General features: G+C 69.2%; 65 protein-coding genes and 1 pseudogene (1 of these 66 cut by a window edge). 8 read left to right on the top strand and 58 right to left on the bottom strand.

From position 1 onward, the window contains the following. Positions 1–765: the 3' portion of an FtsW/RodA/SpoVE family cell cycle protein gene (locus ACFWB8_RS14695; protein WP_385225880.1), read on the top strand. It extends 630 nt beyond the left edge of the window; the window shows 765 of its 1,395 coding nt (coding positions 631–1,395); its start codon lies off the left edge, out of view; it ends in the stop codon at positions 763–765. 15 nt (positions 766–780) lie between these two features. Here the strand turns inward: ACFWB8_RS14695 and ACFWB8_RS14690 are convergent, their stop codons facing one another. Next, positions 781–1,653, bottom strand: a complete 873-nt coding sequence (locus tag ACFWB8_RS14690) for a polysaccharide deacetylase family protein (protein ID WP_385225878.1) — start codon at positions 1,651–1,653, stop codon at positions 781–783. Next, positions 1,650–2,516 (bottom strand): polysaccharide deacetylase family protein, encoded by an 867-nt coding sequence (locus ACFWB8_RS14685; RefSeq protein ID WP_385225876.1) that lies wholly within the window; start codon positions 2,514–2,516, stop codon positions 1,650–1,652. Before ACFWB8_RS14685 ends, ACFWB8_RS14690 begins: the two co-directional genes overlap by 4 nt. Before the next feature lie 170 nt (positions 2,517–2,686). On the opposite strand from ACFWB8_RS14685, the gene ACFWB8_RS14680 reads away from it, so the two are divergent. Next, complete coding sequence (locus ACFWB8_RS14680) at positions 2,687–3,904, top strand: methyltransferase domain-containing protein (protein ID WP_385225874.1); 1,218 nt, start codon at positions 2,687–2,689, stop codon at positions 3,902–3,904. On the opposite strand, the gene ACFWB8_RS14675 is transcribed toward ACFWB8_RS14680, so the two are convergent. From ACFWB8_RS14675 to tsaB, 5 genes are all read right to left on the bottom strand, one after another. Beyond that, the gene (locus tag ACFWB8_RS14675; protein WP_385225872.1) at positions 3,894–4,520 is read right to left on the bottom strand and encodes a hypothetical protein; all 627 of its coding nucleotides are present in this window, start codon (positions 4,518–4,520) and stop codon (positions 3,894–3,896) included. The genes ACFWB8_RS14680 and ACFWB8_RS14675 overlap by 11 nt on opposite strands. A 75-nt stretch (positions 4,521–4,595) precedes the next feature. Further along, complete coding sequence (locus tag ACFWB8_RS14670) at positions 4,596–4,868, bottom strand: hypothetical protein (RefSeq protein WP_385225870.1); 273 nt, start codon at positions 4,866–4,868, stop codon at positions 4,596–4,598. Then, the gene (gene tsaD / locus ACFWB8_RS14665; protein WP_385225868.1) at positions 4,865–5,986 is read right to left on the bottom strand and encodes a tRNA (adenosine(37)-N6)-threonylcarbamoyltransferase complex transferase subunit TsaD; all 1,122 of its coding nucleotides are present in this window, start codon (positions 5,984–5,986) and stop codon (positions 4,865–4,867) included. Before tsaD ends, ACFWB8_RS14670 begins: the two co-directional genes overlap by 4 nt. Further along, the gene (gene rimI / locus ACFWB8_RS14660; RefSeq protein ID WP_385225932.1) at positions 5,979–6,476 is read right to left on the bottom strand and encodes a ribosomal protein S18-alanine N-acetyltransferase; all 498 of its coding nucleotides are present in this window, start codon (positions 6,474–6,476) and stop codon (positions 5,979–5,981) included. Before rimI ends, tsaD begins: the two co-directional genes overlap by 8 nt. A gap of 26 nt (positions 6,477–6,502) precedes the next feature. After that, complete coding sequence (gene tsaB, locus ACFWB8_RS14655; RefSeq protein ID WP_385225866.1) at positions 6,503–7,180, bottom strand: tRNA (adenosine(37)-N6)-threonylcarbamoyltransferase complex dimerization subunit type 1 TsaB; 678 nt, start codon at positions 7,178–7,180, stop codon at positions 6,503–6,505. A 135-nt stretch (positions 7,181–7,315) separates the two neighbouring features. Between tsaB and ACFWB8_RS14650 the strand changes: the two genes are divergently transcribed. Next, the gene (locus ACFWB8_RS14650; protein ID WP_385225864.1) at positions 7,316–7,891 is read left to right on the top strand and encodes a hypothetical protein; all 576 of its coding nucleotides are present in this window, start codon (positions 7,316–7,318) and stop codon (positions 7,889–7,891) included. A 46-nt stretch (positions 7,892–7,937) separates the two neighbouring features. Here the strand turns inward: ACFWB8_RS14650 and ACFWB8_RS14645 are convergent, their stop codons facing one another. The 8 genes from ACFWB8_RS14645 to ACFWB8_RS14610 all read right to left on the bottom strand — a co-directional run bounded on the left by ACFWB8_RS14645 (position 7,938) and on the right by ACFWB8_RS14610 (position 15,824). Continuing rightward, the gene (locus ACFWB8_RS14645; protein ID WP_385225862.1) at positions 7,938–8,117 is read right to left on the bottom strand and encodes a hypothetical protein; all 180 of its coding nucleotides are present in this window, start codon (positions 8,115–8,117) and stop codon (positions 7,938–7,940) included. A 155-nt stretch (positions 8,118–8,272) separates the two neighbouring features. After that, positions 8,273–8,839, bottom strand: coding sequence for a tRNA (adenosine(37)-N6)-threonylcarbamoyltransferase complex ATPase subunit type 1 TsaE (tsaE, locus tag ACFWB8_RS14640; RefSeq protein ID WP_385225860.1), 567 nt, complete (start codon positions 8,837–8,839; stop codon positions 8,273–8,275). Beyond that, complete coding sequence (locus ACFWB8_RS14635) at positions 8,778–9,968, bottom strand: alpha/beta fold hydrolase (protein WP_385225857.1); 1,191 nt, start codon at positions 9,966–9,968, stop codon at positions 8,778–8,780. Before ACFWB8_RS14635 ends, tsaE begins: the two co-directional genes overlap by 62 nt. Before the next feature lie 32 nt (positions 9,969–10,000). Beyond that, the gene (gene alr, locus ACFWB8_RS14630; RefSeq protein WP_385225855.1) at positions 10,001–11,140 is read right to left on the bottom strand and encodes an alanine racemase; all 1,140 of its coding nucleotides are present in this window, start codon (positions 11,138–11,140) and stop codon (positions 10,001–10,003) included. A 124-nt stretch (positions 11,141–11,264) separates the two neighbouring features. Next, positions 11,265–12,656 carry an NAD(P)H-hydrate dehydratase gene (locus tag ACFWB8_RS14625; protein WP_385225853.1) on the bottom strand — a complete coding sequence of 464 codons (1,392 nt, stop codon included), beginning with the start codon at positions 12,654–12,656 and terminating at the stop codon, positions 11,265–11,267. A gap of 66 nt (positions 12,657–12,722) precedes the next feature. Next, the gene (locus ACFWB8_RS14620) at positions 12,723–13,091 is read right to left on the bottom strand and encodes a holo-ACP synthase (RefSeq protein ID WP_385225851.1); all 369 of its coding nucleotides are present in this window, start codon (positions 13,089–13,091) and stop codon (positions 12,723–12,725) included. A 22-nt stretch (positions 13,092–13,113) separates the two neighbouring features. Next, positions 13,114–14,964 carry a glutamine--fructose-6-phosphate transaminase (isomerizing) gene (glmS, locus tag ACFWB8_RS14615; protein WP_385225850.1) on the bottom strand — a complete coding sequence of 617 codons (1,851 nt, stop codon included), beginning with the start codon at positions 14,962–14,964 and terminating at the stop codon, positions 13,114–13,116. 122 nt (positions 14,965–15,086) lie between these two features. Continuing rightward, positions 15,087–15,824 (bottom strand): hypothetical protein, encoded by a 738-nt coding sequence (locus ACFWB8_RS14610; protein ID WP_385225848.1) that lies wholly within the window; start codon positions 15,822–15,824, stop codon positions 15,087–15,089. Between the two features lie 262 nt (positions 15,825–16,086). Between ACFWB8_RS14610 and coaA the strand changes: the two genes are divergently transcribed. Continuing rightward, complete coding sequence (coaA, locus tag ACFWB8_RS14605; RefSeq protein ID WP_385225846.1) at positions 16,087–17,121, top strand: type I pantothenate kinase; 1,035 nt, start codon at positions 16,087–16,089, stop codon at positions 17,119–17,121. Positions 17,122–17,136: 15 nt separating this feature from the next. Beyond that, complete coding sequence (locus ACFWB8_RS14600) at positions 17,137–18,102, top strand: DUF389 domain-containing protein (protein ID WP_385225844.1); 966 nt, start codon at positions 17,137–17,139, stop codon at positions 18,100–18,102. Positions 18,103–18,105: 3 nt separating this feature from the next. Here ACFWB8_RS14600 and ACFWB8_RS14595 read toward each other — a convergent pair whose 3' ends face one another. The 39 genes from ACFWB8_RS14595 to rpsJ form a co-directional block, all read right to left on the bottom strand. Then, positions 18,106–18,867 carry a hypothetical protein gene (locus ACFWB8_RS14595; protein WP_385225842.1) on the bottom strand — a complete coding sequence of 254 codons (762 nt, stop codon included), beginning with the start codon at positions 18,865–18,867 and terminating at the stop codon, positions 18,106–18,108. Then, positions 18,864–20,381 carry a C2 family cysteine protease gene (locus ACFWB8_RS14590; RefSeq protein WP_385225840.1) on the bottom strand — a complete coding sequence of 506 codons (1,518 nt, stop codon included), beginning with the start codon at positions 20,379–20,381 and terminating at the stop codon, positions 18,864–18,866. The genes ACFWB8_RS14595 and ACFWB8_RS14590 overlap by 4 nt, the downstream gene beginning before the upstream one ends. Continuing rightward, positions 20,378–20,716: a hypothetical protein gene (locus ACFWB8_RS14585; RefSeq protein ID WP_385225838.1), complete on the bottom strand. Its 339-nt coding sequence runs from the start codon at positions 20,714–20,716 to the stop codon at positions 20,378–20,380. The genes ACFWB8_RS14590 and ACFWB8_RS14585 overlap by 4 nt, the downstream gene beginning before the upstream one ends. 190 nt (positions 20,717–20,906) lie before the next feature. Continuing rightward, positions 20,907–22,265 (bottom strand): phosphoglucosamine mutase, encoded by a 1,359-nt coding sequence (glmM, locus tag ACFWB8_RS14580; protein ID WP_385225836.1) that lies wholly within the window; start codon positions 22,263–22,265, stop codon positions 20,907–20,909. A 135-nt stretch (positions 22,266–22,400) separates the two neighbouring features. Next, positions 22,401–22,922, bottom strand: a complete 522-nt coding sequence (gene rpsI / locus ACFWB8_RS14575) for a 30S ribosomal protein S9 (RefSeq protein WP_326588501.1) — start codon at positions 22,920–22,922, stop codon at positions 22,401–22,403. Positions 22,923–22,964: 42 nt separating this feature from the next. Further along, on the bottom strand, positions 22,965–23,408 hold the full coding sequence (gene rplM / locus ACFWB8_RS14570) for a 50S ribosomal protein L13 (protein ID WP_385225834.1): 444 nt from the start codon (positions 23,406–23,408) through the stop codon (positions 22,965–22,967). 235 nt (positions 23,409–23,643) lie between these two features. Then, the gene (locus ACFWB8_RS14565) at positions 23,644–24,900 is read right to left on the bottom strand and encodes a glycosyltransferase family 87 protein (RefSeq protein ID WP_385225831.1); all 1,257 of its coding nucleotides are present in this window, start codon (positions 24,898–24,900) and stop codon (positions 23,644–23,646) included. A 67-nt stretch (positions 24,901–24,967) separates the two neighbouring features. Then, positions 24,968–26,587, bottom strand: coding sequence for an ABC-F family ATP-binding cassette domain-containing protein (locus ACFWB8_RS14560; RefSeq protein WP_385225829.1), 1,620 nt, complete (start codon positions 26,585–26,587; stop codon positions 24,968–24,970). Positions 26,588–26,640: 53 nt separating this feature from the next. Then, the gene (gene truA / locus ACFWB8_RS14555; protein WP_385225827.1) at positions 26,641–27,492 is read right to left on the bottom strand and encodes a tRNA pseudouridine(38-40) synthase TruA; all 852 of its coding nucleotides are present in this window, start codon (positions 27,490–27,492) and stop codon (positions 26,641–26,643) included. Between the two features lie 103 nt (positions 27,493–27,595). Continuing rightward, positions 27,596–28,060 carry a 50S ribosomal protein L17 gene (gene rplQ / locus ACFWB8_RS14550; RefSeq protein WP_215023458.1) on the bottom strand — a complete coding sequence of 155 codons (465 nt, stop codon included), beginning with the start codon at positions 28,058–28,060 and terminating at the stop codon, positions 27,596–27,598. Between the two features lie 139 nt (positions 28,061–28,199). Further along, entirely contained in the window at positions 28,200–29,222 is a 1,023-nt protein-coding gene (locus tag ACFWB8_RS14545; RefSeq protein ID WP_008739666.1) for a DNA-directed RNA polymerase subunit alpha, read from the bottom strand. A 150-nt stretch (positions 29,223–29,372) separates the two neighbouring features. Next, the gene (gene rpsK / locus ACFWB8_RS14540) at positions 29,373–29,777 is read right to left on the bottom strand and encodes a 30S ribosomal protein S11 (RefSeq protein ID WP_006376016.1); all 405 of its coding nucleotides are present in this window, start codon (positions 29,775–29,777) and stop codon (positions 29,373–29,375) included. 54 nt (positions 29,778–29,831) lie between these two features. Further along, on the bottom strand, positions 29,832–30,212 hold the full coding sequence (rpsM, locus tag ACFWB8_RS14535) for a 30S ribosomal protein S13 (RefSeq protein ID WP_008739674.1): 381 nt from the start codon (positions 30,210–30,212) through the stop codon (positions 29,832–29,834). Positions 30,213–30,412: 200 nt separating this feature from the next. Then, positions 30,413–30,526 carry a 50S ribosomal protein L36 gene (rpmJ, locus tag ACFWB8_RS14530; RefSeq protein ID WP_003956441.1) on the bottom strand — a complete coding sequence of 38 codons (114 nt, stop codon included), beginning with the start codon at positions 30,524–30,526 and terminating at the stop codon, positions 30,413–30,415. 71 nt (positions 30,527–30,597) lie between these two features. Beyond that, complete coding sequence (infA, locus tag ACFWB8_RS14525; RefSeq protein ID WP_003956442.1) at positions 30,598–30,819, bottom strand: translation initiation factor IF-1; 222 nt, start codon at positions 30,817–30,819, stop codon at positions 30,598–30,600. Between the two features lie 140 nt (positions 30,820–30,959). Beyond that, on the bottom strand, positions 30,960–31,811 hold the full coding sequence (map, locus tag ACFWB8_RS14520) for a type I methionyl aminopeptidase (protein WP_385225824.1): 852 nt from the start codon (positions 31,809–31,811) through the stop codon (positions 30,960–30,962). A 120-nt stretch (positions 31,812–31,931) separates the two neighbouring features. Next, positions 31,932–32,579, bottom strand: a complete 648-nt coding sequence (locus tag ACFWB8_RS14515) for an adenylate kinase (RefSeq protein WP_385225822.1) — start codon at positions 32,577–32,579, stop codon at positions 31,932–31,934. After that, complete coding sequence (gene secY / locus ACFWB8_RS14510; protein ID WP_385225820.1) at positions 32,579–33,892, bottom strand: preprotein translocase subunit SecY; 1,314 nt, start codon at positions 33,890–33,892, stop codon at positions 32,579–32,581. The genes ACFWB8_RS14515 and secY overlap by 1 nt, the downstream gene beginning before the upstream one ends. 187 nt (positions 33,893–34,079) lie before the next feature. After that, a complete protein-coding gene (gene rplO, locus ACFWB8_RS14505) occupies positions 34,080–34,535 on the bottom strand; it encodes a 50S ribosomal protein L15 (protein ID WP_053682613.1) in 456 nt (151 codons plus the stop codon). Between the two features lies 1 nt (position 34,536). After that, entirely contained in the window at positions 34,537–34,719 is a 183-nt protein-coding gene (gene rpmD, locus ACFWB8_RS14500; RefSeq protein WP_053682614.1) for a 50S ribosomal protein L30, read from the bottom strand. Further along, positions 34,719–35,321 (bottom strand): 30S ribosomal protein S5, encoded by a 603-nt coding sequence (rpsE, locus tag ACFWB8_RS14495; protein ID WP_053682615.1) that lies wholly within the window; start codon positions 35,319–35,321, stop codon positions 34,719–34,721. Before rpsE ends, rpmD begins: the two co-directional genes overlap by 1 nt. 45 nt (positions 35,322–35,366) lie before the next feature. Beyond that, complete coding sequence (rplR, locus tag ACFWB8_RS14490) at positions 35,367–35,750, bottom strand: 50S ribosomal protein L18 (protein ID WP_030008471.1); 384 nt, start codon at positions 35,748–35,750, stop codon at positions 35,367–35,369. A gap of 2 nt (positions 35,751–35,752) precedes the next feature. Continuing rightward, positions 35,753–36,292, bottom strand: a complete 540-nt coding sequence (rplF, locus tag ACFWB8_RS14485) for a 50S ribosomal protein L6 (RefSeq protein WP_385225817.1) — start codon at positions 36,290–36,292, stop codon at positions 35,753–35,755. 20 nt (positions 36,293–36,312) lie between these two features. Continuing rightward, positions 36,313–36,711 carry a 30S ribosomal protein S8 gene (rpsH, locus tag ACFWB8_RS14480; RefSeq protein ID WP_007265911.1) on the bottom strand — a complete coding sequence of 133 codons (399 nt, stop codon included), beginning with the start codon at positions 36,709–36,711 and terminating at the stop codon, positions 36,313–36,315. A 223-nt stretch (positions 36,712–36,934) separates the two neighbouring features. Further along, positions 36,935–37,120 (bottom strand): type Z 30S ribosomal protein S14, encoded by a 186-nt coding sequence (locus tag ACFWB8_RS14475; RefSeq protein WP_003956452.1) that lies wholly within the window; start codon positions 37,118–37,120, stop codon positions 36,935–36,937. Between the two features lie 5 nt (positions 37,121–37,125). After that, positions 37,126–37,677 (bottom strand): 50S ribosomal protein L5, encoded by a 552-nt coding sequence (gene rplE / locus ACFWB8_RS14470; RefSeq protein ID WP_030008469.1) that lies wholly within the window; start codon positions 37,675–37,677, stop codon positions 37,126–37,128. Continuing rightward, positions 37,677–38,000 carry a 50S ribosomal protein L24 gene (gene rplX / locus ACFWB8_RS14465; protein WP_214946845.1) on the bottom strand — a complete coding sequence of 108 codons (324 nt, stop codon included), beginning with the start codon at positions 37,998–38,000 and terminating at the stop codon, positions 37,677–37,679. The genes rplE and rplX overlap by 1 nt, the downstream gene beginning before the upstream one ends. A 2-nt stretch (positions 38,001–38,002) precedes the next feature. Beyond that, positions 38,003–38,371, bottom strand: coding sequence for a 50S ribosomal protein L14 (gene rplN, locus ACFWB8_RS14460; RefSeq protein ID WP_008739701.1), 369 nt, complete (start codon positions 38,369–38,371; stop codon positions 38,003–38,005). Between the two features lie 106 nt (positions 38,372–38,477). Beyond that, positions 38,478–38,759, bottom strand: a complete 282-nt coding sequence (gene rpsQ / locus ACFWB8_RS14455) for a 30S ribosomal protein S17 (protein ID WP_030008467.1) — start codon at positions 38,757–38,759, stop codon at positions 38,478–38,480. Continuing rightward, a complete protein-coding gene (gene rpmC / locus ACFWB8_RS14450; protein WP_008739703.1) occupies positions 38,759–38,983 on the bottom strand; it encodes a 50S ribosomal protein L29 in 225 nt (74 codons plus the stop codon). The genes rpsQ and rpmC overlap by 1 nt, the downstream gene beginning before the upstream one ends. Continuing rightward, complete coding sequence (gene rplP / locus ACFWB8_RS14445; RefSeq protein ID WP_243629930.1) at positions 38,983–39,402, bottom strand: 50S ribosomal protein L16; 420 nt, start codon at positions 39,400–39,402, stop codon at positions 38,983–38,985. Before rplP ends, rpmC begins: the two co-directional genes overlap by 1 nt. Before the next feature lie 5 nt (positions 39,403–39,407). Further along, positions 39,408–40,250, bottom strand: coding sequence for a 30S ribosomal protein S3 (gene rpsC / locus ACFWB8_RS14440; protein WP_030230639.1), 843 nt, complete (start codon positions 40,248–40,250; stop codon positions 39,408–39,410). After that, on the bottom strand, positions 40,250–40,597 hold the full coding sequence (gene rplV, locus ACFWB8_RS14435) for a 50S ribosomal protein L22 (protein WP_037792011.1): 348 nt from the start codon (positions 40,595–40,597) through the stop codon (positions 40,250–40,252). Before rplV ends, rpsC begins: the two co-directional genes overlap by 1 nt. A 43-nt stretch (positions 40,598–40,640) precedes the next feature. Continuing rightward, positions 40,641–40,922 (bottom strand): 30S ribosomal protein S19, encoded by a 282-nt coding sequence (rpsS, locus tag ACFWB8_RS14430; RefSeq protein ID WP_008739713.1) that lies wholly within the window; start codon positions 40,920–40,922, stop codon positions 40,641–40,643. A 12-nt stretch (positions 40,923–40,934) separates the two neighbouring features. Beyond that, positions 40,935–41,771, bottom strand: coding sequence for a 50S ribosomal protein L2 (gene rplB, locus ACFWB8_RS14425; protein ID WP_008739715.1), 837 nt, complete (start codon positions 41,769–41,771; stop codon positions 40,935–40,937). A gap of 39 nt (positions 41,772–41,810) precedes the next feature. Further along, positions 41,811–42,134, bottom strand: a complete 324-nt coding sequence (gene rplW, locus ACFWB8_RS14420) for a 50S ribosomal protein L23 (RefSeq protein ID WP_037792012.1) — start codon at positions 42,132–42,134, stop codon at positions 41,811–41,813. Next, positions 42,134–42,784 (bottom strand): 50S ribosomal protein L4, encoded by a 651-nt coding sequence (rplD, locus tag ACFWB8_RS14415; protein WP_030008466.1) that lies wholly within the window; start codon positions 42,782–42,784, stop codon positions 42,134–42,136. The genes rplW and rplD overlap by 1 nt, the downstream gene beginning before the upstream one ends. 4 nt (positions 42,785–42,788) lie before the next feature. Next, complete coding sequence (gene rplC, locus ACFWB8_RS14410) at positions 42,789–43,433, bottom strand: 50S ribosomal protein L3 (RefSeq protein ID WP_215015311.1); 645 nt, start codon at positions 43,431–43,433, stop codon at positions 42,789–42,791. 14 nt (positions 43,434–43,447) lie between these two features. Beyond that, positions 43,448–43,756 carry a 30S ribosomal protein S10 gene (rpsJ, locus tag ACFWB8_RS14405; protein WP_003948644.1) on the bottom strand — a complete coding sequence of 103 codons (309 nt, stop codon included), beginning with the start codon at positions 43,754–43,756 and terminating at the stop codon, positions 43,448–43,450. Positions 43,757–44,557: 801 nt separating this feature from the next. Here rpsJ and ACFWB8_RS14400 point away from each other — a divergent pair. Further along, complete coding sequence (locus ACFWB8_RS14400; protein ID WP_385225812.1) at positions 44,558–45,490, top strand: hypothetical protein; 933 nt, start codon at positions 44,558–44,560, stop codon at positions 45,488–45,490. Between the two features lie 49 nt (positions 45,491–45,539). Next, a pseudogene (locus ACFWB8_RS14395) lies at positions 45,540–46,126 on the top strand (Uma2 family endonuclease). A 115-nt stretch (positions 46,127–46,241) separates the two neighbouring features. Here the strand turns inward: ACFWB8_RS14395 and tuf are convergent. From tuf to rpsL, 4 genes are all read right to left on the bottom strand, one after another. Then, positions 46,242–47,435: an elongation factor Tu gene (gene tuf / locus ACFWB8_RS14390; protein WP_385225810.1), complete on the bottom strand. Its 1,194-nt coding sequence runs from the start codon at positions 47,433–47,435 to the stop codon at positions 46,242–46,244. Between the two features lie 148 nt (positions 47,436–47,583). Further along, entirely contained in the window at positions 47,584–49,713 is a 2,130-nt protein-coding gene (gene fusA, locus ACFWB8_RS14385) for an elongation factor G (protein WP_385225808.1), read from the bottom strand. A gap of 39 nt (positions 49,714–49,752) precedes the next feature. Beyond that, complete coding sequence (rpsG, locus tag ACFWB8_RS14380) at positions 49,753–50,223, bottom strand: 30S ribosomal protein S7 (RefSeq protein ID WP_007265894.1); 471 nt, start codon at positions 50,221–50,223, stop codon at positions 49,753–49,755. Positions 50,224–50,225: 2 nt separating this feature from the next. Beyond that, positions 50,226–50,597 (bottom strand): 30S ribosomal protein S12, encoded by a 372-nt coding sequence (rpsL, locus tag ACFWB8_RS14375; RefSeq protein WP_007265893.1) that lies wholly within the window; start codon positions 50,595–50,597, stop codon positions 50,226–50,228. Positions 50,598–51,053: 456 nt separating this feature from the next. Between rpsL and ACFWB8_RS14370 the strand changes: the two genes are divergently transcribed. Next, positions 51,054–53,525: a YfhO family protein gene (locus ACFWB8_RS14370; RefSeq protein WP_385225806.1), complete on the top strand. Its 2,472-nt coding sequence runs from the start codon at positions 51,054–51,056 to the stop codon at positions 53,523–53,525. Positions 53,526–53,581 lie beyond the last annotated feature (56 nt).

Raw genomic sequence — 53,581 nt, 5'->3', positions numbered from 1 at the left:
CTGCCCCCGATGCGCCAGCTCGGCCCGATCGTCACGGTGTGGATCGTCTCGATGCTCGTGCTGGTCTTCGAGCGCGACCTCGGCACCTCGCTGATCTTCTTCGGCGTCTTCGTGGTGATGCTGTACGTCGCGACCGAGCGCACCAGCTGGGTGGTCTTCGGCGTGTTCATGGCGGCGGTGGGCGCCTTCGCGGTCGGCTCGACCGAGCCGCACGTCAAGGCCCGCGTGGCCGCCTGGCTGGAGCCGCTGTCGTACTACTGGAAGGACCGCCCGCCGGGGGTCACCTCGGACCAGTCGGCGCAGGCGCTGTTCAGCTTCGGCACCGGCGGCATCTCCGGCACGGGCCTCGGCGTGGGCCACCCCGAGCTGATCGCGTTCGCGGGGCGCAGCGACTTCATCCTGACCACGGTCGGCGAGGAGCTCGGCCTGGCCGGGGTCATGGCCGTGCTGCTCCTGTACGCGCTCCTCGTGCAGCGGGGCCTGCGGATGGCACTCGGCGCCCGCGACCCCTTCGGCAAACTCCTGGCGGTGGGCCTGGCCTCGGCGCTGGCCCTCCAGGTCTTCGTGGTGGCGGGCGGCGTGACGGGCCTGATCCCCCTGACCGGCAAGGCCCTGCCCTTCCTGGCGAAGGGCGGCTCGTCCCTGCTGGCCAACTGGATCATGATCGCCCTGCTCCTGCGCATCAGCGACAGCGCGGAGCGCCAACGCGAGGCGGACGCACGGGACCCGGTGGAAACGACGATCACGCCGGCGGTGACGGTCTAAGGATCGCTCAGGGCCCTAGAGGTAGTCCTCGAGCCGCCCGATCTTGTACCCCTGCTCCTGGATCCGCTGGAGCATGCGCGTCGTCATCTCGATCTCCGTCGCGCCCTTGAGCTCGGCGGGGCCGCGGAAGTGGGCCAGGATGATGTCGCCCGGTTTGAGGGCGGAGCCCTCGGCGTACTGGAAGTTGTTGATCTGCATCGACACGCGCCACAGGACCAGGTGCGATATGCCGCACTCGGCGGCGGCCTTGAGGGTGTCGTCGTTGTAGTTGCCGTACGGCGGGCGGAACCACTGCGGCTTCGTGCCGAAGCGCTTCTCCAGGCGTTCCTGCTGGCCGCATATCTCCTTCTTCTGCGCCGCGAAGGGCAGGGTCCGGAGGTTCGGGTGCGTCAGGGTGTGGTTGTTTATCGTGCTGCGGGAGCCGTTGTCGCGGAGCTTCTCGAAGTGGCCGTAGTCCGACGAAGCGATGTTGTCCGTCAGGAACATGCTGATCGGCAGCTTCAGATCGGCCGCCATCTTCAGGAACTCGGGGTTCTTCTCGGCGCCGTCGTCGAAGGTCAGGAAGACTATTTTCTCCCCGCCCGGCACGGGTATTCGGTCCGTCACCGGGACCTTGCCCGGCTTGCCCGGCGGGAGCTGGGGTTTGGCGGCGGGCTTGGGCGCGTACTGGACGGGGCCGGTCAGCCCCCACTTCTTGTACGCCTCGTCGGCCGGAGTGGCCGCCGAGGCCGAGGCCGAGGACGAGGGGGACGGCGAGGCCGACTTCTCCTCGACCGCCTTGCGGCCCAGCCTCTCGATCGGTTCGACGCTGTCCCCGCACCCCGACAGGGACAGCGCGAGCGCGCCGGCCGCCAGCGTTCCGGCTACCAGCCGGCGCGCGTACCTCACAAGTAGTCCTCCAAGCGGGCCACGGCATACCCCTTGTCCGTGACGGTCTTCATGACATGACGGATCATGTCAGGCATGGTGCCCTTCCAGTCCTCCCGCCCCCGGAAGTGCGTGAGGATGATGTCGCCGGGGTGGAGGTCGCGGTCCCACTCCCGGTAGTCCATCCGGTTCGTGAAGGCCTCTGCGTTCCACAGGGGCACGGCCTTGATGCCGCAGGACTTGGCCGCGCGCAGCGTGTCCTCGTTGTAGTTCCCGTACGGCGGCCGGAAGAGCGTCGGCCGCTTGCCGAACTCCTTCTGGATGGTGTCCTGCTGGCCGCAGATCTCCTGGCGCTGCTTCTCGTACGAGAGCGCCGGCATGTACCGGTGGTTGAGGGTGTGGTTGTTCAGGGTGACGCCGGCGGCCTGCATCTGCTTGAAGTACGGGTAGTTGTCCCGCACGAGGTAGTCGCTGAGGAACGCCGTGTACGGGATCTTCAGTTCCTGCATCATCTTCAGGAACTCGGGGTCCTTCTCCGCACCGTCGTCGATCGTCAGGAAGACGACCTTGTCCTCGGTCGGGACGGTGGTGAAGACCGGAGGCAGGTTCTCCTGGTCCTCCACCTCGAAGCCCTCGCGGGTGGTGATCTCGGGCTTGGCCTTCGGCGCCGCCGGGGCCATCAACGGCGGCTTGACCAGGCGCCACTTCTTGGCGGCGACGATCCGCGCCTGCCGGGCGGCCTTCATCTTCTCGGCGTGGTTGGCGAGCGCGCCGGCCGCGCCCGCGTCGGCGCCCTTCGCCTTGGCCGCCTTGTCCGGCGCCCCCGACTGCCCGGAGCCGCACGCCGTCGTGAGGGCGGCGACCAGCAGTGCGGCCAGTGCCACCCCGAACCGGCCGCGCGGACGCGCCGCGAACCGGTGACCCTGTAGCGTCTTATGTTCCTTTTGTCCGACTAGCTGCATAGCAGCGCATCCTGGCACCCGACACGCCCCCGTCACGGCCGACACCGCGATCGGAATCCGACCTTCCTCCGAGTGGCCCACAGGGGACGACAATGGACCCCGTGACCCCCGAAGACTTCGCCGCGCTCCTCACCCCCGAGGGCCTCGCCCTCCTCGACTCGCTCCGCGACCACGACCCCGCCCAGGAGCTCGCCGTCGCCACCCGGCTGCGCCGCGAGCACCCCGCCGCACTGGTCTCCGCCGCGCTCGGGCAGGCCCGGCTGCGGCAGCGCGCGGTGGCGAAGTTCGGGGCCGAGGACGCGTTCCGGATGTACTTCACCCCCGGCGGCGGCGAGATGGCCACCCGCGCGTCGGTGGCCTCGTACCGCGCCGAGCGGCTCGCGGCCCTCGGCGTACGGAGCCTCGCGGACCTGTGCTGCGGCATCGGCGGCGACGCCCTCGCCCTGGCCCGGCTCGGCATCCGGGTACTGGCGGTGGACCACGACCCGCTGACCGTGGCCGTCGCGCGCGCCAACGCCGAGGCGCTGGGGCTGGCGGAGCTGATCGAGGTCCGGGAGGCGGACGTGACCGAGGTCGACGTGTCCTCGTACGACGCCGTCTTCATCGACCCGGCCCGGCGCGGCGGACGCGGCCGGATCTTCGACCCGGAGAGCTACTCGCCCCCGCTGTCGTGGGCCGTCGAGACCGCGCGCGGCGCCAAGTACGCCGCCGTCAAGATCGCCCCCGGGATCCCGCACGAGGCCGTCCCCGCGGAGGCCGGGGCCGAGTGGATCTCCGACCAGGGGGACGTCAAGGAGGCCGTGCTCTGGTTCGGCACCGCGCCGGGCGAGATCCGCGCCACCCTGCTGCCCGGCCCGCGGGCCCTGCGCACCACCGATCCGCTGCCCGACCCGCAGGCCGGCCCCGTGGGCCGCTGGCTCTACGAGCCCGACGGCGCCGTCATCCGCGCCCACCTCGTCGCCGAGGTCGCCGAGCAGCTCGACGGCCGGCTGATCGACCCGACCATCGCCTACATCACCGCCGACGAGCTGCGCGCGACGCCGTACGCGACGGCGTACGAGATCACCGACGTACTGCCCTTCGGCCTGAAGAAGCTCAAGGCCCTGCTGCGCGAGCGCGGGGTCGGCATCCTGACCGTGAAGAAGCGCGGCTCCGCGATCGAGCCGGAGGAACTGCGCAGGAAGGTCAAGCCGCAGGGGCCGAACTCCGCGACCGTCTTCCTGACCCGGGTGGCCGGGGCCCCCTCGATGCTGATCGGCTCGCCGGCGCCCGCGCCCGCGCCCGCCCCGGCGCCCGCGCCTACGCCGTAGGGCGGCGGCCGCGGAAGGCGCGCAGTGCCCACCGGTAGTGCGCGCCCGCCTTGCCCAGCCCCAGCAGGCCCGTGATCCACAGGATCAGGCCGAGGCCCATGTAGTACGCGACCTCGCCGTACGTGTCCTCGCCCGGCCGCGCCGACACCGCGACCCCGAAGGTCACCCAGAGCCCGAGCGCGCCCAGTACGAAGGAGGCCAGCAGCCAGGTCAGGCTCCGCCCCGGCGCGCGCGCCCGGGAGTCGGCGGCCGGGTCCCGGTCCCACTCCGCCCAGGCGCACATCAGCTGGCGGACCTGGCGGTCGCGCCGGGCGCCGGAGGCGAGCCAGAACCCGGCCGGGACCAGTACACCGGCGCCGAGCACGACGAAGACGAGGCCGAGGAGGAAGGAGACGGGGTCCCCCTCCTCGAAGGCCATCAGGGCCATGCCGACGAAGGACCAGCCGAGCGCGAAGACCGCCGAGACGGCCCAGAGCAGCAGCAACCGCCCCAGCCCCAGGCTGCGCTGGCCGAGCTCGCGCAGGAAGCGGGCCCGGTCGGCCCGCACGACGGTCTCGTCCATCCAGTCGCGCAGGTGCGCGGGAGGTGGCGGCGGCGGCAGGTCACGGCGAGGCATGTGCATGACCATAGCGGCAGGGCGTCGAGATTCGCCTGAGGCCCTGCTCCGGCGGCGGACGACCGCTGCGCGGGCTCAGCCTCCGTCGGCCTCCACCGACTCGAACCGCCAGCGGTGCACGGCCCGCGTGATCAAGTCGGCGGCGGGCTCGGGGAGTTCGGGCAGCTCCGCCGCCACCCCCTCGGGCGCCTCCCACCAGGTGATCACGAGCACCCGGTCCTGCGGGGCCCGGAACACCTCGCGCCGCCCCGGCTCCCGGGCCAGCACCTGCGAACGGGCCCACTCCAGCAGCTCGTTGCCCCGGCCCGGCACCGCCCGGGCCTCCCACATCAGCGCGACGGTGCTCATGAGTACAGGTTGTCCTTGCTCAGCTCATGCACGTGATCGTGGTCGTGACCGTGGCCGTGGCCGTGCGCATGCGCGGTGCCCGGAACATGCGGGTCCGTCACCGGCAGCGAGGAGTCCGCCGACAGGTCCCAGTCCGAGGCCGCCCGGTTCCGCTTGACCATCTCCGCACCCAGCGCCGCCACCATCGCGCCGTTGTCCGTGCACAGCCCCGGCCGCGGCACCCGCAGGATGATCCCCGCGTCGTCGCAGCGCTCCTGCGCGAGCGAGCGCAGCCGGGAGTTGGCCGCCACACCGCCGCCGATCATCAGGTGGTCGACGCCCTCGTCCTTGCACGCGCGGATCGCCTTGCGCGTCAGCACGTCCACCACGGCCTCCTGGAAGGACGCCGCCACATCGCGCACCGGGACCTCCTCGCCGGCCTTCCGCTTCGCCTCGATCCAGCGGGCGACCGCCGTCTTGAGCCCGGAGAAGGAGAAGTCGTACGCCGCGTCGCGCGGCCCCGTCAGCCCGCGCGGGAAGTTGATCGCCCTCGGGTCGCCCTCGCGCGCGAGCCGGTCGATGACCGGACCGCCCGGGAAGCCCAGCTGAAGCACCCGAGCGATCTTGTCGAAGGCCTCGCCCGCCGCGTCGTCGATCGTCGCGCCCAGCGGCCGTACGTCACTCGTGATGTCCGGCGCCAGCAGCAGCGACGAGTGCCCGCCCGACACCAGAAGCGCCATCGTCGGCTCGGGCAGCGGCCCGTGCTCCAGCTGGTCGACGCAGATGTGCGAGGCCAGGTGGTTCACCCCGTACAGCGGCTTGCCGAGCGCGTACGCGTACGCCTTGGCCGCCGAGACGCCCACCAGCAGCGCCCCCGCGAGGCCCGGGCCCGCGGTGACGGCGATGCCGTCGAGGTCGCGGGCGCTGACCCCGGCCTCCTTCAGGGCGCGCTCGATGGTCGGGACCATCGCCTCCAGGTGCGCGCGGGAAGCCACCTCGGGCACGACTCCGCCGAAGCGCGCGTGCTCGTCCACGCTCGACGCGATCGCGTCCGCGAGCAGGGTCGTACCGCGGACCACGCCCACGCCGGTCTCGTCGCAGGAGGTCTCGATGCCGAGGACGAGGGGTTCGTCAGCCATGGGTCTCACTTCTTACGGCGTCTTGGAAGGTCGGGGGCAGGGAGGTGGCGGGGTCGGAAAGGCGCATCACGAGCGCGTCGACGTTGCCGGGCTGGTAGTAGCCGCGCCGGAAGCCGATCGGCTCGAAGCCGAAGCGCTCGTAGAGCTTCTGGGCCCGGGTGTTGTCCACCCGCACCTCCAGCAGCACCTCGGCGCACTCGAACGCGGTGGCCGCGCGCAGCAGATCGGTCAGCAGCCGGGCACCGAGCCCGGTGCCCCACTGGTCGCGGGCGGCCGCGATGGTCTGTACGTCGGCCAGGTCGCCGGCGGCGGCCAGCCCGGCGTAGCCCACGACGCGGCCGGCGCCGTCCTCGGCGACGACGTAGCGGCGGGTGGCCTGCGGGCCGCGGGCGTGGGCGAGCTCGGACCAGAACATCCCGGCCGACCAGGCGTCCTGCGGGAACAGCTCGTGCTCCAGCTCCAGCACCGGCTCGATGTCCCACCAGCGCATCTCGCGCAGGACCACGGTCGAGGAGGTCACTTGGGGGTGACCACCTTGTAGTTCTTGGGCACCTCGGCGTCGGGCCGGCGCAGGTAGAGGGGCGTCGGAGGCAGGCCGTCGCCGTTCTCGAAGGCCTCACCCGCCGCCAGCCGCTCCGCGGCGAGAGCGGCCAGGGCCCCCGCCGACTGGTGCTCGGGGCCCCGCGCGTCCGGGAAGACGTCCGGGTAGAGCAGCGCGCCCTGCCCGACGGCGGGCAGGCCGGCGACCCGCTCGGCGATCTCGGCCGGGCGGTCCACCGAGGGCCCGTCGACCCGGGTGCGCGGGTCCTCGTAGCGCGCCCAGTAGACCTCCTTGCGCCGCGCGTCGGTGGCGACGACGAAGGGGCCCTCGACCCCGGCGAGGCCCGCGGCGTACGCGAGCCCGTCGAGGGTGCACAGTCCGTGCACGGGCACGCCGAGCACGGCGGCGAAGGTGGAGGCGGTCACGAGGCCGACCCGCAGCCCGGTGTAGGGGCCGGGGCCGGTGCCGACGACGATGCCGGTGACGGCGTCGAGCTTCAGCCCGGCCTCGGCGAGCACCTTGTCCACGGAGGGCAGCAGGAGCTCCCCGTGGCGGCGGGCGTCGACCTGGTTCGACTCGGCGAGGACGGACTCGCCGTCGTGCAGGGCGACGGTGACGGCGGGCGTGGCGGTATCTACAGCGAGCAAGAGCACGCGAACAGCCTACGACTCCGGGGACGGGGAGCCTTGCGGCCGGTGTCCGGGCGACCCGGCTGCTACCTTCGACGCAGGTGATCCTCAGGTGATCCGACAGGTGTTTCCAGGGGAAGCGCGGAGAGGTGGAGCAAGGTGGCACGCAGCAGCTCGGGAATCGTGGCCGGGCTCACCGCCGTGGCGATCGCAGCGGTCGGCTTCCTCGGCTACCAGGCCTCCGCCACCGCACCCGCGCACCCGCCGAAGGCCGCCGGGCAGAGCCCGGTCCCCGGCCCCAGCCAGCCCGCCCCCGCCCCCGCCCCCGCCAAGCAGGAGCCGGCCAAGGCGGTACCGCTGCCGGCCGGATCCGGCACCGGGGTGCGCGTCGTGTACTCCGTGGGCCTCAAGCGGGTCTGGCTGGTCAGCGACACCGCCGGGCAGGAGCCGAAGTCCTTCGCGGTGATGCCGAGCACCGTGCACCCGAAGGCGGGTACCTACGCGGTCAGCTCGCGCTCGGGCGCGGTCACCGGCTCGGACGGGGTGCCGATCGAGCACGTCGTCCGCTTCGCCAGCGCGGACGGGGTCCCGGTCGGCTTCAGCGCCCGGGTGGACGGCCAGATTCCGCAGCCCGACCCGGCCAAGAAGACCGGCGGCATCCGCATGGCGCGCGCGGACGGCGACGCGATGTGGAACTTCGCCACGATCAACTCGAAGGTCGTGGTCGTCCCCTGACGCCCTGCCGGGCACCGCACGGCGGACTTCACCCGGACGTGGGACCTCAGGCGGCCTCGGACCCCGAGGCCGCCTGATCCGTGTCCTCTTCGTCCGCCGGCTCGTCGAGGCGTGCGCGCGCGGGCGGCGTCGACACCGCGGTGGCGGCCACGCCCGCGGCGAGCAGCGCCCCCATGGACACGGCGGACGGGCGGGGGTCGCGCTCTACTCCTGCGGCTGCCGACATGATGTGCCTCCTGGCCCGGGCCGGCCTGCACTTAGGTAGGCCTAACCAGCCCTCGGTACCATGTCACCACGTGTGCCTCTGTCAGCGCAATATCTTGCCGACGAGTTGTCGGTACGCCATCGGTACGTCCAGTCGATACGTCCAGTCGGTACGCCCTACTCCGCCTGTGCGGGAGCCAGGGCCACCAGGGCCCCCTCACCCGACCAGCGCGTGCCGACCCCGCGCACCACGACCTCGCGCACGTCGTCCAGGACCTCCTCGTGGCCGACCGCACGCTTGATCACCACGTGCAGACGGTCGTCGGACAGCTCCTCGACCTTGCCGTCGCCCCATTCGACGACGACCACGGACTCGGGCAGCGAGACGTCGAGGTCCAGGTCCTCCATCTCGTCCAGCCCGCCGCCCAGCCGGTACGCGTCCACGTGCACCAGCGCCGGGCCGCCGCCCAGGGACGGGTGGACCCGGGCGATGACGAAGGTCGGCGAGGTCACGGCCCCGCGCACGCCGAGGCCTTCGCCCAGGCCGCGGGTCAGGGTGGTCTTGCCCGCGCCGAGCTCGCCGGTCAGCAGGACGAGATCGCCGGGGCGCAGCAGGCCGGCGATCCTGCGGCCGAGCTCCCGCATGGCATCGGGAGAGTCGACGGTGATGTGGGCCTCGGCGTCAGGCCTCTGGCCCTGCTCCGGAGCCGGGCTGGGCTGCGCTTCCCGCGGTACTTCTTCCATGCCCGCCAACGTTAGCCGGTACGGAGACCGCCCCGGTGCGCGCCAGCAGCTCGGCCAGCAGCCGTGTCACGGTGTCCGGGTACTCCAGCATCATCAGGTGCCCGGCGTTCTCCAGGACGACCAGTTCGGCGGACGGCAGCGCTTCCTTGATGGCCAGGCTGTGGGCGGCCGGGGTGACCATGTCGTGGTCGGCGGCGATCACCGTGACGGGGATGTCCGCGAACCGCTGGAGCGCGGCCGTCTTGTCGTGCGCCTGGAAGGCCGGGTAGAACTCGGCGACGACGTCGATGGGGGTGGCCTCGATGAGCCGTTCGGCGAAGCGGGCGACGCCCGGGTCCACGTCACGCGAGCGGAACGAGTACATCTTGATCATGCCGGCGAAGAGGTCGGCGGTGGCCCGGCGGCCCTTCTCCACCAGCTCCACCTGTGAGCCGAGCGCCTTGAGCACGCCGGGCAGGAAGCGCCGTACGGCACCCATCCCGACGGCGGGCAGCCCGTACGTCACCTCGTCGAGGTGGCCGCTGGAGGTGCCGACGAGCGCCACCCCGACCACGCGGTCACGTACGAGCTCGGGGAACTGCTCGGCAAATCCCATGATGGTCATACCGCCCATCGAGTGACCGACCAGGATCAGCGGTCCCTCGGGGGCGGCGGCGTCGATCACGGCCTTGAGGTCGCGGCCCAGCAGCTCGAAGCTCACCGGTTCGCCGTCGGCCTGGCCGAGGCCGCGCGCGCTGCGGCCGTGGCTGCGCTGGTCCCAGTAGACGGCGCGGACCACGCCGCGCAGGGCCGCCCGCTGGAAGTGCCAGGCGTCCTGGCCGAGGCAGTAGCCGTGGCAGAACACCACGGTCGCCGGGGCGGGGGCCTTGCGGCGCAGCCGGCCGCGCTTGCCCTCCTCGGGCAGTTCGTCGACCTCGTAGTGGAGTTCGGTGCCGTCCTCGGCCCACGCGGAGCCCTCGGTGCCGCGCAGGGACCCGTAGTCCCCGGTGGAGTCCAGTGCGAGACGTGCCTTCATCCGCATGCCCCTCCCTACGGTGATCCGTTCGACCGCGACACCGGCGGCCGCGCCCGCGGCTATCACGCCGATGGCGGCGCCGGCCCAGCCGGCCTTGCGCCAGTTCTCGCTCACGCCGTCCTCACTCAGCCGTCGACCGGGCCGTTTCAGCCGTTTCGGTACACCCGGGGCACGCGGCTCCCGATACGAGTGACGATCTCATACGCGATCGTGTGTGCCGCTTGAGCCCAGTCCTCGGCGGTGGGCTCGCCGCGGCGGGCGTCGCCGAAGAGGACGGCCTCGTCGCCGACCAGTACCCGGTCGTCTCCGTCGAGGTCGACGACGAACTGGTCCATCGCCACGCGTCCGGCGGCCCGCCGGATGGTGCCGCCGACCAGGACCGGGCCGCGGTCGGAGGCGTGCCGCGGGACGCCGTCGGCGTAGCCGGCGGGGATGAGCGCCAGACGGGTGTCGGACTCGGTGACGTAGTGGTGCCCGTAGCTGACCCCGTGCCCGGCCGGCACGCCCTTGACCAGGGCCACGGACGCTTTCAGGGTCATGGCCGGCCGCAGTCCGAGCTGTTCGGGGGTGCCGAGCTCGGGGGCCGGGGAGACCCCGTAGACGGCCAGCCCGCAGCGCACCAGGTCGAAGTGGCTCTCGGGCAGGGTCAGGGTCGCGGGCGAGTTGGCGATGTGCCGGACCTCGGGCTCGACGCCCTCCTTCTCGGCGTGCGCGAGCATGTCGCGGAAGGCGGCGAGCTGGAGCGCGATGGAGGGGTGGCCGGGCTCGTCGGCGCACGCGAAGTGCGACCAGACGCCGGTGACGGCGACCGTGCCCTCGGCCTGCGCGGCGACGGCCGCGCCGACGAGGTCGGCCCAGTCGGCGGGCTGGCAGCCGTTGCGGCCGAGCCCGGTGTCGGCCTTGAGCTGGATCCTGGCCGTACGGCCGCTCGCGCGTGCGGCCTCGCGGACCTCGTCCAGGGCCCAGATCCCGCTGACGGAGATGTCCAGATCGGCTTCGACGGCCTCCCGCCAGGGCCCTCCGGGGGTCCACAGCCAGCACATGATCCGGCCGCCGATCCCGGCGGCGCGCAGCGCGAGCGCCTCCTCGGGGGTGGCGGTTCCGAGCCAGGTGGCACCGGCCTCCAGGGCCGCGCGGGCGCAGGGGAGGGCCCCGTGCCCATAGGCGTCCGCCTTGACCACGGCCATCACCGCGGCCCGGGGCGCGCGCTCGCGCAGGGCGCGCACGTTCTCCCGGACGGCGTCCAGGTCGATCTCGGCGTACACGCGCGTCGGTGTCTCGTTCATCCCCCACAGTCTCTCAGAACCCGAACCTGGGGCTCCGCCCCAGACCCCGCGCCTCACACGCCGGCGCGGCTGAATTCTGGCTGATGCCGCCTCCCGGCAATGGCGGCCGGCGGGACGCGCAGCGTCAGCGGGGAACGTCCCGCCAGGCGGCCGGGAGGGCCTCCGCTACCTGGTGGGCCAGGAGAGGGGCGCCCGAGGCCGCGCGGCGGGCCGCCAGGCCGTGGAGGTACGCCGCCACGGACGCGGCGTCCACCGCGGACAGGCCCGCCGCCAGGAGCGAGCCGCCCAGGCCGGACAGGACATCGCCACTGCCGGCGGTGGCCAGCCACGGCGTACCCGTCGGATTCACCCGAACCGGCCCCCCGCCGGAGGCGACCAGCGTCGTCGACCCCTTCAGCAGCACCGTCGCCCCGTACCGCCGCGCCAGCCCCCGTACCGCGTCCAGCCGCCCCGCCTCCACGGACTCCCGCGGCACCCCCAGCAGCGCCGCCGCCTCCCCCGCGTGCGGGGTCAGAACCGTCGGCGCCGAGCGCACCCGCAGCCCTGCGGCGTCCAGCCCGCGCAGCCCGTCCGCGTCCACCAGCACCGGCACCGGATCCGCCAGGCACCGCGCGACCTCGTCGCCCCGCCCGTCGCCCAGCCCCGGCCCGACCACCCACGCCTGCACCCGGCCCCGCCCGATCAGCGTCTCGGGGTACCGGGCGAGTACGGACTCCGCCGCCGGCCCCACGTACCGCACCGCACCCGCACCGCCCCGCAGCGCCCCGGCCACCGCCAGCACCGCCGCCCCCGGATACTGCGACGACCCGGCGACCACCCCGACCACGCCCCGCCGGTACTTGTCGCTCGAAGCCGTCGGCACCGGCAGCAGCCCCGCCACATCGGCGTGCTGCAAGGCCTCCGCGTCGGGCGCGCCCAGCGCCAGCCCGATGTCCACCAGCCGCAGCGCGCCCGCCCGCGACGCCCCCGGGTCGACCAGCAGGCCCGGCTTGTAGGCCCCGAAGGTCACCGTGACGTCGGCCCGTACGGCGGCTCCCGCCACCTCCCCGGTGTCCGCGTCCACCCCGCTCGGCAGGTCCACGGCGACCACCACCGCGCCCGGGGGGATCCGCTCCACCAGCGCGGCGGCCGCCGGCCGCAGCCCGCCCCGCCCGCCGATCCCGACGAGCCCGTCCAGTACGAGGTCCGCCCGCTCCGGTACGGCCGCGGCCACGCGCCCCCCGGCGGCCCGCAGCGCCGCCAGTCCGCCCGCGTGCACCCGCTGCGGATCCATCGGCACCGCGGTCACCCCGGCCCCGCGCCGCGCCAGGCGCGCACCGGCGTACAGCGCGTCACCGCCGTTGTCCCCGGGCCCGACCAGCAGCACGACCCGCGCCCCGTAGACCTTCCCGAGCAGCCCGGCGCAGACGGCGGCCAGCCCGGCCGCGGCCCGCTGCATCAGGGCGCCTTCGGGCAGCCGGGCCATCAGCTCGCGCTCGGCGGCCCGTACGGTCTCCACGCTGTAAGCAGTACGCATGGCACCAGCCTGCCCGACGACGGCCGTTCGAGGCCTTTCGAGGCCGCTGGAGGCCGCTGGAGGCCGCTACCCCTCGGCGATCACCACGGCGGACGCCACCCCGGCGTCGTGGCTCAGCGAGACGTGCCAGGACTTCACGCCCAGCGCCAGCGCCCGCGCCTCCACCGTCCCCGACACCCGCAGCCGGGGCTGCCCGCTGTCCTCGACGTACACCTCGGCGTCGGTCCACAGCATCCCGGCGGGCGCGCCGAGCGCCTTGGCCAGCGCTTCTTTGGCCGCGAACCGGGCGGCGAGCGAGGCCGTCCCGCGCCGCTCGCCGCTCGGCAGCGTCAACTCGGCATCGACGAACAGCCGCCCGCCCAGGCCCGGCGTACGCTCCAGCGCGGCGCCGAACCGCTCGATCTCCGCCACGTCGATCCCGACGCCGATAATCACAACCACAGCTCCAGCTACGCCACTACTCCACGGTCACGGACTTGGCGAGGTTACGCGGCTGGTCCACCTCGTTGCCCCGTGCGGTCGCCAGCTCGCACGCGAACACCTGCAGCGGCACCGTCGCCACCAGCGGCTGGAGCAGCGTCGGCGTCGCCGGGATCCGGATCAGGTGGTCGGCGTACGGGACGACCGCCTCGTCACCCTCCTCGGCGATGACGATGGTGCGGGCCCCGCGCGCCCGGATCTCCTGGATGTTCGACACGATCTTGTCGTGCAGCACCGACCGACCGCGCGGCGACGGTACGACCACCACCACCGGCAGGTCCTTCTCGATCAGCGCGATCGGGCCGTGCTTGAGCTCGCCCGCCGCGAAGCCCTCGGCGTGCATGTACGCCAGCTCCTTGAGCTTGAGGGCGCCCTCCAGCGCCACCGGGTAGCCGACGTGCCGCCCCAGGAACAGCACGGTGTTCTTGTCGGCGAGCGAGCGCGCCAGTTGCCGGACCGGCTCCATGGTCTCCAGGACGGTGTCCACGGCCGCGGCGATGTCCGACAGCTCCCGGATGACCGCTTGGATCTCGTCGCCCCACTTCGTGCCCCGTACCTGCCCGAGGTAGAGGGCGACCAGGTAGCAGGCCACCAGCTGCGTCAGGAAGGCCTTGGTCGAGGCGACGGCGACCTCCGGACCGGCATGCGTGTACAGCACCGCATCCGATTCGCGCGGGATCGTCGAGCCGTTCGTATTGCAGATGGCCAGCACCTTCGCACCCTGCTCGCGCGCGTGCCGCAGCGCCATCAGGGTGTCCATGGTCTCGCCGGACTGCGAGATCGCGACCACCAGCGTCCGCTGGTCCAGGATCGGGTCGCGGTAGCGGAACTCGCTCGCCAGCTCCGTCTCGCACGGGATGCGGGTCCAGTGCTCGATGGCCAGCTTCGCGATCATGCCCGCGTGGTACGCCGTACCGCACGCCACGATCACGACCTTGTCGACCTCCCTGAGCACCGAGGTGGGGATGCGCACCTCGTCCAGGGTCAGCGAGCCGCTCGCGTCGATCCTGCCCAGGAGGGTGTCGGCGACAGCCTTCGGCTGCTCGGCGATCTCCTTGAGCATGAAGTAGTCATAGCCCCCCTTCTCGGCCGCCGAGGCGTCCCAGTCCACGTGGTACGCCCGCACCGTCGCGGCCGAACCGTCGAAGTTGGTCACCGAGACACCGTCGCGGCGGAGCTCGACGACCTGGTCCTGCCCCAGCTCGATCGCGGACCGGGTGTGGGCGATGAACGCGGCCACGTCCGAGGCGAGGAAGTTCTCACCTTCCCCAACGCCCACCACCAGAGGGGAGTTCCGGCGGGCGCCGACGACGACGTCGGGCTGGTCGGCGTGCACCGCGACCAGCGTGAACGCCCCGTCCAGCAGCCGGCACACCCGCCGCATGGCCTCCGCGAGGTCCCCGGCCGACGAGGCGAAGTGCTCGGCGAGCAGGTGGGCCACGACCTCGGTGTCCGTCTCGGACTCCAGCCGGTGCCCGCGCTCGGCGAGTTCGGCGCGCAGCACGGCGAAGTTCTCGATGATGCCGTTGTGTACGACGGCCACGCGCCCCGTGTTGTCCAGGTGCGGGTGGGCGTTGACGTCGGTGGGCCCGCCGTGGGTCGCCCACCGGGTGTGTCCGAGTCCGGTGGAGCCGGCGGGCATCGGATGCCCGACCAGCGCCTTCTCCAGGTTGACCAGCTTGCCGGCCTTCTTGACGGAGGCGAGCTCCCCATCGGCGAGGACGGCGACACCCGCCGAGTCGTAGCCGCGGTACTCCAGCCGCTTGAGTCCGGCGATGACCACATCGAGCGCCGACTGCGCTCCCACGTAACCCACAATTCCGCACATACGCCGCAGCGTACGCCGTGGTTGGCGCTCTGCCCCGTACCTGAACCAGACGAAAACCCCGCCCCGGCGAATGCGCCGGAGCGGGGTGGACGCGTGCTCGAACGCCCGAGCGGGCCGGGGCTTCAGCCGAGCTTCTTGGCCTGGATCTCGACGATGGCCTTCGGCTGCTCGGCGGTGCCGCTCGGGCTCACGGCCGAGAAGGTGGCGAGGACGTTGCCCTTGCGGACGACCACGAGCTCCATGCCGGCCGTCTCGCCGTCCACGTCGCCCAGCTCGGTGTAGGCGAGCGCCTCGTCGCCGGCGGTAACGGGGGTGCCCGGGACCACCTTGGTGATCTTGAGCGAGTCGCCGCCCTGGCTGCCCGTGTAACCGCCGGAGCAGGCCGTGGCCGCGGCCTTGATGGCGGCGAAGGCCTCCTCGGCGCCCTTGCCCTCGTACGAGGCGAGAGCGACGGAGGTGACGGTGGCGCCCAGGACCTCGTCCACGGACTTCGGCTTGGCGACCGCCTTGGTGCCGGCCTTGCCCACGGCGGCGCCGACCGGGGCCGTGGACTGCGCCTTGGCGAGCGGCAGGCACTCGGGCTTGTCGGAGCCGGCACTGGCCGCCGCCGCGAGTTCGGCCGGGGTGGCCGCCTTGACGCCGTGGGTCGGCAGCTCGGCCTGCGTCACGAGGAGCGCGGCCAGCTCGGCGTCCGTCTTGGCCTTCGCGGCGGACGCGGCCGACGTCGCCGGGGCGGAGGGAGCCGGCCTGGCGCCGTCCACGTTCTTGTCGGACGCGCCCGAGCCGCAGGCCGTGGCGAGCAGCGCCAGGGACACCGCGGAGGCGGTCAGGACGGTACGGCGGACGAGTGCGGTACGCACGATGATTCCCCCCACAGGAAAACGATCGATGAAAGAAGCGCGGCGGCATGGACGAGCCGCGGTGATCATCAATGTACGGCCCGCTGGAACCATGGGATCCGGATTATCTGCACGCACCACGCATCGTGATCGCCACGAGACCCCGGCGGCCCCCGATCGAGACCGCCCCGCGCACAACCCACCCGCCGCGGGACATACGGGCACTTCCCCACGTGACCGACCACACCACCCACAACCGGCCGCGACCCCCGACAATGGCGGTGTGATCACTTCGCCGCCACGAAGCACGTCGGACAGCGCAACGGAGCGCACCGACCGGGCCGGGCGCCCGGCCCACCGCAAGGCCGACGCCTCCCCCTACGTCGACCTCACCCGCGCCGAGTGGAGCGCCCTGCGCGAGCGGACGCCGCTGCCACTGACCGCCGACGAGGTCGAGCGGCTGCGCGGCCTCGGCGACGTCATCGACCTCGACGAGGTCCGCGACGTCTACCTGCCGCTCTCCCGCCTCCTCAACCTCTACGTCGGCGCCACCAGCAACCTCCGCGGCACCCTGAACACCTTCCTCGGCGACGCCGGCAACGGCCACGGCGCTCAGCAGGGCACCCCGTTCGTCATAGGGGTCGCCGGTTCCGTCGCCGTCGGCAAGTCCACCGTGGCCCGTCTGCTCCAGGCCCTCCTCGCCCGCTGGCCCGAGCACCCGCGCGTCGAGCTGGTGACCACCGACGGCTTCCTCTACCCGATGAAGGAGCTCCAGCGGCGCGGGCTCACCTCCCGCAAGGGCTTCCCGGAGTCCTACGACCGCCGCGCGCTCACCCGGTTCGTCGCCGACATCAAGGCCGGCAAGGACGAGGTCACGGCCCCCGTGTACTCGCACCTGATCTACGACATCGTCCCCGGCGAGCAGCTCGTCGTACGACGCCCGGACATCCTGATCGTCGAGGGCCTCAACGTCCTGCAGCCGGCCATGCCCGGCAAGGACGGCCGTACCCGCGTCGGCCTCGCCGACTACTTCGACTTCAGCGTGTACGTGGACGCACGCCCCGAGGACATCGAGCGCTGGTACCTCAACCGGTTCCGGAAGCTGCGCGAGACGGCGTTCCAGAATCCTTTCTCCTACTTCCGCAAGTACACCCAGGTCTCCGAGGAGGAGGCCCTGGAGTACGCGCAGACGATGTGGCGGACCATCAACAAGCCCAACCTCCTGGAGAACGTCGCCCCCACCCGAGGCCGCGCCACGCTCGTCGTGCGCAAGGGGCCGGACCACAAGGTGCAGAAACTGAGCCTGCGCAAGCTCTAGCCGTAAGGTGCGGCCATGCTGCACCTGCGGATCATCACGCCAACCGACCTCACGGAGGCCGTGCTGTCGGTCATCGCGGACACCGTGGGCACCACCCACCTGGTCGTGCTGCCCGGAGCCGCCCGTGACCCGCGGGGCGACGTCGTCATGTGCGACGTCGCGCGCGAGGCCGGGGACGAGCTGCTGCACGCGCTGCGGGCCCTGCACGTCGACAGGGACGGCTCGATCGCCGTGGACGACATCGCCCTCTCGCTGTCGAAGCGTGCCGACGAGGCCGAGGAGGAGGCTCCGGGCGAGGGTGCCGACGCCGTGTTGTGGGAGCAGCTGCGCGAGGCGACCCACGAGGAGTCCACGCTCACCATCACCTACGTCGCGTTCATGATCCTCGCGACGATGATCGCGGCCTGTGGTGTGGTCCTGGACAACGCGATCCTGATCGTGGGCGCCATGGCGGTCGGCCCGGAGTTCGGCCCGCTGGCCGGCATCTGCACCGCTCTGGCGCAGCGCGCCCCGAAGCCCGCCGCGCGCTCCCTGCTGGCGCTGCTGATCGGCTTCGCCTCGGCGATCGTCGCCACCACGGTGTTCAGCCTGGGCATGGACGGGCTCGGCCTGTTCGACCGGGGGATGCTGGAGAACCCCCGGCCGAACACCAGCTTCATCTGGCAGCCGGACCCGTTCTCGTTCGTCGTGGCCCTGCTGGCGGGTGTGGCCGGGGTGCTCTCCCTGACCTCGGCGAAGTCCGGGGCGCTGGTGGGCGTGGCCATCTCGGTGACCACCGTCCCGGCCGCCGCCAATGCCGCGGTGGCCCTCAGTTACGGCGAATTCGCCCAGATGTGGGGCTCCGCGGAACAGCTGCTGCTGAACCTGTTCGGGATCACGCTGGCGGGCGTACTGACCCTGCTCGGCCAGAAGATGCTCTGGCGAACCCAGCGCGGCCGCTGGACCCGTACCCCGAAGGCCCCGAAGGCCCCGAAGGCCTGAGGCTCAGCCGCCGGCGGGGCCGATGAGCTGCAGGTCCACCCAGCCGGAGTCCGGGTTGCTGCCGGCCGGGTTGCCGTCGCCGGCGTCGATCGCGGACACCTTCCAGAGCCGGCCAGCGAACTCCAGGGTGTCGCCGGGCCTCGCGTCGCTGTACGAGGCGTCCCCGCCGTCCCGGCTCGCGATGCTGATGTCGGCGCGCGGACCCGGGTTGATCTCCGTGACCACGGCGCTGTACTGCCCGCCGTACTCGTTGTTCGGGACGTGCCAGCGCAGGCGGAAGCGCCCGTCGACCAGGGACGGCCAGGTGGCCTCGGAGGCGGGCTTCGGCGCTTCGGTCACGTTCTTCTGGTCCTTCGGCGTGAGTACGACCCGGTAGGTGCAGATCTGCGAGACGGTGTACGCGGCGCCGCCCACGGTCAGGGACCCGCCCGGCGTCACGGGCCAGGTCTCGGTCCCGGCCTGCGCCGTACCCGTGCCCGTGCCGTTCGTCAGCACGGCGGTACGGGACGCGCCGTCCGCCCGCGCCTCCTTGTACAGCACCGGACCGGCGCCGCCGGGCAGCTGGACGGTGCCGCCGCGCAGTACGTGGATCCCCTTCGCGGCCGAGTCGCCGGCGCACTGCGGTCCCTGGTCGGCGGGCGGTGCGGGGCGTGCGGTGGACGGACTCGGCGATGGCGAGGCCGGCTCGGCCTTCGTCGCGGAGGGGCCGCAGGCCGCGGCGAGCAGGACGCAGCCGACGGCCGCGGTGAGTCGTACGGTCTTCACTTGGGCACCTTCAGAGCCTGCGGATTGCTGAAGAACTTCTTGTAGTCCTCGGGTGAGGCCACGATGTCCTTGTTGGGAGGGCCCCACGGGTTGCCCAGCACGATGTTCCCGTTCTCGAAGCCCTTGACGAAGTACACGTGCCGGGTGGAGAAGGTCGGGCCCCACTTCTGCTGGCCCTCCTTCTTGACGTCGTCCCCGTTGCCCGTGCTGACGATCACCGGGCGTCCCGACTCGAAGTTCTCGCGTACCGAAGCGACGTCGTTGTCGATGCCCTCGGAGTCGTGGCCGGTGATGTAGGGCGGGGCTTTCTCGTTGAAGTCCCACTCGACGGCGCCGTAGGAACCCTGTTCCTTGTGGTCGTAGCGCTTGTCGCCGACGTGCCCGTTGGGCGCACCGCCGTCGTCGCCCCCGTAGACGAGGGCGAAGGCCTTCTCGTAATACGCCGGCCACGTGGCGCCCTTGGCGTGGGCGGTCATGGGATTGCCGTTCTCGTCCAGCGGCAGGTCGGGGGTGACGGTGACCCAGCGCTGGTTTCCGTCCTTGTCCCAGATGCGGACGTTGACGGTGCCGTTGGGGTTCTCTTTGATCCCGTCCCGGATGAACTGGGGGTTGACCTGGGCCGTCGAGGTGAGCGACGCGATGTACCAGCAGTCGGCGAACCGCCCCTGGTTGATGTCGGCGGCCGTGATCTCCCTGCCGTCGGAGCCAGGCGCGAAGAGGGGGTCGCCGGGGACGCCCCAGTGCATTCCTTTGGCCTCTGCGCCGGACTGCGAGTTCCGGCCGTCCAGGAAGGCGTCCGTCGTGTCGAATCCCGGCTGCATCCCGGGGAACGCGGCCTGCGCCTTCGCCCAGTGCGCGGGCCCCAACTTGGCGAGGATGAGGCTGAGGTGGTCACGGCGCTCGCCCGCGGGCAGGCCGTTCTCGTCCCACCACTTCCAGCCGCTGTCGCCCGTGTCGTTCATCAGGCCGTTGTAGCGCCCCAGGTCGGCCTCGGGGACGCGGTCGAAGAAGGCGTCGATTTCGGCGGCGGTCATCCCCTCCAGCATGCTCTTGACCTTCTCCAGGTCGTCGCGGTTGCCGTTGGTGCCGAAGTCCTTGCCGTCGAGCTCCTTGATCTTCTTCAGCGCGTCGCTGATGTGCTTCTCGTTGGGGGCGACTTCGTCGGCGAAGAGGAGGGGGGTGTCGACGGCGTATCCGTGCTCGATGAGGATCTTGCACTCGTCGAGCTGCTTGCTGCGCCGTTCCATGGAGCCGGCCATGTCGCCGAGCTCGTTGTCGAGCACCGCGGGCATCGAGCTGGGCCCGCCGAAGAACGACGGCATCACGAAGAGCTCGCCGACCAGCGGTTGGAGCAACGGGTCGGTGGTGGCCGGCTTGCCGTTCATCAGCTGGGCCGCCTCGGTGAGTACGCCGGCCAGGTCCCGGTGCATGCCGCGGGCGTCGGTCCCCAGTTTGCGCAGGCTGGACGCGAGGGCGCGTATCTCGGCGGTGTCGAAGCCGCGGAACTCGCTCAATTGCCCGGCCCCGTCGTCTGCTTGGCCGCGGCCGTCTTGGCCTGCTCGTCGAGGCGGCCCGCTTCGGTGTCCCAGCGGCCGGCGTCGTGCATGAGGGCGGACGCCATCTGGTTGAGCGTGCCCCGGCGGCTGACGATCCGCGCCGTGGACTGCGTGGCGAACGGACCTCGCCAGACCGGCGGATCGGCCTGCTGGGCCTTCTTGGCAGCGGCGTCGAGATGCGGGCCGAGCGCCTTGGCGATCGCACGCGCCCTGCGGGCGCAGGCCCTGAGGTCGTCCGCCCGCTTCTTCAGCTGCTCCGGCGTCTCCCCCGCCGGCTCGTCCGGTCGCACCACTGCGCATCCCCCTTGCCCACCGACCGTATTTACGGCCTGGTGAGGCTATCAGCCCGACCATCCGTTCGAAGATCGACGGGGTCATCACCCCTTCGCCGGGCGGGAACTGACGGGACGACAACGGCCCCGCCGTCCCGGATGTCCGGGGCGACGGGGCCGTGGGCAGGTGCCGTGGGGCAGGTGCCGTGGCCTAGCCGAGCGCCGCCTTCACGACGTCCGCGAGGCGCCCCGCCACCGCGCGGGCCTGCTCGATGTCGGCGGCCTCCACCATCACCCGAACGAGCGGCTCCGTACCGGACGAACGGAGCAGCACCCGTCCGGTGCTGCCGAGCTCGCGCTCCGCGTCGACGACCGCCGCGGCCAGCTCGGCCGAGGTCCCGACCCGGGACTTGTCCACGTCGGGGACGTTGATCAGCACCTGCGGCAGCCGCCGCATGACCCCGGCCAGCTCCGCCAGCGACTTGCCGGTGGCCGCGACCCGTGCCGCCAGCAGCAGGCCGGTCAGCGTGCCGTCACCGGTGGTCGCGTGATCGAGGATGATCACGTGGCCGGACTGCTCGCCGCCCAGCGCGTAGCCGTTCTCCTTCATCGACTCCAGCACGTAGCGGTCGCCGACTCCGGTCTGCACGACGTGGATGCCCTCGGCCTCCATCGCCAGCTTGAAGCCCAGGTTCGACATCACGGTGCCGACCACGGTGTTCTCGCGCAGCTGCCCGGCCTCGCGCATGGCCAGGGCCAGCACCGCGAGGATCTGGTCGCCGTCGACCTCGGCGCCGGTGGCGTCCACGGCCAGGCAGCGGTCGGCGTCGCCGTCGTGCGCGATGCCGAAGTCGGCGCCGTGCTCGACCACGGCCGCCTTGAGCAGCCCGAGGTGGGTGGAACCGCAGCCGTCGTTGATGTTGAGGCCGTCCGGCTCGGCGCCGATCGTGATGACCTCGGCTCCGGCCCGGGCGAAGGCCTCCGGGGAGACGAAGGCTGCCGCGCCGTGCGCCTCGTCCAGGACGACCTTCAGGCCGTCGAAGCGGTTGGGGAGGACCCCGATGAGGTGGGCGACGTACTTGTCGAAGCCCTCGGTGTAGTCGGAGACCCGGCCGACGCCGGAGCCGGTGGGCCGGTCCCAGGGAGCGCCGGTGCGGTGCTCCTCGTAGACGGCCTCGATCCGGTCCTCCAGCTCGTCGGCGAGCTTGTGGCCGCCGCGCGCGAAGAACTTGATGCCGTTGTCGGGCATGGCGTTGTGGCTGGCCGAGAGCATCACGCCGAGGTCGGCGCCCAGCGCACCGGTGAGATACGCCACCGCCGGGGTGGGCAGCACACCGACGCGCAGGACGTCCACGCCCGCGCTCGCGAGGCCCGCGACGACCGCGGCCTCGAGGAACTCGCCGGAGGCCCGGGGATCACGGCCGACCACCGCGGTCGCGCGGTGGCCCGCGAAGGTTCCCGCCTCGGCCAGTACGTGTGCGGCCGCCACGGAGAGGCCGAGCGCGAGCTCAGCCGTCAGATCCGCGTTGGCGACGCCTCGTACACCGTCCGTCCCGAAGAGTCGTCCCACTGTTGTCCTCCCGAGTTCACACTTCGCTTGTGACCGCTTGTGACAGTAATTTGCCGCTTGTGGCGGTAAACGAACCGCCCCGGCAGCACGGAGAGTGCTGCCGGGGCGGTTTCGTTGCAGAACAGCAGGCGCAGATTAACGCTTGCTGTACTGCGGAGCCTTACGGGCCTTCTTGAGACCGGCCTTCTTGCGCTCGACCGCACGGTCGTCGCGGGAGAGGAAGCCGGCCTTCTTCAGCGCCGGGCGGTTGTTGTCCACGTCCGCCTCGTTCAGCGCACGGGCCACACCGAGGCGCAGGGCGCCGGCCTGGCCGGAGACGCCGCCACCCGAGATGCGGGCGATGACGTCGTAGCGGTTGTCCAGCTCAAGGAGCTTGAACGGCTCGTTGACTTCCTGCTGGTGCACCTTGTTGGGGAAGTAGTCCTCAAGGGTGCGACCGTTGATCTTCCACTTGCCGGTGCCCGGAACGATCCGGACGCGGGCGATGGCGTTCTTGCGACGGCCCAGGCCGGCGGCCGGCTGGGGGTCGCCGAAGCGACCGGCAAGGGACTCGGAGGTGTAGTCGCCCTCGACGACAACCTCGGACTCGCTGGTGTACTCCTCGACGTTGCCCTCGAACTCGTCGACGGGGGTCGTCTCGGCGGTGGTCTCGGCCACGATGCTCCTCAGAATTTTCTACGTCTTAGGGGGTGGCCGGAACTACTGCGCGACCTGGGTGATCTCGAACGGCACCGGCTGCTGGGCAGCGTGGGGGTGCGTGTCGCCCGAGTAGACCTTCAGCTTCGAGAGCATCTGACGGCCCAGGGTGTTCTTGGGGAGCATGCCCTTGATGGCCTTCTCGACGGCCTTCTCCGGGTTGTTCGCCAGGAGGTCGTCGTAACGGACCGAGCGGAGACCACCCGGGTAACCGGAGTGGCGGTACGCCATCTTCTGGGTCGCCTTGTTGCCGGACAGGTGAACCTTGTCGGCGTTGACGATGATGACGAAGTCGCCCATGTCCATGTGGGGGGCGTAAGTCGGCTTGTGCTTGCCCCGCAGGAGGGCAGCGGCCTGGGTCGCCAGACGGCCGAGGACAACGTCCTGAGCGTCGATGACGAGCCACTGGCGCGAGATGTCGCCGGGCTTGGGGCTGAACGTACGCACGCGTATGCCTTCGCTTCTTCAGTGGTGGGTCATCCCCGGGGGGTGAGCCCGAAGGGACGGGTCCTGACATGGGTCACCACGGACGATCACGACAGCCCTGGTTCACATCGGGGACGCAACCCGTGTGTACCGCTGGTCATCGGCCCGGTGGACCGGCGTAAGGCCAATTCACGTGAGAATGAGCAAGCCAATACGCATAACGAACCAGCAGGATACCCGTGAAGACCTGGAAGGGTCAAAACGCGGTCCGCGATGCCGCCTCGACTGGCTTCGCGGTGCACTCCGGATCGGTCCTGGGTGGGGACCCCGCAGTTCGTACGACTTCCAGCGTAACCCGGCTCGGCCGCAAACACCGCCGCGCCAGCAGCCCGGCCAGCGCGCACAGGGTCACCATGTCCCTGAATGCCCGCCGCTTGGCCGCCAATTCCGAAGGCCACGGAATCCCCGCCATCTGAGGCACCACGGCAGCCCAGAACCAGGGCGAGCGCGGCATCGAGCCCGCCCGCACCCCCGACGCCAGCAGCAGCGGAAGCACCACCAGCAGGTAGTGGTCGAAGGACGGCCGCGACACCAGGAATGCGGCGAGCATCACCATGCAGGCCGTCTCGACGAGCCTCAGCTCGCCCCCGTCCGTGTCCGCCTCGCCGCGCCGCCACCGCTGCCAGGCTCCCCACAGCCCGACCGCGGCCCCGCCGAAGGCGAGCAGCACCGCCACCGGCGCCGCCAGCCCGAGCCGGGGCAGCACCGCGATCGGCGAGGCGTCCCAGGGCAGGGCGTACGCGTCCTGTCCCTGGAGCAGGAACGGCAGGGTCTTGGTGAAGAACAGCGTCGGGCTCGGCATTATCAGCGCGCCGGCCAGCGAGATCCCCACCGGCACCAGCACCGCCGCGCCCAGCCCCCGCCACTGCCGCGCCAGGACGAACAGCACCGCGATCGGCACCAGCATCGGCTTGCAGGCGATGGCCAGCCCCACCACCAGCCCGGCCGCCACCCAGTGCCGCCGGTGCGCCAGCAGCAGCGCGACCGGCAGCGCGGCCGCCGAAATGGCCGTCCAGTTCCCGATCAGCACCAGGTTCAGATACGGCTTGTAGAGCAGCGCGAACAGTGCGAAGCCGCCCACCGCGAAGCGTGAGCGCAGCGGCACCGAGAAGAGCTTCAGCGAGGCCCACCAGCCGATGCCCACGAGCCCGGTCATCCCCAGCGGGAGCACCCACCGCAACAGGGTCGTCGGCAGCAGCGCTTCCGGGATCGCCATGATCACGGCGCTGGGGAGGTAGAGGAAGCGCTTGTCGTCGTACGGGGAGACGCCCGCCAGCAGCGAGTCCGCGGCCTTCACGACGAAGGCGTTGTCCGAGCCCCAGTTGGCCCGCAGGCTCGTGGAGACGGCGATGGCGAGGAGGACGGCGAGGGACACCGCCCGCCACGAGCGGGGCGCCGGCCGGAGCAGCCAGTCCACCAGCCTGTTCCCCGAGGACGGGCGGTCCCACTTCATGAGCCAGATGCTAGGCCGCAGCCCCACAACGCCTCCCCCTCGCTCCGCTCGCCGGGGGCGGTCTCCCCTAGCGCTTGCGTTCGACCCTACGTTCGTCCCAGACGGGTTCCTGAGTCTCCCGCACAACACCGTCCGAACCGAAGACCAGGTAACGGTCAAATGTGCGCGCGAACCAGCGATCGTGCGTGACGCACAGCACAGTGCCGTCGTAGGCCTCCAGGCCGTCCTGCAGCGCCTCCGCCGATTCCAGGTCGAGGTTGTCCGTCGGCTCGTCCAGCAGCAGCGCCGTGGTCCCGGCCAGCTCCAGCAGCAGGATCTGGAAACGCGCCTGCTGACCGCCCGAGAGCTTGTCGAACGGCAGGTCGCCCTGACGCTCCAGCTCGTACCGGCGCAGCACGCCCATGGCCGCTCCGAGCGGCTTGGCGGCCTCCGTCCACAGGATGTCGACGAGCGTGCGCCCGAACAGCTCGGGGTGCGCGTGCGTCTGCGCGAAATGGCCGGGAACCACCCGGGCGCCCAGCTTCCAGGTGCCGGTGTGCTTGACGTCCTCGCCCGCCATCAGCCGCAGGAAGTGCGACTTGCCGGAGCCGTTCGAGCCCAGCACCGCGACCCGCTCCCCGTAGAAGACCTCCAGGGAGAAGGGCTTCATCAGGCCCGTGAGCTCCAGGTTCTCCACGGTCAGCGCGCGCACGCCGGTACGCCCGCCCTTGAGCCGCATCCGGATGTCCTGCTCGCGCGGCGGCTCCGGCGGCGGACCGGCCTCCTCGAACTTCTGGAAGCGGGTCTGCATCGCCTTGTAGCGCGAGGCCATGTCGGGGCTGGACGCCGCCTGGTTGCGCAGCCGCAGCACCAGGGCCTTCAGGCGGGCGTGCTCCTCGTCCCAGCGCCGCTTGAGCTCCTCGAAGCGGGCGAAGCGCTCCTTGCGGGCGTCGTGGTAGGTCCCGAAGCCCGCGCCGTGCACCCACACGTCCGTGCCCATCGGGCTCGGCTCCAGGCTGATGATCTTCTCGGCGGCCGTGGACAGCAGCTCCCGGTCGTGCGACACGAACAGCACGGTCTTGCGGGTCGCCTTCAGCTGCTCCTCCAGCCACCGCTTGCCCGGGACGTCGAGGTAGTTGTCCGGCTCGTCGAGCAGCAGCACCTCGTCCGGCCCGCGCAGCAGCGCCTCCAGGACCAGCCGCTTCTGCTCACCGCCCGACAGCGTGCGCACCTCGCGGAACTGCGCGCTGTCGTACGGGATGGCCAGCGCGGCCATCGTGCAGACGTCCCACAGGGTCTCCGCCTCGTAGCCCTGTACGTCGGCCCAGTCGCTGAGCGCCTGCGCGTACGCCATCTGCGCGGCCTCGTCGTCGACCGTGAGGATCAGCTGCTCGGCGTGGTCCACGGCCTTCGCGGCCTCCCGGATCCGCGGCTGGGCGACCGAGACCAGCAGGTCCCGTACGGTCGTCTCGTCCCGGACCGAGCCCACGAACTGCGACATCACGCCCAGCCCGCCACTGACGGTGACCCCGCCGCCGTGCGGCTGGAGGTCGCCGGAGATCAGCTTCAGCAGGGTGGTCTTGCCGGCCCCGTTCGCCCCCACCAGGGCGACCACCGACCCCTCCCCCACCCGGAAGGAGACGTCGGGGAGCAGAACCCGCCCGTCGGGAAGGTAGTACTCCAGGTGGCTGGCTTCGAGATGTCCCATGCGGGGCATTGTCCAGGTCCGGCCGCGATCCGCCCAAACGGATTAGCCGCGGTTCAGCAGCAGCCCGCGCCCGGCAGCGTGCGCAGGTTCCGGGCCTCCTTGCTGCGGGCGGCCAGCAGCTCGTCGGCCGGGTAGCCGACCTCCTCCAGGGTCAGCCCGTGCGGCTTGACCACGTGCACCGAGGAGTCCCGTACGCCCGCGGCCAGCACCTTCCCGGGCCAGTCGGTCGGCCGGTGGCCGTCGCCGACGTGCAGCAGGGCGCCGACCAGCGAGCGGACCATGTTGTGGCAGAAGGCGTCGGCACGGACGGTCGCGGTGACGATCCCGTCCTCGGCGCGCTCCCAGCTGAGCTGCTGGAGCGTACGGATGGTCGTGGCGCCCTCGCGCTTCTTGCAGTACGCGGCGAAGTCGTGCTCGCCGAGCAGGGCCGCGGCCGCCTCGTTCATGGCGTCGACGTCGAGCGGCCACTGGTGCCACAGGACGTGACCGCGGCGCAGCGGGTCCACCCCGGCCTGGTGGTCGCCGACGCGGTAGGCGTAGCGGCGCCAGATGGCGGAGAAGCGCGCGTTGAAGCCCTCGGGGGCCTCGGCGGCCCTCCACACCCGTACGTCGTGCGGCAGCCGCCCCGCGAGGCGGCGCAGCAGCTTGTCGTGGTGCTCGGCCCACACCTCCTCGGCCAGGTCGAACTGTGCGACCTGCCCGCGCGCGTGCACGCCGGCGTCGGTGCGCCCGGCGACGGTCAGCTCGACCGGGTCCGGCAGCCGCATCACGGTCTGCAGGGCCGACTCCAGCTCGCCCTGCACGGTCCGCAGCACGCGCTGCTTCGCCCAGCCGGAGAAGTCCTTGCCGTCGTAGCTCAGGTCCAGCCGCACCCGGACGTGCCCGGGCTCCACCTCGTCACTCACGTGACCGATCCTCTCAGCTGCGTCTTTCCGACGAACGGCAAACGGGCCCGCCCCGGAGAGGGGCGGGCCCGTTCAGAGCCGTTCAGCGTGATCCCGGAGGGGATCAGGCCTCCTTGGTCTCCTCGGCGGCGGGAGCCTCGGCGGCCTCCGCCTCCTTCACGGCGCGCTTGGTGGCGGCCTCGGCCTCACCAGTGGCCTGCTGGGCGACCGTAAGGGCCTCGACCAGCTCGATCACGGCCATCGGGGCGTTGTCGCCACGACGGTTGCCGATCTTGGTGATGCGCGTGTAACCACCGGGGCGGTTCTCGTAGCGCGGGGCGATCTCGGTGAACAGCGTGTGCACGATGCTCTTGTCCGTGATCGTCTGCAGCACCAGGCGACGGTTGTGGATGTCGCCCTTCTTTGCCTTGGTGACCAGACGCTCGGCGTAGGGACGCAGGCGACGGGCCTTGGCCTCGGTCGTGGTGATGCGGCCGTGCTCGAAGAGCGCCTTCGCGAGGTTCGCGAGGAGGTGCTTCTCGTGCGCGGCGCTGCCGCCCAGACGGGCACCCTTTGCGGGACGCGGCATGGTGTTACTCCTTCATATCTGCACCGGCCGTGTCAGGTACCGGTGTCAGTTCCCCCGAGGCGGATGCCGCGGGAAAGATCAAAACCAAGCCCGGCCGGCGATTGGGGCCAAGGACCTCAACCGCCGGCGGCGGGATGGATCAGTACTGCTCGGTCTCGACGAAACCGGCGTCCGCGTCGTCGTCGGCGCCGAAGGCGTCGGCGGCGGCGGTCGGGTCGAATCCGGGCGGGCTGTCCTTGAGGGCCAGGCCCATGCCGGCCAGCTTCGCCTTGACCTCGTCGATCGACTTCGCACCGAAGTTGCGGATGTCGAGCAGGTCGGCCTCGGAACGCGCCACGAGCTCACCCACGGAGTGGATGCCCTCGCGCTTGAGGCAGTTGTACGAGCGGACCGTGAGCTCGAGCTCCTCGATCGGCAGCGCCAGGTCGGCGGCCAGGGCGGCGTCCGTGGGGGACGGGCCCATGTCGATGCCCTCGGCGTCGATGTTGAGCTCGCGCGCCAGACCGAACAGCTCGACCAGGGTCTTGCCGGCGGACGCCATGGCGTCACGCGGGCGCATGGCCTGCTTGGTCTCGACGTCGACGATCAGCTTGTCGAAGTCGGTGCGCTGCTCGACTCGGGTCGCCTCGACCTTGTAGGTGACCTTGAGGACCGGGCTGTAGATGGAGTCGATCGGGATGCGACCGATCTCCTGGCCCAGCTGCTTGTTCTGGACGGCGGAGACGTAGCCGCGACCGCGCTCGACGGTCAGCTCCATCTCCAGCTTGCCCTTGCCGTTGAGCGTGGCGAGGACCAGGTCCGGGTTGTGCACCTCGACACCGGCCGGGGGCGCGATGTCGGCAGCGGTGACCAGGCCGGGACCCTGCTTGCGCAGGTACATCACGACCGGCTCGTCGTGCTCCGAGGAGACGACCAGCTGCTTGATGTTGAGGATGATGTCGGTGACGTCTTCCTTGACGCCCGGCACGGTGGTGAACTCGTGCAGGACGCCGTCCACGCGGATGCTGGTGACAGCGGCACCCGGGATCGAGGACAGGAGCGTACGGCGCAGGGAGTTGCCGAGGGTGTAGCCGAAGCCCGGCTCCAGCGGCTCGATCACGAACCGCGAGCGGTACTCGTCGACGACCTCTTCGGTCAGCGAAGGACGCTGAGCGATAAGCATGTCTGTGTTCCTTCATTCGTGGACGCCCACTATTTGACGCCCGACGGGATGCCGTACCGGAGTACGGCTACTGCAAGGGTACGGGCGGCACGGCCCCCGAAGGGGTCGTACCGCCCGGACACTCAAAGACGCACAGGTGCGTCCGCTGCGTCAGACGCGGCGGCGCTTCGGCGGGCGGCAGCCGTTGTGCGGGGTGGGGGTGACGTCCTGGATCGAGCCGACCTCGAGGCCGGTGGCCTGGAGGGAGCGGATCGCGGTCTCGCGGCCGGAGCCCGGACCCTTGACGAAGACGTCAACCTTGCGCATGCCGTGCTCCTGCGCGCGACGGGCGGCCGACTCGGCGGCCATCTGCGCGGCGAAGGGGGTGGACTTGCGCGAGCCCTTGAAGCCGACGTGGCCGGCGGAGGCCCAGGAGATCACGTTGCCCGCGGGGTCCGTGATCGAAACGATGGTGTTGTTGAACGTGCTCTTGATGTGGGCGTGCCCATGAGCGACGTTCTTCTTTTCCTTGCGGCGCACCTTCTTGGCAGCGCCCTGACGACCCTTGGGGGGCATCTAAATCTCCTACGGGAGGTGGTCGGTCCTACAGCGCAAGACCGCTGAACAGGACTACTTCTTGCCCGGCTTCTTCTTACCGGCGATCGCGCGACGCGGGCCCTTGCGGGTACGCGCGTTCGTGCTGGTGCGCTGACCGTGCACCGGCAGGCCACGACGGTGGCGGATGCCCTGGTAGCACTGGATCTCGACCTTGCGACGGATGTCGGCCTGGATCTCGCGGCGGAGGTCACCCTCGGTGCGGAGGTTGGCGTCCACGTACTCGCGGATCTTGACGAGGTCCTCTTCGGCCAGGTCACGAACGCGGGTGTCGGGGTTCACACCGGTGGCCGCAAGGATTTCCTTGGACCGGGTGCGACCGACACCGAAGACGTAGGTAAGTGCGATCTCCACACGCTTTTCGCGCGGGATGTCAACACCGGAAACGCGTGCCATTCAATGGCTCCTGTGTGTTCGGGGGTCTTCCGCAGAACCGAACCCCGGCCGCCGACCACGCCTGATGGGTGGTGGTACGTCCGGGTCCCCGGCCCCCGCCGGAGGTGCCGCCGGCCCTGGTCAGGGCTGGGCGGGTTCTGCGTATGTACGTTTTCTTACGTCGCGCGAAGAACTGCGTAGTGCAGGTCGGTCGGCGTGCGTCAGCCCTGGCGCTGCTTGTGGCGCAGGTTGTCGCAGATGACCATGACCCGACCGTGACGGCGGATCACCTTGCACTTGTCGCAGATCTTCTTGACGCTCGGCTTGACCTTCATGTTGGTGAGGTTCTCCGGGTCAGTGCCACCACCCGCCGGGACAAGACGCCCAGACGGAGTGAAGACAAGATCTACTTGTATCGGTAGACGATCCGGCCACGCGTCAGGTCGTACGGGGAGAGCTCCACGACAACCCGGTCATCGGGCAGGATGCGGATGTAGTGCATGCGCATCTTGCCACTGATGTGCGCGAGGACTTTGTGACCGTTCTGAAGTTCCACCTTGAACATCGCGTTCGGGAGGGACTCGATCACGGTGCCCTCGATTTCGATGGCACCTTGCTTCTTGGCCACGCTTCGCCTTTCGAATCGGCTACCTTGATCAGCTCCCCGCTTCGCATGAGGACATGCGGGTGCAAAGGAGCCGACGAGTCAGTCTACGACAGGGCACCCAGAAAGACGAATCCGGAAAGTGTGCCCCAGAGACTAGATCATTAAGCTAGAGGGTCGGGAGCCGTGGTGACTCCGTACTCCGCCAGCTTCGCCTTGCCGCAGTCCGGACTGGTCAGGACGATCGGCCCGGCCTCCGTCAGCGCGATGGAGTGCTCCCAGTGCGAGGACCAGGTGCCGTCCGTCGTGATGACCGTCCAGTCGTCCGCCAGGACCTCGGTCTGTGCCGTGCCCAGGGAGACCATCGGCTCGATCGCCAGGCAGATGCCCGGGACGAGCTTGATCCCCTTGCCCCGCTTGCGCGAGACGTAGTTCAGCAGGTGGGGGTCCATGTGCATCTCGGACCCGATGCCGTGACCGCCGTAGTCCTCGATGATCCCGAACTTGCCGAGGCTGTGCTCACCGGTGGTCGGCCTCGGCTGGCGCTTGATGTACGTCTCGATCGCCTTCGAGATGTCCACGAGGCGGTTGCCGAGCTTCATGGCGGCGATGCCGGCCCACATGGACTCCTCGGTCACCCGGGAGAGCTCCACGAGCTCAGGCGCGTGCCCGGTGCCCACGAAGGCGGTGTACGCGGCGTCGCCGTGCCAGCCGTCGACGATCGCACCGGCGTCGATCGAGATGATGTCGCCGTCCTTGAGGACCGTCTTGTCGTCGGGGATGCCGTGGACGACGACCTCGTTCACCGAAGTGCAGATGGTGGCGGGGAAGCCGCCGTAGCCGAGGAAGTTCGACTTGGCTCCGGCGTCCGCGATGACCTTGCGGGCCACCATGTCCAGATCGCGCGTCGTGGCACCCGGAACGGCCGCCTCACGGGTCGCCGCGTGGATCGCCGCGACGACCAGCCCCGCCTCACGCATCTTCGCGATCTGCTCGGGGGTCTTGAGCTGCACCATGCCGTGCCTTCCACCTTCGGAACTGGGTCTTCTGGGTCTTCTGGGTCTTCTGGGTCGTATCAACAGTACGGCCGCGGCGCCCGAAGGACACCGCGGCCGAACTTTCACAGCAAGGGAGAACTACTTCTTGAGGGCGTCCATCGCACGCTGCGTGACTTCCGCGACCTCACCCAGGGCCGGGATCGTCGACACGAGGCCCTGGGCCTTGTAGTAGTCGATGATCGGCTCGGTCTGCGTGTGGTAGACGTCCAGCCGGTTGCGGACCGCGTCCTCGGACTGGTCCTCACGCACGTACAGCTCGCCGCCGCAGATGTCGCAGACACCCTCGACCTTCGGCGGGTGGTACGCGACGTGGAAGACGTGCGCGCCGTCATTGCGGCACGTACGCCGGCCGGCGAGGCGCTTGACGACCTCGTCCTCCTCGACCTCCAGGTCCAGGACGGCGTCGAGCTTCATGCTCGCGGCCTGGAGCATCACGTCGAGGGCCTCGGCCTGCGAGACGTTGCGCGGGAAGCCGTCGAGCAGGAAGCCGTTCACGGCGTCCGGCTGCTCCATGCGGTCCTTGGCCATGCCGATGGTGATCTCGTCGGGGACGAGGTCACCGGCATCCATGAACGCCTTCGCCCGGCGGCCCAGCTCGGTGCCCTGGCTGATGTTGGCCCGGAACAGGTCGCCCGTGGAGATGTGCGGGATCGACAGGGTCTTGGCAAGGACAGTCGCCTGCGTTCCCTTGCCCGCACCGGGCGGTCCGACGAGGACGATTCGCATCAGCGGAGGAACCCTTCGTAATTACGCTGCTGGAGCTGGCTCTCGATCTGCTTCACGGTTTCCAGACCCACACCCACGATGATCAGGATGCTCGTCCCGCCGAACGGGAAGTTCTGGTTCGCTCCGAAGCCTGCCAACGCCATCGTCGGCACAAGAGCGATGAGACCCAGGTACAGCGACCCCGGCCAGGTGATCCGGTTGAGTACGTAGCTCAGGTACTCGGCCGTGGGTCGACCGGCGCGGATACCCGGGATGAACCCACCATACTTCTTCATGTTGTCTGCAACTTCCTCGGGGTTGAAGGAAATCGCCACGTAGAAGAACGCGAAGAAGACGATCAGGAGGAAGTAGGCCGCGATGTAGTACGGGTGGTCGCCCTTGACGAAGTGCTTCTGGATCCAGGTGGCCCAGCCGGCCTGCGAACCGCTGAACTGAACGATCAGCGCCGGGATGTACAGCAGCGACGAGGCGAAGATGACCGGGATCACACCGGCCTGGTTCACCTTGAGCGGGATGTAGGTGGACGTACCGCCGTAGGCACGGCGGCCGATCATGCGCTTCGCGTACTGGACCGGGATCCGGCGCTGCGCCTGCTCGACGAAGACCACCAGGGCGACCATCGCGAGGCCGACGAGGATGACCACGCCGAACTCGACCCAGCCGTCGGCGATCTTGCCCTGGAGCTTGATGGTCCACAGGGCGCCGACGAAGCCGGCGGCGATCGAGATGAACATCAGGATCGACATGCCGTTGCCGATGCCGCGGTCGGTGATGAGCTCACCGAGCCACATGACGACGCAGGTACCGGCGGTCATGGTGAGGACCATGACGACCATGGTGAAGATCGAACGGTCGGGGACGATCTGAGTGGCGGCCGGGCAGCCCTGGAAGAGTGCACCGCTCTTGGCCGTGGCGACGAGGCCGGTGCCCTGCAGGATCGCGAGGGCGACCGTCAGATAGCGGGTGTACTGAGTGATCTTCGCCGTGCCGGACTGACCCTCTTTTTTGAGGTTCTCCAGCTTCGGGATGACCACGGTCAGCAGCTGCAGGATGATGCTCGCCGTGATGTACGGCATGATGCCGAGCGCGAAGATCGTGATCTGCAGCAGCGCACCGCCGCTGAACATGTTGACGAGACCGAAGAGGCTGTTGCTGCTCCCGGCCTGGTCGACACAGATCTGAACGTTCTTGTAGCTCACGCCGGGTACGGGGATGTGAGACCCCAGCCGGAACAGCATGATGATGCCGAGCGTGAAGAGCAGCTTCTTGCGCAGGTCGGGCGTCTTGAACGCCCGGGCGAACGCGGTGAGCACGGTGCCTCCTGCGACCCCCGCGCTACTGCGTCAGAGGTGACGGTCTGAGGGATCGACGTATACGACAAAGCTAAAGGTGCAGGCCACCTTACCGGCGATACTGCCCCCCGTGGAACGACCAACCGGGGATGCCCCAAATGTGAGGCATCCCCGGTCGGGTTTCAGCTATTTAATCACTGAGTTCGTCTTAGACGAGCTCGGTGACAGTGCCGCCTGCGGCAGCAATCTTCTCCTTGGCGGAGCCGGAAACGGCGTCAACCGAAACCTGCAGCGCCACGGAGATCTCGCCCTGGCCCAGGACCTTGACGAGGCTGTTCTTGCGAACCGCGCCCTTGGCGACCAGGTCGGCCACCGTGACCTCTCCACCCTCGGGGTAGAGCGCGCCGAGCTTGTCCAGGTTCACGACCTGGAACTCGGTGCGGAACGGGTTCTTGAAGCCCTTGAGCTTCGGCAGACGCATGTGGAGGGGCATCTGCCCGCCCTCGAAGCGCTGCGGGATCTGGTAACGGGCCTTCTGGCCCTTCGTACCACGACCGGCCGTCTTACCCTTCGACGCCTCACCACGACCGACACGGGTCTTCGCGGTCTTGGCGCCGGGGGCGGGACGGAGGTTGTGGGCCTTCAGCGGGCTGTTCTCAGCCATGTTAGTCAACCTCCTCAACCGTCACGAGGTGGCGGACGGTCTGCACCATTCCGCGGAACTCGGGGCGGTCCTCCTTGACGACCACGTCGTTCAGGCGCTTGAGCCCGAGCGAACGCAGAGTGTCGCGGTGGTTCTGCTTGCTGCCGATGTACGACTTCGTCTGCGTGATCTTGAGGCGAGCCATTACGCACCCGCCCCAGCACGTGCACGAAGCAGAGCCGCGGGGGCGACGTCCTCGAGGGGCAGACCACGGCGAGCCGCGATCTCCTCGGGACGCTGCAGGCCCTTGAGGGCCGCCACGGTCGCGTGCACGATGTTGATCGCGTTCGAAGAGCCGAGCGACTTCGACAGGATGTCGTGAACGCCGGCGCACTCCAGAACGGCGCGCACCGGGCCACCGGCGATAACACCGGTACCGGGGGAAGCCGGCTTCAGGAGCACGACGCCCGCGGCACGCTCACCCGTGATCGGGTGAGGGATGGTGCCCTGGATGCGCGGAACCTTGAAGAAGTTCTTCTTGGCTTCCTCGACACCCTTGGCGATGGCCGCGGGAACTTCCTTGGCCTTGCCGTAACCGACACCTACGGTGCCGTCACCGTCGCCCACCACGACCAGCGCGGTGAAGCTGAAGCGGCGACCACCCTTGACAACCTTGGCGACGCGGTTGATCGCGACAACGCGCTCAACGTAAGCGGTCTTCTCGGCGGCAGGGCCGCCGTCGCGACCCTTCCGGTCCCGCCGCTCGCCGCCACCGGCACCGCTTCCGCGGCGCTGGGGTCCAGCCATTGGATTACCTCTCTCTGTTACGTCCGTGAGTCCCGGAACCGGGGCTTAGAACTTCAGCCCGGCTTCGCGGGCGGCGTCAGCCAGAGCGGCAATGCGCCCGGCGTATCGGTTGCCACCGCGGTCGAACACGACGGTCTCGACACCCGCAGCCTTGGCACGCTCGGCGACGAGCGCGCCGACAGCCTGGGCCTGCGAGCTCTTGTCGCCTTCGCCACCACGGATCGAAGCGTCCAGGGTCGACGCCGACGCCAGGGTGTGACCCTGGAGGTCGTCGATGACCTGAGCAACGATGTTGCGGTTGGAACGCGTCACGACGAGGCGCGGACGCTCCGCCGTACCCGAGACGTTCTTGCGGATGCGGATGTGGCGGCGAGCCTTGGCTGCACGCTTGTACGCGTCGCCCTTGGCGATCTTCACACCGTATGCCATGGCTACTTACCAGCCTTTCCGACCTTGCGGCGGATGACTTCGCCGGCGTACTTGACACCCTTGGCCTTGTACGGGTCGGGCTTCCGCAGCTTGCGGATGTTGGCGGCGACCTCGCCGACCTTCTGCTTGTCGATGCCCTCGACCGAGAACTTGGTGGGCGACTCGACCTTGAAGGAGATGCCCTCGGGCGCCTCGATCAGGATCGGGTGGCTGTAACCAAGCTGGAACTCCAGGTTGGAGCCCTTCGCGGCGACGCGGTAACCGACACCGCTGATCTCGAGAGCCTTGACGTATCCCGTGGTCACACCGGTGATCATGTTCGCCACCAGCGTGCGGGACAGGCCGTGCAGGGCCTTGTTCTGACGCTCGTCGTTCGGGCGGATGACGTTCAGAACGCCTTCCTCACCCTTGACGATCTCGATCGGCGCCTTGACGGTGTGCGACAGGGAACCCTTGGGGCCCTTCACAGCGACCGTCTGGCCGTCGATGGTGACGTCCACACCGGCGGGAACCTGGATGGGGAGCTTGCCGATTCGCGACATTGCTTTTCCTCCGTTCCCGACTACCAGACGTAGGCGAGGACTTCCCCACCTACGCCCTTCTTGCCTGCCTGCTGGCCGGTCAGGAGACCGTGGGACGTGGAGATGATCGCCACGCCCAGGCCGCCGAGGACCTTCGGCAGGTTGGTGGACTTTGCGTACACGCGCAGACCGGGCTTCGAGATCCGCTTGATGCCCGCGATGGAGCGCTCACGGTTCGGCCCGAACTTCAGCTCGAGGACGAGGTTCTTGCCGACCTCGGCGTCCTCGACCTTCCAGCCGGTGATGAAACCCTCTTGCTTGAGGATCTCCGCGATGTGCGACTTGATCTTGCTGTGCGGCATCACGACAGTGTCGTGGTACGCCGAGTTAGCGTTACGCAGACGGGTCAGCATGTCTGCGATCGGGTCAGTCATGGTCATGAAGTGGCCTTCGGCCTCTCTCGCCGGGGTTTCCTGTATGCGCCATCCCTCTCCCCACTCAGTGGCGGGACGGGTGCGGTGCGGGGACCTACGGCGTAGTAAGTCGTTATGGGCGGCGGACGCCCAACCACACAAGCCTAAGGCATGCGCGGCCGGGCATCCGCCGACCAGATGCTTACCGAGAGTGCCTGGTAGCTCCCAAGTCCTTGCGGACGAGGGGGATTTACCAGGAGCTCTTGGTCACGCCCGGCAGCTCGCCACGGTGAGCCATCTCACGAAGGCAGACGCGGCACAGGCCGAACTTGCGGTACACGGAGTGGGGGCGACCGCAGCGCTGGCAGCGGGTGTACGCACGTACACCGAACTTGGGCTTGCGGGCAGCCTTCGCGATGAGAGCCTTCTTCGCCATCTCGCTTACGCCTCCTTGAAGGGGAAGCCGAGGTGACGAAGGAGCGCGCGGCCCTCAGCGTCGTTGGTCGCCGTGGTGACCACGGTGATGTCCATACCCCGGGTACGGTCGATCTTGTCCTGGTCGATCTCGTGGAACATGACCTGCTCCGTGAGACCGAAGGTGTAGTTGCCACGGCCGTCGAACTGCTTCGGCGACAGACCACGGAAGTCGCGGATACGCGGAAGCGCGAGCGACAGCGTACGGTCCAGGAACTCCCACATGCGGTCACCACGGAGGGTGACGTGGCAGCCGATCGGCTGACCCTCGCGCAGCTTGAACTGCGCGATGGACTTGCGGGCCTTCGTGACGGCCGGCTTCTGACCGGTGATCGTCGTCAGGTCCTTGATGGCGCCGTCGATCAGCTTGGAGTCGCGGGCGGCGTCGCCCACACCCATGTTGACCACGATCTTCACGAGGCCGGGGATCTGCATGACGTTCTCGTAGGAGAACTCCTCACGCAGCTTGCCCGCGATGTCCTCGCGGTACTTCGTCTTGAGACGCGGAGTGGTAGCCATCAGATGTCCTCACCCGTCCGCTTGGCAACGCGGATCTTGTTGCCCTCGTCATCGAAGCGGAAACCGACGCGGGTAACGACCTTCTGGCCGTCCTTCTCCACAACCAGCTGAACGTTGCTGACGTGGATCGGCGCCTCGACGATCACGATGCCACCGGTCTGCGAACCACCAGCGGTCTGACCGGCCTTGGTGTGCTTCTTGACCCGGTTGACACCCTCGACGAGGACACGGTTCTCAGTAGGGATGGCCATGATGACCTTGCCCTGCTTGCCCTTGTCCTTACCGGTGATGACCTGAACCAGGTCGCCCTTCTTGATCTTCATGCTTACAGCACCTCCGGCGCGAGCGAGATGATCTTCATGAACTTCTTCTCGCGCAGCTCACGGCCCACCGGGCCGAAGATACGGGTGCCGCGAGGGTCGCCGTCGTTCTTCAGAATGACGGCGGCGTTCTCGTCAAAGCGGATGTACGAGCCGTCCTGGCGGCGACGCTCCTTGACGGTGCGAACGATGACCGCCTTGACGACGTCACCCTTCTTCACGTTGCCACCGGGGATCGCATCCTTGACGGTGGCGACGATGACGTCACCGATGCCCGCGTAGCGGCGACCGGAACCACCGAGAACACGGATGCAAAGGATTTCCTTGGCACCAGTGTTGTCGGCGATACGCAGTCGCGACTCCTGCTGGATCACGTGTATCTCCTGTTTGTCTGCCGGTTCCCGGCGGGGGCCTCACTCCGAAGAGCTACCGCCCCCACCGAGCCTGGCGGAACGAACCTGAGGGAAACCCCTCAGATAATTACTTGGCCTTCTCGAGGATCTCGACGATGCGCCAGCGCTTGCTCGCCGACAGCGGACGCGTCTCCATGATGAGGACGCGGTCGCCGACGCCGGCAGCGTTCTGCTCGTCGTGCGCCTTGAGCTTGTTCGTACGGCGGATGACCTTGCCGTACAGGGCGTGCTTCACGCGGTCCTCGACGGCGACGACGACGGTCTTGTCCATCTTGTCGCTGACGACCAGACCCTCACGGGTCTTGCGGAAACCGCGCTCGGTCTTCTCAGTCACGTTGTTCTCGCTCATCAGGCGCTCTCCACCGTCTCGATACCGAGCTCACGCTCGTGCATCAGGGTGTAGATGCGAGCGATGTCCTTACGGACGGACTTGAGCCGGCCGTTGTTCTCCAGCTGACCCGTGGCCGCCTGGAAGCGGAGCTTGAACAGCTCCTCCTTGGCCTCGCGCAGCTTGCCAACGAGCTCCTCGTTGCCGAGCTCACGCAGCTCGGACGCCTTGGTTCCCGTCGCCATCACGACTCACCTGCCTCGCGCCGAACAATCCGGCACTTCATCGGAAGCTTGTGAGCAGCGCGGGTGAGCGCCTCACGAGCAATCTTCTCGTTCGGGTAGGACAGCTCGAACATGACCCGACCCGGGTGCACGTTGGCGATCCACCACTCGGGAGAACCCTTACCGGAACCCATGCGGGTCTCGGCAGGCTTCTTGGTGAGCGGACGGTCCGGGTAGATGTTGATCCAGACCTTGCCGCCACGCTTGATGTGGCGGGTCATCGCAATACGAGCCGCCTCGATCTGGCGGTTCGTCACGTACGCCGGGGTGAGCGCCTGGATGCCGTACTCGCCGAACGTGACCTCAGTACCGCCCTTGGCCATACCGCGGCGCTTCGGGTGGTGCTGCTTGCGGTGCTTGACCCTACGAGGGATCAGCATGTCGGTCAGGCCTCCGTTCCGGTGCTCTCAGCCGGAGCGGCGGCGGGAGCGTCGGCCTTGGGGGCCTCGACACCAGCAGCCTGCTGCGGCTTGCGGCCACCACGGCCGCCGCGCTCGCCACCACGGCCACCACGGCCGGCGGGACGGTCGCCAGCGCCCTGAGCACCACGGGCCGGGCGGTTACCCGCACGGGCCGCAGCGTTCTCGGCGCGAACCTCGGCGATGTTCTTGACATCGCCCTTGTAGATCCAGACCTTCACACCGATACGGCCGAAGGTGGTCTTGGCCTCGAAGAAGCCGTAGTCCACGTTCGCGCGCAGCGTGTGCAGCGGCACACGACCCTCGCGGTAGAACTCGGAGCGGGACATCTCGGCGCCGCCGAGACGGCCGCCACACTGGATCTTGATGCCCTTGGCGCCGGCCTTCATCGTGCCCTGCATGCTCTTACGCATGGCGCGACGGAAGGAGACGCGGGAGGAGAGCTGCTCGGCAACGGCCTGGGCAACCAGCTGAGCGTCAAGCTCGGGGTTCTTGACCTCGAGGATGTTCAGCTGGACCTGCTTGCCCGTGAGCTTCTCGAGGTCACCGCGGATGCGGTCGGCCTCGGCGCCACGGCGGCCGATGACGATGCCCGGACGAGCGGTGTGGATGTCCACACGCACGCGGTCACGGGTGCGCTCGATCTCAACCTTCGAGATACCGGCGCGCTCCATGCCGGACGTCATCATCCGACGGATGGCGACGTCTTCCTTGACGTAGTCCTTGTACAGCTTGTCGGCGTACCAACGCGACTTGAAGTCGGTGGTGATGCCGAGCCGGAACCCGTGCGGGTTTACCTTCTGGCCCATTACCGGGAACCTTCCTTGCTGCTGACGACCACGGTGATGTGGCTGGTCCGCTTGCGGATCCGGTAGGCACGGCCCTGCGCACGCGGACGGAACCGCTTCAGGGTCGGGCCCTCGTCCACGAACGCCTCGCTGATGACCAGCGTGGAGGCGTCCGGGTGGTTGTAGTTGTGTGCGGCATTGGCAATGGCGCTGTCCAGCACCTTGCCAACCGGCACGCTCGCGGCCTGCGGGGCGAAACGCAGGACCGCCTGAGCCTCCGTGGCATCCATGCCACGGATAAGGTCCACCACTCGGCGGGCCTTCATGGGCGTGACGCGGATGTACCGCGCCTGGGCCCTGGCTTCCATGGTTGTCCCTTCGGTGTAAGTCATAGTCGTAACCACCCCGCCTTTAGCGGCGCTTCGACTTCCGGTCGTCCTTGACGTGGCCGCGGAAGGTGCGAGTCGGCGAGAACTCGCCGAGCTTGTGGCCGACCATCGACTCGGTGACGAACACCGGGACGTGGGTCTTGCCGTTGTGCACCGCGATGGTGTGACCCAGCATGCTGGGGATGATCATCGAGCGACGGGACCAGGTCTTGATGACGTTCTTGGTGCCGGCTTCGTTCTGGACGTCCACCTTCTTTACGAGGTGGTCGTCGACGAAGGGCCCCTTCTTGAGACTGCGCGGCATCTAAACCCGCTCCTAGCGCTTCTTGTTCGTCTTGCGGCGGCGGACGATGTACTTGCTCGAAGCCTTCTTCGGCGAGCGAGTACGACCCTCCTTCTGACCCCACGGGGAGACCGGGTGGCGACCACCACTGGTCTTGCCCTCACCACCACCGTGCGGGTGGTCAACCGGGTTCATCGCGACACCGCGGACGGACGGGCGAACGCCCTTCCAGCGCATGCGGCCGGCCTTGCCCCAGTTGATGTTCGACTGCTCGGCGTTGCCGACCTCACCGACGGTGGCGCGGCAGCGCGCGTCGACCAGGCGGATCTCACCGGAAGGCATACGAAGGTGGGCCATCGTGCCCTCCTTCGCCAGCAGCTGCACGGAGGCACCCGCGGAACGGGCGAACTTGGCGCCACCACCGGGACGGAGCTCGATCGCGTGGATCGTGGTACCGACCGGGATGTTACGGAGGGCCAGGTTGTTGCCGGGCTTGATGTCGGCCGTGGGGCCGTTCTCAATCCGGTCGCCCTGCTTCAGAGCCTTCGGCGCGATGATGTAGCGCTTCTCGCCGTCCGCGTAGTGCAGGAGCGCGATGCGCGCAGTGCGGTTGGGGTCGTACTCGATGTGCGCGACCTTGGCCGGCACGCCGTCCTTGTCGTGACGACGGAAGTCGATCACGCGGTAGGCGCGCTTGTGTCCACCACCCTGGTGGCGAACGGTGATCCGACCGGTGTTGTTACGGCCGCCCTTGCTGTGCAGGGGGCGAACCAGCGACTTCTCCGGCGTGGACCGCGTGATCTCGACAAAGTCGGCGACGCTGGAGCCACGACGGCCCGGGGTCGTCGGCTTGTACTTGCGGATACCCATTTCTCAGTCCTCGTCCGATTCCGGACGACTAGACCTCCGTTAGGAGGCCTGGCCGCCGAAGATGTCGATTCGGTCGCCCTCAGCGAGGGTCACGATGGCGCGCTTGGTGTTCGCACGCTTGCCGAAACCGGTCTTGGTGCGCTTGCGCTTACCCTGACGGTTGATCGTGTTGACCCCGGTGACCTTGACCGAGAAGACCGCTTCGACGGCCTGCTTGATCTGGGTCTTGTTGGCGCCGGGCGCGACGATGAACGTGTACTTGTTCTCGTCCAGCAGCGCGTAGCTCTTCTCCGAGACAACCGGCTTGATCAGCAGGTCGCGCGGGTCAGTGAAGGTCTTGCTGGTAACGGTCGCCTCAGACATCAGGCGTCGCTCCCTTCGGTCTCATCGGCCTTGGGGCCAGACACGAAGGACTCGAAAGCGGCCTGAGTGAAGACCACGTCGTCAGAGACGATCACGTCGTACGTGTTCAGCTGGCCCGGCTCCAGGATGTGAACCTGGGGCAGGTTGCGGGCGGACAGCCACGCGGCCTCGTCGGCGCGCTCGACGACCAGGAGCAGGTTCTTGCGCTCCGAGATCTTGCCGAACAGCGTCTTGGCGGCCTTCGTGGAGGCGGCACCCTCGACCACGCCGGTGACGACGTGGATGCGGGAGTGACGCGCACGGTCCGAGAGGGCACCGCGGAGGGCGGCGGCCTTCATCTTCTTCGGCGTCCGCTGGGAGTAGTCACGCGGCTGCGGGCCGTGGACAACGCCACCGCCGACGAACTGCGGAGCGCGGGTCGAACCCTGACGGGCGCGGCCGGTGCCCTTCTGGCGGTACGGCTTGCGGCCACCACCACGGACTTCGCCACGACGCTTGGTCTTGTGCGTGCCCTGACGGGCAGCTGCCAGCTGGGCGACAACGACCTGGTGGATCAGCGGAACGCTGGTCTTCGCGTCGAAGATCTCCGCGGGGAGCTCGACGGTACCGGCCTTGTCGCCTGCCGGCGAAAGGATGTCAATGGTGCTCATTACCTCAAGCCCCCTTGGCCGCGGTACGGACCAGGACGAGGCCGCCGTTCGGACCGGGGACCGCGCCCTTGATGAGGAGCAGACCCTTCTCCGCGTCAACCGCGTGGATGGTCAGGTTCTGGGTGGTGACACGCTCGTTGCCCATACGACCGGCCATGCGCATGCCCTTGAAGACACGCCCAGGGGTGGCACAGCCACCGATCGAACCGGGGGAGCGGTGCTTGCGCTGGACGCCGTGTCCGGCACCGAGGCCCTTGAAGTTGTGACGCTTCATGACACCGGCGAAGCCCTTGCCCTTGCTGTTGCCCGTGACGTCAACCTTGACGCCCGACTCGAACACAGCGGCAGTGATCTCCTGGCCGAGCGTGTACTCGCTGGCGTCGGAGGTGCGGAGCTCCACCAGGTGGCGGCGCGGGGTCACGTCGGCCTTGGCGAAGTGGCCCTTGAGGGGCTTGTTCACCTTGCGCGGGTCGATCTCGCCGAAGGCGATCTGGACCGACTCGTAGCCGTCGATGTCGTTCTTACGGACCTGGGTAACGACGCAGGGTCCGGCCTTGACCACGGTGACCGGGACGACACGGTTGTTCTCGTCCCAGACCTGGGTCATGCCGAGCTTCTCGCCCAGGACGCCCTTGATCTGCTTTGCCATCTTCTCGACGCCTCTCAGAGCTTGATCTCGATGTCAACGCCGGCCGGAAGGTCCAGGCGCATCAGCGAGTCAACGGTCTTGGGGGTCGGGTCGAGGATGTCGATCAGGCGCTTGTGCGTGCGCATCTCGAAGTGCTCGCGCGAGTCCTTGTACTTGTGCGGCGACTTGATGACGCAGTACACGTTCTTCTCAGTGGGCAGCGGCACCGGGCCCGCGACCGACGCACCAGTGCGCGTCACCGTCTCGACGATCTTCTTCGCCGACGAATCGATGACCTCGTGGTCGTAGGCCTTGAGCCGGATGCGGATCTTCTGTCCCGCCATGGCTACTCCGTAGTCCTGTCTGTTGTGGAAACGCTCTGGCTCTCGGTCGGCTGCGGATGACTCCGCGGCTTTCCTCCGACCCACGCGGTCGGGCGTGTCGCACTCCCTCTACAGAAAATTCCCATACGGAAATTCCCTCTCCAAGGGGGTGCGGTCCCAAGACCGCGCATCGGGGGAAAACACCCACCGAGTGCCTGGCAGGGGCCGTGCTGACGCTTCCCAGAAGATTCCCGTACGTCCGCCCCATTGCTGCCCCGAGAGGCAGATAAGGCGACGAGTACTGTGGGACTCGCTTCCGGTCCTCCCGGCGGGAGGCGCGCAGCATCGGCACTCAGCCGAGCAACTTGAGTAGTCTGCCATACGAGGCACGTACCTGGCTAATCGGGCCGAAGAGAATACCCCGCCACGCTGAGTGGTCAAACCGCACCACGCGCAGCCCAGCCGGCACCGTTCTCGCGCCGTAGCCGCCCGGTCACCCTCCGCGCCCGGGGGAAACCGGGAGTGAGCCCGGGGGAAACACCGGGACGCGGCAGCCGCGTCGCGGTCTTCGGCGACGAGGTCGTCCTGGACGTATGGGATCAAGTACTCGGGAAGCAAAGAACCCGTGCCAGACCCCTCCAGCCTCCCGCCGGCGGCCACGGCGGGCCGGTACCTCGGACGGGTGAACGGCGCCAATTTGGCTGGCTTTCAAGGGGGTTCGCAGGCATATGCTCGCGGCGACCACCCCCAGAAATACGTCGGCCCCCGACGGGACTCGCAATCCCGGCCGAGGGCCTACCAGCAAGGAAGCCCAACTTCCCGATGGATGTTCAGCAGCCTAGCGCGCTCGCGCGCCCCTCGGTCCGGAACGCCGCCGAGACCCCCCGATCCGGTGTAGTCCACGTCAACGTGCGGCACACCCGCGGCTTCACCGTGATCGGCAACCACCTCGCCCAGCACCCCGAGCTGTCGCTCGTCGCCCGTGGTCTGGCCCTCTACATCCAGTCGGTCCCGGCCGGTGTCCGCATCGGCATCAAGGACCTGACCCCCCTCTTCCCCGAGAGCGAGCACCGCATCGCCCGCGCCCTGCGCGAGCTGGAGGTGCACGGCTACCTCAAACGCACCCGCGAGCGGCTGCCCGGCGGCCAGGTGGTGACCCGTACGGTCTCCTACAACCGGCCCGGGTCCCTGTCCCCCGCCGAGGAGGCCGCCCACCCGCGCCCTCCCCGCGCCCCCGAGCCGCCGGCCCCGGCCGCACCCGAGGTCCCGGCCCCGGCCGCACCCGAGGCCCCGCCGGAAGCCGCGCCCGCTCCCCCGCCCGAGCCCCCGGCCCCGGCGCCGCAGGTCTCGCCACCGCTCCCCCGGCCCGCGAACACCGCCAACCCCTGGCGGAGCCTCGCCGCCGGCGAGCTGCTCGCCGAGCTGCGCCGCATCGACTCCCGCCTCCTCCTCGGCGCCCGCGACATCGAACGCCTCACCCCCGCCGTGGAGGCCTGGCTGGAGCGCGGGGCCTCCCCCGCCGCCGTCACCGCCGCCCTGACCTCGAACCTTCCCCCGCAGCCGCGCAACCCGGCCGGCCTGATCGCCCACCGGCTCACCGCCCAGCTGCCGCCCGGCCTGCTCCCCGTACCGGTCAGACCCGCGTACGTGCCGCCGGACCCCTTCCAGACCTGCGAGCGGTGCGACCTCGCCTTCCGCGCCCCCGCCCCGGGCCACTGCCGCGACTGCCGCACCAATACGACGGAGGCTGCCTAGCATGAAGGTGATGACTCGGGCCCACGGGCACGGACGAGGAGCCGCCACCATGACCATCGCCCCGGACGACGAACGGCAAGGGACCCTCCTTTACCAGCAGATGCGCGACGTCGTGCAGCGGCTGGAAGACACCGTTCCCGGCAAGATCGAGATCACCAGGGAAGGCCTCGTCCACGACATGACGGCACCCGTCGGCCCCACGAATTGACAGCGCTGCGGGTGCGAAAGCGCATGGAGAAGGCGATGCCGGACGAACTTGTCGCACACACCGGATCCCCCGACGTCGAGGACGATTCCGAGGGCATCCTGCGCTTGCCCGACATCATGGTGATCGCCGAAGCGGACATGGAAGTCCCAGGTTCGTTCGACCCGCGAACCCTCATCGCGGCCGTCGAGATCGTCTCGCGCTCCAACCCGGACAACGACTGGGTGAGCAAGATGCGGGACTACCCCCTGGTCGGCATCCCCGTCTACGCGATCTTCGACCCGCGCACCGGCACAGGCGCCGTCATGACCGAGATCCACCAGACGCCCGAGGGCCCCCGGTACGCCACCCGCAAGGACTTCCTCTACGGCGAGGACGTCACCATCGCCGACTGGACCATCTCCACCGAGGGGCTCCCCCGCTACGCGTGACCGCGACGCACGGGTACGACAAAGGGCCCCTCCCCCATCGCCGAAGCGACAAGGCAGGGGCCCCTCTGTCAAACATGGTGCCCGCTCGCGCGAGCTACCAGGTCAGAGCACGAAATTACTTCGTGATCTTGGTGACCTGGCCGGCGCCCACGGTACGACCACCCTCACGGATGGCGAACTTCAGGCCCTCCTCCATGGCGACCGGCTGGATCAGCGCGACCGTCATCTCGGTGTTGTCGCCCGGCATGACCATCTCCGTGCCGGCCGGCAGGGTGACAACACCCGTGACGTCGGTGGTACGGAAGTAGAACTGCGGGCGGTAGTTGTTGAAGAACGGGGTGTGACGGCCACCCTCGTCCTTCGACAGGATGTAGGCCTGGGCCTCGAACTCGGTGTGCGGCGTGACCGAACCGGGCTTGATGATGACCTGGCCGCGCTCGACGTCCTCGCGCTTGATGCCACGGAGGAGCAGACCGACGTTCTCGCCCGCCTGGCCCTCGTCGAGCAGCTTGCGGAACATCTCGATGCCGGTGACCGTGGTGGTGGTCTTGGCTTCCTTGATGCCGATGATGTCGACGGTCTCGTTGACCTTCAGGACACCACGCTCGATACGGCCGGTGACGACCGTACCGCGACCGGTGATCGTGAAGACGTCCTCGACGGGCATGAGGAACGGCTTCTCGGTGTCACGCGGCGGGGTCGGGATGGCCTCGTCGACGGCAGCCATGAGGCCGAGAAGCTTCTCGCCCCACTCCTTGTCGCCCTCGAGGGCCTTCAGCGCGGAGACGCGGACGACCGGCAGGTCGTCGCCCGGGAACTCGTACTCGGAGAGCAGCTCACGGACCTCGAGCTCGACGAGCTCCAGGATCTCCTCGTCGTCCACCATGTCGGCCTTGTTCAGGGCGACAACGATGTAGGGGACGCCGACCTGGCGGGCCAGGAGCACGTGCTCCTTGGTCTGCGGCATCGGGCCGTCGGTGGCGGCGACCACGAGGATCGCGCCGTCCATCTGCGCGGCACCGGTGATCATGTTCTTGATGTAGTCCGCGTGACCCGGGCAGTCGACGTGGGCGTAGTGACGCGCCTCGGTCTGGTACTCGACGTGCGCGATGGAGATGGTGATACCGCGCTGGCGCTCCTCAGGAGCCTTGTCGATCTGGTCGAAGGCCGAGGCCTCGTTCAGGTCCGGGTACGCGTCGTGCAGCACCTTGGTAATGGCGGCCGTGAGGGTCGTCTTACCGTGGTCAATGTGACCGATGGTGCCGATGTTGACGTGCGGCTTAGTCCGCTCGAACTTCGCCTTCGCCACGGGGTCCTCCTGGAGAGTGGTTCTGTACGCCTTACTCATCGGCGCCAGGTGATCTTTGCTGGATAGCCGGTCCCTCCGGGGCAATGGAGGGTTACTCCTGTTGCCCCAGAGGCTCCGGTGACAAGCCTAAAGCGTGTACTCGGAAGAGTTACTCGCCCTTGGCCTTCGCGATGATCTCCTCAGCGACGTTCCGGGGAACCTCGGCGTAGGAGTCGAACTGCATCGAGTAGCTGGCGCGACCCGAGGTCTTGCTGCGGAGGTCTCCGACGTAGCCGAACATCTCCGAAAGGGGCACGAGGCCCTTCACGAGGCGAGCTCCGTGACGCTCCTCCATGGCCTGGATCTGGCCACGGCGGGAGTTGATGTCACCGATGACGTCACCCATGGACTCCTCCGGCGTGGTGACCTCTACGGCCATCATCGGCTCGAGGAGCACGGGAGAAGCCTTGCGCGCGGCCTCCTTGAAGGCCTGCGAGCCGGCGATCTTGAACGCGAGCTCGGAGGAGTCGACCTCGTGGTAGCCACCGTCGAGAAGGATGACGCGGACGCCAGTCATCTCGTAGCCGGCGAGGATGCCGAACTTCATGGCTTCCTGCGCACCGGCGTCGACCGAGGGGATGTACTCCCTCGGGATGCGGCCACCGGTGACCTTGTTCACGAACTCGTACGCCGGACCGTCGGCCTCGAGGATCGGCTCGATCGCGATCTGCACCTTGGCGAACTGACCGGTACCACCGGTCTGCTTCTTGTGGGTGTAGTCGTGACGCTCCACCGTCTGGCGGATCGTCTCGCGGTAAGCGACCTGCGGCTTGCCGACGTTGGCCTCGACCTTGAACTCGCGCTTCATACGGTCGACCAGCACCTCGAGGTGCAGCTCGCCCATACCACCGAGGATGGTCTGGCCGGTCTCTTCGTCCGAGTGAACGTGGAAGGAGGGGTCCTCCTCCGCGAGAGACTGGATGGCGACACCCAGCTTCTCCTGGTCACCCTTGGACTTGGGCTCGATGGCGACCTGGATGACCGGAGCCGGGAAGTCCATGGACTCCAGGATCACGGGGTTCTTGTCGTCACACAGCGTCTCACCGGTGGTGGTCTGCTTCAGGCCCATGACGGCGACGATGTCACCGGCGCCCACCGCTTCGATCTCTTCACGCTTGTTGGCGTGCATGCGGTAGATCTTGCCGATGCGCTCCTTCTTGCCCTTGACGGAGTTCAGCACCGCAGTGCCGGCCTCCAGGCGGCCCGAGTAAACCCGGACGAAGGTGAGCTTGCCGAGGTGCGGGTCGCGCATGATCTTGAACGCGAGCGCCGCGAGGGGCTCCTCGTCAGACGGCTTGCGCTTCACGACGACCTCGGCGTCCCGGACGTCGTGGCCTTCGATGGCCTCGATGTCCAGGGGCGAGGGGAGGTAGCGGACGACGGCGTCGAGCAGGGGCTGAACGCCCTTGTTCTTGAACGCCGTGCCACAGAACACCGCGGTGATCGTGGCGCCCGTGCCCTTGCCGGAACCGATGATGATGCGACGCACGGCGTCGTGCAGCTGCTCGACGGTGGGCTCGACGCCCTCCAGGAACAGCTCCATGATCTGGTCGTCGTTCTCGGCGACCGTCTCAACCAGCTTGGCGTGCCACTCTTCAGCGGCTTCCTTGTGGGTGTCCGGGATGTCGACGATGTCGTACATCTCGCCCTTGGTCGCCTCGGCGGACCAGACGAACGCCTTCATGGTGACCAGGTCGACAACGCCCTGGAAGTCCATCTCGGAGCCGATGGGGAGCTGCATGACGATCGGAACCGCACCGAGGCGGTCCTTGATCATGTCGACACAGCGGTGGAACTCGGCGCCGGTGCGGTCCAGCTTGTTGACGAAGCAGATGCGCGGCACGCCGTAGCGGTCGGCCTGACGCCAAACGGTCTCGGACTGCGGCTCCACACCGGCGACACCGTCGAACACGGTGACGGCACCGTCGAGGACGCGGAGCGAACGCTCCACCTCGACCGTGAAGTCAACGTGACCCGGGGTGTCGATGATGTTGATGGTGTGGTCGACGTCCTCGAGCGGCCAGTGGCAGGTCGTCGCGGCAGACGTGATCGTGATGCCGCGCTCCTGCTCCTGCTCCATCCAGTCCATCGTGGCAGCGCCGTCGTGGACTTCACCGATCTTGTAAGACACACCGGTGTAGAACAGGATGCGCTCGGTGGTGGTCGTCTTGCCCGCGTCGATGTGAGCCATGATGCCGATGTTGCGCACCTTGGCCAGGTCAAGCGAAGTGGTAGCCATATCGGCTCAGTCTTCTCTCGGTCTCGATGTGGGTTGGGACTACCAGCGGTAGTGCGCGAAGGCCTTGTTGGACTCGGCCATCTTGTGCGTGTCCTCGCGCTTCTTGACGGCAGCGCCAAGACCGTTGGAGGCGTCGAGCAGCTCGTTCATGAGGCGCTCGGTCATGGTCTTCTCACGGCGGGCGCGGGAGTAACCCACGAGCCAGCGGAGCGCCAGGGTCGACTGACGACCCGGCTTGACCTCGACCGGAACCTGGTAGGTCGCGCCACCGACACGGCGGGACTTGACCTCGAGGGACGGCTTGACGTTCTCGAGCGCGCGCTTCAGCGTGATGACCGGGTCGTTGCCGGTCTTCTCGCGGAGGCCTTCCATGGCGCCGTAAACGATGCGCTCGGCGGTGGAGCGCTTGCCGTTCAGGAGGATCTTGTTGATGAGCGACGTCACCAGAGGAGATGCGTAGACCGGGTCGATGATGACCGGGCGCTTCGGGGCGGGGCCCTTACGAGGCATTCTTACTTCTCCTTCTTGGCGCCGTAGCGGCTGCGGGCCTGCTTGCGGTTCTTGACAGCCTGGGTGTCAAGCGCACCGCGGATGATCTTGTAACGAACACCCGGCAGGTCCTTCACACGGCCACCACGCACGAGCACGATCGAGTGCTCCTGCAGGTTGTGTCCCTCACCCGGAATGTAAGCGGTGACCTCGATGCCAGAGGTCAGACGCACACGCGCGACCTTGCGCAGCGCCGAGTTCGGCTTCTTCGGGGTGGTCGTGAACACACGCGTGCAGACGCCGCGACGCTGGGGCGAAGCCTCAAGCGCGGGGGTCTTTGTCTTCTCGACCTTGTCCTGCCGGCCCTTCCGGACCAGCTGCTGGATCGTAGGCACTACTTCTCCGGTTTCTGTGTGCCGTAGTGGAGCTAACCTGGAACTTTGCCGACCCACGCGGTCGGGTGTGTCGGATCCGGCGGACCTCCGCGCAAGCACGGAAACGCATGGATCGCGGTGGCTGATACGGGCTCCATTGCGGTTGATGGACACGCACGGGAGCCCAGGCACACCCCAGGCACAAGGTCTGAGCGTACCTACCGCATCCACTCCGGTCAAAACAAAAGCCCCGGCCCCGGCCCCGGCAGACCCGCGCAGGCCATGCGCCGCACGGGCGAGGCCCCCGCGCGGCCCCGCCGATGTCCCACCGACGCGCACATGTGGTACGGGGGCGCCCCGCGCAGGAGTACGGCAACCCCTCACCCGGGCCGGGCCGGGCCCCCGGCGAACTACACTGCCCTGCGATTCAGCCCACGATTCAACCCAAACGGCACGACCACATCAGGGAGCGGGACATTGGGGACGGTCACGACCGAGCCGGCGGCCACGGACAGCCCGCCCCGCCCGCCCCGGCCCGCAGTCCGGCGCCGCCGCCGGCTCTCCCGGCTGTACGGACCCCTGCTCGCCTTCCTGATCACCTCGGGCGCCTTCTGCGCCGCCTGGGTGCTGCGCGGCACGTTCCCCTTCGGCAACACCGGCCGCGCCGTCAACGACCAGGCCAACCAGTACGTGCCCTTCCACCGGGCCCTGTGGGACCTGGTCCACGGCCAGGCCGCCGGCGACCTGCTCTTCACCTGGCGCGGCGGCTTCGGACAGCAGTTCCTGTCCGACTACTACACGTACCTCGGCAACCCCTTCTCCTGGCTCGCCGTGATCGTCCCGCGCGCCCACGTCGACCTCGCGGTCTTCGCGATCACCCCGATCACCATGGGCACCGCCGCCGCCGTGATGACCGTGTACCTCGGGAAGCTGAAGCCCGGCCCGTGGTGGCAGCGGGGCGTGCTCGGAGCCACGTACGGCCTCTGCGGCTGGGCGCTCAGCGACGCCTCGTACATCCCCATGTGGCTGTGGGGCCTCGTCGCGCTGCCCCTCCTCGGCATCGCCGTCGAATGGTGCCTGGAAGGGCGCCGCTGGCCGGGTGTGGCGGCGCTCGTGGCGCTCGCGTGGTTCGGGAACTTCTACACCGCGATGATGGCCACGATGGCCGCCTGCGTCCTGCTCGCCATCCGCCTCGTCACCCGCGACATGACCGGTGCGCAGCGGCTGCGGGCCCTGTGGCGGGCCGCAACGGCCGCCGGGACGGGCATCCTGCTCACCCTCCCCCTCCTGCTGCCCTCGTTCCTCTCCAGCGGCTCCGCACAGCCCACCCAGGCCGGCGCCTTCGACCCGGTGCGGATCGAGATCTTCCTGACCGGCATGCTCCCGGCGACCTACCTGTGGGGCGGCCGGCCGCGGCTGTACGTGGCCTCGCTCGGGCTGATCCTGGCCGGCGCCTTCGTGCTCAACTCGGGCATCGCGAAGAAGACCCGCCTGGTGTGGGCGGCGGCGACCGTGCTGGTGGTCGCCTCGTTCCAGTTCCCGCCCACGCAGTACGTGTGGCACGGGCTGGCGGTGCCGAACGGCAACCCCTACCGCGAGGCCTTCGTCTTCAGCGGGATGGTCGTCATCGTCGCCTGGCTCTCGCTGGCCAACCGGCCGCGCCCGCTGCACCTGGCCCTGGTCGCCGCCCTGCTGGTCGCCGCCACCTTCGTGCTCCGGCACACCGACGACTTCGGCGGCTGGACCTGGCCGGCCGTGCTCGGCGGCGGCGCGGTCTCGCTGCTGGCGCTGGTGCTGCTCTTCCACGGGGAGAAGCGCCGCTACCTGATCCCCGTCGCGGCCGTCCTCATGATCGGCGTCGTCTTCGCCGAGTCCACGGTCGCCGCGGCCGGCGCGGACTCACGCCGCGCCCGCGAACGCTGGGCGCAGCCGGCGACGACGTCCAGCAAGTCGATCACCGAACACTTCAACGCCGTCCGAGGCGTGGACGGCTGGCCCGCATACCGGACCGACTCGGGCGCGCCCCAGACCTCGTACAACGACGCCCTGGCGCTCCGGGCGCAGGGCCCGCAGTACTACAGCAGTTACCTGCCGGAGGTCACCTACCAGGCCCTGGAGCCGCTCGGCTACGGCTTCAAGAACGACGGCCGGACCTTCTTCGGCGCCGACAACCCGGTGCTCGACGCGATCTTCTCCATCGGCGCGCGGGTCGAGCCCGGCCCGGCGAAGAACAGCTGGACGGCCCGCAGGTTCCCGGCCCCGCCCCTGGTCACGGTCCGCCCCGGCCCCTACACCTCCCCCAACCCCGCGGACAGCGTCTACGCCCGCCAGGAGAACGTCCTCGGCGCCACCGTCTACCAGGTCCCGCAGGTCACCCGCGGCGGCACCGCCACGGAGCAGACGTACGCCGCCCAGTGCGCCCCCGGCTCCGAGGCGTTCTGGTACTCCCCCGCCCTCTACGGCGGCCTGCGCGTCGGGGACGGCCCCGAGCAGGCCCTCCAGGACCGGATGACGGGCGTCCTGCGCCTCGGCCCGGTCCCGGCCTCGGGCAGGCTCGACATCACGGTCAGGACCGCCACCCAGGGCGCCACGGCCGGCGAACACCCCGTCGGCTGCCTGGCCCCCGCCAAGCTCGACGCGGCGGTCTCCACCCTCAAGGCCACCGGCGCCACCCACGTCACGGCGGGCGGCCACACCATCGAAGCCACGCTCCCCAAGGACGCCAAGGGCACCGCGGTCATCGCCACGACGGCCATCCCCGGCTGGCAGTGCTCGACCCCGACCGCGGACTTCCACGGCCTCCTGGCCCTCTCCCTGCCCCCGGGCACCGACAAGATCTCCTGCACCTTCACCCCGAAGGGCCTCAAGGCCGGCCTGGCGGGTGGCACCCTCGGCCTGATGATCCTCATCGGAGCCTCCCTCACCGCCGTCCGCCGCCGCCGCGCCTGACCGGCCCGGCCCCCTCGGGGGACAACGAAGAAGCCCCCCGCCGCTCCTCTCGGAGC

This window comes from Streptomyces sp. NPDC060031 (genome assembly GCF_042736805.1).
GTDB lineage: Bacteria > Actinomycetota > Actinomycetes > Streptomycetales > Streptomycetaceae > Streptomyces.
The sequence above is the reverse complement of the archived record's forward strand: the minus strand, read 5'-3'. Positions and strand labels throughout refer to the sequence as shown.

What these genes read in the sequence shown, in the direction of transcription:
- ACFWB8_RS14680 (WP_385225874.1), top strand. Translation starts at nt 2,687, where the DNA reads ATGGACCCCGTGACCCCCGAAGACTTCGCCGCGCTCCTCACCCCCGAG.
- ACFWB8_RS14675 (WP_385225872.1), bottom strand. Translation starts at nt 4,520, where the DNA reads ATGCCTCGCCGTGACCTGCCGCCGCCGCCACCTCCCGCGCACCTGCGC.
- ACFWB8_RS14670 (WP_385225870.1), bottom strand. Translation starts at nt 4,868, where the DNA reads ATGAGCACCGTCGCGCTGATGTGGGAGGCCCGGGCGGTGCCGGGCCGG.
- tsaD (WP_385225868.1), bottom strand. Translation starts at nt 5,986, where the DNA reads ATGGCTGACGAACCCCTCGTCCTCGGCATCGAGACCTCCTGCGACGAG.
- rimI (WP_385225932.1), bottom strand. Translation starts at nt 6,476, where the DNA reads ATGCGCTGGTGGGACATCGAGCCGGTGCTGGAGCTGGAGCACGAGCTG.
- ACFWB8_RS14645 (WP_385225862.1), bottom strand. Translation starts at nt 8,117, where the DNA reads ATGTCGGCAGCCGCAGGAGTAGAGCGCGACCCCCGCCCGTCCGCCGTG.
- tsaE (WP_385225860.1), bottom strand. Translation starts at nt 8,839, where the DNA reads ATGGAAGAAGTACCGCGGGAAGCGCAGCCCAGCCCGGCTCCGGAGCAG.
- alr (WP_385225855.1), bottom strand. Translation starts at nt 11,140, where the DNA reads ATGAACGAGACACCGACGCGCGTGTACGCCGAGATCGACCTGGACGCC.
- ACFWB8_RS14625 (WP_385225853.1), bottom strand. Translation starts at nt 12,656, where the DNA reads ATGCGTACTGCTTACAGCGTGGAGACCGTACGGGCCGCCGAGCGCGAG.
- glmS (WP_385225850.1), bottom strand. Translation starts at nt 14,964, where the DNA reads ATGTGCGGAATTGTGGGTTACGTGGGAGCGCAGTCGGCGCTCGATGTG.
- ACFWB8_RS14600 (WP_385225844.1), top strand. Translation starts at nt 17,137, where the DNA reads ATGCTGCACCTGCGGATCATCACGCCAACCGACCTCACGGAGGCCGTG.
- ACFWB8_RS14565 (WP_385225831.1), bottom strand. Translation starts at nt 24,900, where the DNA reads ATGAAGTGGGACCGCCCGTCCTCGGGGAACAGGCTGGTGGACTGGCTG.
- ACFWB8_RS14560 (WP_385225829.1), bottom strand. Translation starts at nt 26,587, where the DNA reads ATGGGACATCTCGAAGCCAGCCACCTGGAGTACTACCTTCCCGACGGG.
- rplQ (WP_215023458.1), bottom strand. Translation starts at nt 28,060, where the DNA reads ATGCCGCGTCCCGCAAAGGGTGCCCGTCTGGGCGGCAGCGCCGCGCAC.
- ACFWB8_RS14545 (WP_008739666.1), bottom strand. Translation starts at nt 29,222, where the DNA reads ATGCTTATCGCTCAGCGTCCTTCGCTGACCGAAGAGGTCGTCGACGAG.
- rpsK (WP_006376016.1), bottom strand. Translation starts at nt 29,777, where the DNA reads ATGCCCCCCAAGGGTCGTCAGGGCGCTGCCAAGAAGGTGCGCCGCAAG.
- rpsM (WP_008739674.1), bottom strand. Translation starts at nt 30,212, where the DNA reads ATGGCACGCGTTTCCGGTGTTGACATCCCGCGCGAAAAGCGTGTGGAG.
- rpmJ (WP_003956441.1), bottom strand. Translation starts at nt 30,526, where the DNA reads ATGAAGGTCAAGCCGAGCGTCAAGAAGATCTGCGACAAGTGCAAGGTG.
- map (WP_385225824.1), bottom strand. Translation starts at nt 31,811, where the DNA reads ATGGTGCAGCTCAAGACCCCCGAGCAGATCGCGAAGATGCGTGAGGCG.
- ACFWB8_RS14515 (WP_385225822.1), bottom strand. Translation starts at nt 32,579, where the DNA reads ATGCGAATCGTCCTCGTCGGACCGCCCGGTGCGGGCAAGGGAACGCAG.
- rplO (WP_053682613.1), bottom strand. Translation starts at nt 34,535, where the DNA reads ATGGCTGAGAACAGCCCGCTGAAGGCCCACAACCTCCGTCCCGCCCCC.
- rpmD (WP_053682614.1), bottom strand. Translation starts at nt 34,719, where the DNA reads ATGGCTCGCCTCAAGATCACGCAGACGAAGTCGTACATCGGCAGCAAG.
- rpsE (WP_053682615.1), bottom strand. Translation starts at nt 35,321, where the DNA reads ATGGCTGGACCCCAGCGCCGCGGAAGCGGTGCCGGTGGCGGCGAGCGG.
- rplR (WP_030008471.1), bottom strand. Translation starts at nt 35,750, where the DNA reads ATGGCATACGGTGTGAAGATCGCCAAGGGCGACGCGTACAAGCGTGCA.
- rplF (WP_385225817.1), bottom strand. Translation starts at nt 36,292, where the DNA reads ATGTCGCGAATCGGCAAGCTCCCCATCCAGGTTCCCGCCGGTGTGGAC.
- rpsH (WP_007265911.1), bottom strand. Translation starts at nt 36,711, where the DNA reads ATGACCATGACTGACCCGATCGCAGACATGCTGACCCGTCTGCGTAAC.
- ACFWB8_RS14475 (WP_003956452.1), bottom strand. Translation starts at nt 37,120, where the DNA reads ATGGCGAAGAAGGCTCTCATCGCGAAGGCTGCCCGCAAGCCCAAGTTC.
- rplE (WP_030008469.1), bottom strand. Translation starts at nt 37,677, where the DNA reads ATGGCTACCACTCCGCGTCTCAAGACGAAGTACCGCGAGGACATCGCG.
- rplX (WP_214946845.1), bottom strand. Translation starts at nt 38,000, where the DNA reads ATGAAGATCAAGAAGGGCGACCTGGTTCAGGTCATCACCGGTAAGGAC.
- rpsQ (WP_030008467.1), bottom strand. Translation starts at nt 38,759, where the DNA reads ATGAGCGAGAACAACGTGACTGAGAAGACCGAGCGCGGTTTCCGCAAG.
- rpmC (WP_008739703.1), bottom strand. Translation starts at nt 38,983, where the DNA reads ATGGCGACGGGAACCAAGGCGTCCGAGCTGCGTGAGCTCGGCAACGAG.
- rplP (WP_243629930.1), bottom strand. Translation starts at nt 39,402, where the DNA reads ATGCTGATCCCTCGTAGGGTCAAGCACCGCAAGCAGCACCACCCGAAG.
- rpsC (WP_030230639.1), bottom strand. Translation starts at nt 40,250, where the DNA reads ATGGGCCAGAAGGTAAACCCGCACGGGTTCCGGCTCGGCATCACCACC.
- rplV (WP_037792011.1), bottom strand. Translation starts at nt 40,597, where the DNA reads ATGGAAGCCAGGGCCCAGGCGCGGTACATCCGCGTCACGCCCATGAAG.
- rpsS (WP_008739713.1), bottom strand. Translation starts at nt 40,922, where the DNA reads ATGCCGCGCAGTCTCAAGAAGGGGCCCTTCGTCGACGACCACCTCGTA.
- rplB (WP_008739715.1), bottom strand. Translation starts at nt 41,771, where the DNA reads ATGGGTATCCGCAAGTACAAGCCGACGACCCCGGGCCGTCGTGGCTCC.
- rplW (WP_037792012.1), bottom strand. Translation starts at nt 42,134, where the DNA reads ATGTCTGAGGCGACCGTTACCAGCAAGACCTTCACTGACCCGCGCGAC.
- rplD (WP_030008466.1), bottom strand. Translation starts at nt 42,784, where the DNA reads ATGAGCACCATTGACATCCTTTCGCCGGCAGGCGACAAGGCCGGTACC.
- rplC (WP_215015311.1), bottom strand. Translation starts at nt 43,433, where the DNA reads ATGGCAAAGCAGATCAAGGGCGTCCTGGGCGAGAAGCTCGGCATGACC.
- rpsJ (WP_003948644.1), bottom strand. Translation starts at nt 43,756, where the DNA reads ATGGCGGGACAGAAGATCCGCATCCGGCTCAAGGCCTACGACCACGAG.
- ACFWB8_RS14400 (WP_385225812.1), top strand. Translation starts at nt 44,558, where the DNA reads ATGGATGTTCAGCAGCCTAGCGCGCTCGCGCGCCCCTCGGTCCGGAAC.
- fusA (WP_385225808.1), bottom strand. Translation starts at nt 49,713, where the DNA reads ATGGCTACCACTTCGCTTGACCTGGCCAAGGTGCGCAACATCGGCATC.
- rpsG (WP_007265894.1), bottom strand. Translation starts at nt 50,223, where the DNA reads ATGCCTCGTAAGGGCCCCGCCCCGAAGCGCCCGGTCATCATCGACCCG.